Source organism: Actinomyces urogenitalis, assembly GCF_002861525.1.
GTDB classification, from domain to species: domain Bacteria; phylum Actinomycetota; class Actinomycetes; order Actinomycetales; family Actinomycetaceae; genus Actinomyces; species Actinomyces urogenitalis.
In genome coordinates this window covers 112,343-158,687 of sequence record NZ_PKHA01000006.1, presented here as the reverse complement: position 1 = coordinate 158,687, position 46,345 = coordinate 112,343, and the positions used below count along the sequence as shown (strand labels likewise).

Below are 46,345 nucleotides of genomic sequence, written 5' to 3'. Positions count from 1 at the left end.
AAGTAGGGTGGAGCACGTCGAGGTCTTTCGGGATGGCGAGCGTGAAGAACTTCCATCATCCGGGAGACCTCGACCCCTACCCGGCCACCGACGCGCTCAACCGACTACACCCTCGTTCGTGAAGAGCCAGTTACCTGCGCATGGAATCACTCGAGCGCGAACGGGACGCCCGCGACCAAGAGCGGGAGCGACGACTGATCGCCGGTTCCTTGCAAGCGTGGCGGGCTACCGATGGCGAGCGTTGGGGCCTTGTCATCTCCAGCTCATCGCGGGACTCGTCCGTCTTTCATGACATCAAGATCATCGCCCCAGCCAACCGGACCGGCGCTACAGCGGAGGGCTGTATGCCCATCTCCATCGAGGCACTCCCACCAGGGCAGTACTTCGTGGAGGCCAGGGCCTCCCGAGGCTGGGGGCTGCCCGACCCCATCACACCCGACAGCGCACCCGAGGTTGTCCCGGTCACCAAGAGCACCAAGCACCATGTCGCCTCGATTGAGTTCACTGACCACTTAGGAACGTGGTGGCGTTGGGAACCTCGGACCAGCTTGGTGCGACTCCATCCCTAGCAGCAGCCGTCAGCGCAGGCCACGGAAGCCCAGGGAGGGGCGCAGGCGGGGGCGAGGCGTCGCTTTAGGCCGTCAACAGTCGATACCAGTGCGGCAAGCATGGCAACCGACTGTTGACGGCCTAAAGCGACGGAAGAGGGGCGCTAGCCTGGGGGCGATGAGCTCCTCCTCACCCGATTCACCTCGCCCCTCGCGCCTGGTGGCGGCTGCCGCGATTGTCGACTCCCTCGCCCACCCCACCGCCATGCTGTGCGCCGCCCGCTCCTACCCCGCCGAGCACGCAGGCCAATACGAGCTGCCCGGCGGCAAGGTCGAACCTGGCGAGACGCCCACGCAGGCGCTGGCCCGCGAGCTTCGCGAGGAGATCAGCCTGTCAGTTCACCTGGGTGCCGAGGTTGTTCCCGCTCCCCTACTTGCCCTCCCCGTGCCCATGCCCAACCTCGTCGATCCCGCCTGGCCTGAGGACAACCAACCCGCCTGGCCCGCCATGCACGGCTACCGCATGCGCGTGTGGCTGGCCGAACCCGCCGATCCCTCCCACGGCCCCACACAGGGCAGCGCACACCAGTCCTTGGAATGGGTCGGGCTGAAGCAGGCCCGCACGCTACCCTGGCTGCCGGCGGACCTGCCCGTCCTGGAGGCCGTCCTCGCCACCCTGGACACCCCGCACGTCACGTCTTTGTGACACCGTTCCCTGATCCGTCACTTTCTAGGTTAGGGTTCCCTCATGCCGAAAATTATGGGGAGCTCACTCGCCGAGCACCGCGAGCGGATGCGCACGGCGCTCTTTGACGCTCTGTCCGAGCTCATGAGCCAGCGCTCCTTCGACAAGATCACGCTGTCCGACGTCGCCGCCCATGCCGGAGTGGGCCGCACCGCCGTCTACAACCACTTCGCGGACAAGGAGGACCTCCTCCTGGCCTTCATGGAGTACGAGACTGCGCGCTACTCCGAGCAGCTCTCCCGCGCCCTGGCAGGGATCGAGGACCCGATCGACCGGCTGCGCGTCTACGTGCGCCAGCAGGCGCTCCTCAAGCGCCACTACCACTTCCCCACCTACGGCCCGCTGTCGCACGCCGTGTCCCGGGACACCGCCGGACGCCTGCGCGCCCACGCCGGTCTCATGATGCAGATGCTCTCCCAGATCCTCACTGACGCGATGGACAAGGGCGCTATCCCGCAGCAGGACCCCAGCATCGTCATCCCGCTCATCCACGCCGCCATCATGGGAGGCCGCCCCACCCCCCTCCAGGCGCAGGCCCGCTCGGCCTACCTGGAGGCGCTGGACGTGTTCATCCTGCGGGCCGTGGGCGCTGAGGTCCCCGCGCACGCCGTGCCGGCGATCGAGCAGACGGCCAGCACCGAGCCCGTTGAGGGAGTGCAGGCCAGCCCGCTGTCGGTCGTCGCCGCCGCAGGCTGACGGCGGTCCGCTCTCAGCACCAGCCGCGCAGCCGAGTCCGCACAAGGCTGAGCCTGCGCTACTCAGGTAGGCTCGTCCAGTCGGAGTGCGCCAGTCTCCGGCCACGCCGCGAGCCCCGACCCTTCGGCAGCGGATCCCGCGTGCCATGGTGGGCACAACTCAGGAGGACACAGCATGTCTCGGTCTCAGGACGATCTCGTCGCACGCGCGAGCGACCCGAATGCCGAACTCGCCACCCTGCACGAGCTCGCTCAGAACTACCCCGGGCTGCGCCCCTACATCGCTGCCAACCCCCGTACCTACCCGGCTCTGCTGGACTGGCTCGCAGGGCTCGGAGACCCCGCCATCAACGCCGCCCTGGCCTCCCGCGGTAGCGCCGCCGAGTCCGCATCCCAGGCCGGCGGCCCCACGCAGGCCCTGCCCACCCCCATCCCGACCGCTGCCTTCCCCGCGACCGAGGCTGCGACGTCGTCGACCGCCTCCGCCACCTCTGCGGCCTCCGCCGCGCAGCCGCAGACCCAGGCCTACCCGGCCGCCACCCCAGCCACCCAGCCGCCCACGCAGGCGGTTCCCGTCTTCGAGCCTGAGGGCGTCGCCCGGGCCACCGACCCGGCCCCCACGCAGGTCGCCCCGGCACTCGCCACCTCCGCCCTGCCACCGGTCGTCCAGCCTGCCCCTGCACAGCCCACCCCTGTCCAGCCCGCAGCCTGGGCGGGCGGCTCTGACGGCGGCGTCTTCGGCGTCGGCGTCGCTGAGAGCCGGGCCCCCAGCGGGCCGCGACGCTCCACCATCGTCCTGGCGATCCTGGCCGCGATCGCCCTCGTGCTGGTCGTGGCGATCGTCGTGTGGTTCTTCTCCTCCGGCAGCTCCGAGCCCAGCACCTCCGCCCCCACCACCCAGGCCCAGCAGGAGCAGCCGGCCGCCACCCAGGACGCCCCCGAGCAGGAGGCCACCACCGAGGCCCCCACGCCCACCCCCTCGCCCACGCAGAGCCAGACGCTGCGTGCCCCGGCGCCCGCGGACGCCGTCGAGATGGGTTCCTTCACCGCCCCCAGCGGCAACATCTCCTGCACCCTGGGCGAGGACTCAGTCTCCTGCACCATCAACGAGCACAGCTTCATTCCCGAGGACGCCTCCTGCAACTCTGACCCCACCGTTCCCTTCACCGTCACGGTGACCAAGGACGGCCAGGCCCTGGGCAGCTGCGGTGGCGCCGCGGCCGCCGGTGGCGCAGCCCTGAGCTACGGCTCCTCGGCGAAGAACGACTCCTTCGCCTGCACCGCCACCGAGGCCGCCATCAGCTGCTGGAGCCAGGTCAGCGGCCAGGGCTTCTCCCTGTCCCGCGAGGACGCGCTCGGCACCGTCCGCTAAGGCCCGTATGCACCGCATGACCTCCACCTACGGCCGGATCCTCGCCAAGCCCGGCGCCTGGCAGTTCTCGCTGGCGGGCCTGCTCGCCCGCTTCCCCATGTCCATGGTGGGTATCTCCACCATCCTCGCGGTCCAGAGCCTGTACGGCTCCTACTCCGCCGCCGGGACCGTCAGCGCCGCCAACATCATCGCGGCCGCCGTCGGCTCCCCGCTCCTGGCCCGGCTCGTTGACGCCTACGGCCAGGCCCGCGTCATGCTGCCAGCCATCCTGGCCTCCTCCGCCTCGCTGCTCGGGCTCATCGTGGCCACCCAGCAGATCGCGCCGCTGTGGACGCTGATCGTCCTGTCCGGCCTGGCCGGCGGACTAGGCGGGTCCATGGGCTCGCTCGTGCGCTCGCGCTGGACCACGCTGCTGGACTCGCCCGACGACGTCCACACTGCCTTCTCCCTGGAGGCCGCCCTGGACGAGGTTGCCTTCATGATCGGCCCGGTGCTCGCCACCGCCCTGTGCACCACGCACGTGCTGCCGGTGACCAGCGGGTGGATCGTCGCCCTGAGCCTGCAGCTGGGCGGAGGCCTGTGGTTCCTCTCCCAGCGCGCCACCGAGCCGGCGCCACACCCACGCGCGCCCCGTCCCCGCCGTCGAGGCTCCGACGACGGCGCACGCAGCACCGAGCCCGACGCGCTCGCCCCGGCCCGACTCCCCTCCGTCCTGTCCTACGGGTCAGTGCGGGCCATCGCCCTGATCTTCCTGTGCTCGGGCATCATGTTTGGCGCCAACGACGTCTCCGCCGTCGCCTTCGCCACCGAACTCGACCAGAAGAGCCTCTCCGGCGTGGCCCTGGCCTGCTGGGCCACCGGATCGCTCATCGCCGCGCTCGTCTACGGCGCGCGCACCTGGGGCTGGCCGCTGTGGAAGCAGCTGGGAGTCGGCATGGCGTGGCTGGCCCTGGGGGCCTCGACCTTCCTGCTCGCCCCGAACCTCGCGGTCCTGGCCGTGCTCTACGTCCTCGTGGGCCTGGGCACCGCCCCCACGATCACCTCGGGCAACAACATCGTCCAGGTCACCGTGGCCCCCGGCCAGCTGACCGAGGGCCTGGCCTGGATCGGTACCGCTATGAACATCGGCGTCTCGCTGGGCTCTATGCTCGGTGGCCGGGCCATTGACGCGGCCGGCGCCCACGGCGGTTACACGCTGACGATGTGCGCGGCGTGGATCGGCGTCGTGGTTCTCCTCGTGGGCCTGCGCACCCTGCGCAGGGCACGCGCTCACGGGCACCTGGAGGCAGGATGACGCCGCCCTCACCTCGTTGGCAGCGCTGGGCCGACTCCATCCCCGTGCAGGTGGTGGCCTGGTGCGCCGTCCTCCTGTCCTGCTACCCGCGGCTGTGGAACAAGGCCGGCGAGGAGATGTTCAAGCTCGACGCGTGGATCTACTACCACGCCGTCGCCCAGTGGCAGGCCGGCGGCAGCCTCTACGACTGGTGGGCCAACCCTGACCAGCAGCTGTGGCCCTTCACCTACCCGCCTTTCGCTGCCTGGGCCTTCATGCCGCTGACCTGGCTGGATGACCGCAGCATCCAGGCGCTCCTGGTCCTGGCTACGCCCGTATGCGTGGGCATGAGCGTCTGGGCCGCAGCACGCGCGCTGGGGGCGAGCCAGAGGCGGGCGTGGGCGCTCGCACCCTGGGTGACGCTGGCGGGCGTGTGCGTCATCGAGCCGGTGTACAAGTCCATGGAGTACGGCCAGGTCAACGCCATCCTCATGATGCTCGTGGCCGTGGACCTGCTGGCCGTGCCCGCGCGCTCGCCCTGGCGCGGGGTGCTGTCCGGACTCGCGGCGGCCTTCAAGCTCACCCCGGCGATCGCCGTGATCGTGCTGCTGGCGCGCCGGGAGTGGCGGGCTGCTGCCACGATGACGGGGACGGCCGCCGGCGTCACCGCGCTGTGCTGGCTGATCTCGCCCAGCGAGTCCGCGCAGTTCTTCTTCTCCGCCATGTGGGACCCGGGTCGGGCCGGCTTCGCCGACTACTCCGGCAACCAGAACCTCAAGGGCCTCGTCGCACGCTGGCTGCCGGAAGACCTGTGGACCGTGGTGTGGGCGCTGACGGTGCTTGGCGCGCTGGTCGGCGCCTGGCTGCTGCTGCGACGGCTGGACGGGCTGCGGCCGCAGTCCGCTCGGACATGCCTGGACGAGCCGGCGGGCCTGGACGGACCGGCGAGCTCGGACGGGCTGACGGACCTGGCCGGGCGGCGAGCGACGCCGTCGGACGACGGGCTCATCCTTACCCTCCAGGTCTCGGTCGCCATGACGCTGGGACTGCTCATTTCCCCCATCTCCTGGTCCCACCACTGGGTGTGGTGCGTACCGGCGCTCATGGCGCTCATGGTGGCCGCGCGGCGGTGGGACTCACCGGCGCTGATGACGGCCGCGGCCGCGGGGGCCGCCGTCTTCGTCCTGGCGATGCAGTGGTGGTTCCCCGAGCAGAACCACGTGGAGCAGGACTGGCCGGTGTGGGCGAGCGTCGTCGGCTCGTCCTACACGTGGTGGGCGCTCACCACCGGGGCGGCGCTGGCCAGCGCGAGCGCGGAGCAGCGGGCCGGACAAGCGCGTGCGGAGCGGACTAGTGCTGGGCAGGCAGGGCCGGTGCGGCCAGAGCAGGCCGGCAGTGGGCAGCCCGAGACTGACGAGGCTGGGACGGCCGGGTCGGAGCAGGTCGGGCTCGTATAGCACGCGGCGCGCTCGCGCTCAGGATCGTGTCACCGGGCCCCGCTAAGATCCCGGTATGCCGTTTTCTGACATCGCTCGCGCCGCCGAGGACCGCCTGCATCGAGACATGATCCCCGTGCTGCGCGCCCACGGCTGGCGGCCGCGCGTGGTCACCTACGACGGCTATGGCTCGGCCGGCGAGCACGGCTCGATGGCGCGCGTCCTGGCACGCATGGTGATGCGCCCCAAGGACGCCCCGGCCGAGGGGCCACTGTTCCGCTCCATCCCGGACTCGCTGCCCGTCACCGCCACCGAGGTGCGCGACCTCGCGCTGGACTCCCTCATCGACGCCCAGCGCGGATGGCGCCAGTTCATTGACGTCCCCGTCCCCTACCTACCGGTGACCATCCGCGTGGGAGGAGTCTCGGTGCGCACGCGCGCTGACCGCGGAGGGTATGTGGACGTCGTCGTACGCGATCACGGGCTGGCACCGGGCTGGCACGAGGTTGAGATCGATGCCGCGGGCGCCGGGCTCGTGCGGGCGCGCGTCAACATCGTGGCCCCCGGCCCTCAGCTCGGCGTCGTCTGCGACATCGACGACACGGTCATGGTCACCAACGTGCCCCGTATGTTCATCGCCGGCTGGAACCTCCTGGTCAAGAACGCCTCGAACCGCGAGGCCGTGCCCGGTATGCCGGAGCTGCTCGCGCAGGTGCACGCCGCGCACCCGCAGGCGCCGCTGGTCTTCCTGTCCACCGGGGCGTGGAACGCCGTGCCGACGCTGCGCTCGTTCTTCAAGAAGCACGCCATTCCCAACGCCCCCATGCTCATGACGGACTGGGGACCGACCAACACGGGCTGGTTCCGTTCAGGTATTGAGCACAAGCGCACCGAGCTGCGTCGGCTGCTCATCGACCTGCCCGAGGTGACGTGGCTTCTCATCGGGGACGACGGTCAGCACGACCTCCTCATCTACTCCGAGGTGGTGCGCGAGCACTCTGACCGGGTGGCGGCCGTGGCGATCCGGCGTCTTTCCCAGAAGGAGCAGATGCTGGCCGGCGGTCAGATCGCCCACCCGATGGGGTTGGGGCCGCAGGCGCGCACCCTGGCTGAGGCCGATGTTCCCGTGGTCCAGGGGCGTGACGGCTACGCGCTGGCCCGCACGCTGCCGCGCTGGATCACCCAGGCGGGCGGCGCGGCCGTCGTCGATTGAGGTGGGGCCCTGCCACCAGGGCCGTCGCTTCAGGCACTGAACGGTCGCCTTAGGCCCTGAACAGTCGCTTCCAAGCTCTGCCACCCTCCACCGCGCCCACAATTCCATCGCTTTAGGCCGCTAACAGTCGCTTCCATTGTGGGGAGCATGGGGATCGACTGTTCAGGGCCTTAAGCGACGAGTGGCGGGGCCGTGCAGACTCCCGGCAGCGGGGAAAGCCCGGGCAGAGGGGAGAGACCGGGCAGCCGGGTGCGATCTTCGAGCGCGGAGCCAGCTCAGACCGAGACACCAATGAGGTGGCCGATGCCCCAGGTCACGACCATGGCCAGCGCACCGCCCGCCATATTGCGGATCACCGCGGGACGCACCGGTGCCTCGCCCAGTCGGGCGGAAAACCCGCCGGTCAGGGCAAGGCCCACAAGCACGGCCACGAAGGTCAGCGGGATCTTGACCGCCGTCGGCAGCAAGACGATCGCCAGCATCGGCAGCAACGACCCGAGCGTGAAGGCCACCGCGCTGGAGAAGGCGGCGTGCCAGGGGTTGGTGTACTCGTCCTCCCGCAGGCCAAGCTCCGCTTCCAGGTGCGCGCCGACGGCGTCGTGCGCCGTGAGCTCACGAGCAACCGTCATCGCGGTGGCGGGGCTCAGTCCCTTGGCGCGATAGTGAGATGCCAGCTCGTCAATGCCAGCCTCGGGGTCCTCCGCAAGCTCCTCGCGCTGGCGCACCACCAGCGCCCGCTCGGTGTCCGACTGAGTTGAGACCGAGACATACTCACCGGCAGCCATCGAGACCGCTCCTGCCAGCACCCCGGCGACGCCGGCGGTCAGGATGGCACCAGTGTTCTCCGGCGTGGCCGCGGCAACACCGATGACGAGGCCGGCCACCGAGACGATGCCGTCGTTCGCGCCGAGCACGCCGGCGCGCAACCAGTTCAGCCGAGAGGCAAGGGAGACGGCTGCGTCGCGAGACTCACGGGCGGCCTCGGCGTCGGCCGTGCCGGTCACGTTGCCCGCATCAGTCACGTCGGCCAAGCCGGCCACGTCGGTCGAGCTCGGGGCGGGCGTCGCGTTGGGGACACCGGCCGTGCCGGCCTGTTCGTCACCGGAGGTTTGCGTACCAGCCTGAGCGGCGTCGTCGGCCAGCTCGGCCAGGCTCAGCGCCCCACTCAGCGGAGCGCGAGCGTCCAGCGCAGGGACAACCGGAGCCTGCCCGACTTCCTCAGTGTGAGGGCGGGTGCTGCTCGTGGTTGTCTCGTTCCTGGTCACAACTCAACAGTAGAAGCAATGAATACTGACGTATAGCAACGTAAGTCTTACCTAACGAAGGTGCGGCCGCTCTCGCAACGCCGCCCCGCCGTCGCCCGGGACATTGCCCGGGACGTCACCCGGGACGTCGCCGACCGCCGGAGGTCAGCCCGCTTGCTACGCTGCCCTGGGCGCCATCGCCCGACGCTTCACCGCCCAGAACCAGGAGGCAGTCATGGCCAGCAAGATTCCGTTCATCCTCGGTCTCGGCGCGGGATACGTCCTGGGGACGCGGGCCGGGCGCGCGCAGTACGAGCGGATCAAGGCGGCGGCGACCCACGTGGCCGAGCAGCCCTTCGTGCGCGAGAAGGTCGACTCCGCCTCCGCCAAGGCCACGAGCTTTGCGCGTCAGCAGGGTGAGGCCCTCACGGACAAGGTGGTGGACGCCGTCAAGGAGCGGCTCTTCGGCGCGCCGGCACAGCAGCCTGCCGCCCCTGCGCAGCCCATCGAGGTTGACGACGCCGAGGTTCGTTCGGTCTGAGACCCGGAATATCGGTCTGAGACCCAGAATAGAGGGACTGGCAACGCTGCGGTCCGCTCGGGCTGAGGCTTGGGTTGGTCTGAGGCTCGGGCCTGAGGTTTGGGGCGGAGCCTCGGCTGTCTGAAGCTCGGGCCTGAGGCTTGGGGCCGGCCACGCCTCCGTTTGCTCCTCGGTTCTGGCCGCCGCTACCCGGCGCCCGCTATCGCTACCCCTTGGCGTCGTCCGACCCCGAACGTGCGGGCCAGCCTCTGCCTGCGCCGCTACCCCACCACGCTCGCCGCTACCTCGTTCGCGCCATCGCTACCCCATGAGGTCGCCCGCTACCCCTTAGCGCGCGCTACGGGGGTGCGACGGACGGGAAGGGGGTAGCGACGGTGGTGAAGGGATAGCGACGGTGGTGAAGGGATAGCGAAGGACGGGGCGCTGGGCACTTGAGTCACGCGCTTGCGCCGTTTGCTGTAACCCCTTGGCGCCTGCCGCTACCCCATGAGGTCGCCCGCTATCCCGTGGTGTTGGTCGACCGCGCTTGTACGGGCCAGCCTCTGCTTTCGCCGCTACCTCGTTCCCACCATCGCTACCCCTTGGCGTCGTCCGACCCCGAACGTGCGGGCCAGACCTGGCCTGCGTTGCTACCCCATCGCGCTCGCCGCTACCCCGTTCTGTCTGTCGCTACCTCTTGGTGTTGGTCGCTACCCCATAGCGCGCGCTACGGGGGTGCGAAGGACACGAAGGGGTAGCGACAGTGGTGGAGGGATAGCGAAGGCCGGGCATGGGCAGGCTCGGTGTGCGGTCTCAGTAGGCAAGGGGAGCTACCAGGCAAGCACAGCAACCGACCCAGCCAGCAGAGCTACTGGCAAGCACAGCAACCGGCCCAGCAGGCCTCGCCCCAAGCCCTACAAGCCCAATACCAGCCCTACAGTCCCAGCGCCCCTAGAGGTCTTGCGGGTCCAAGGGCTCGTGGCGCCGGGGCTGTGGCGGCGCCGAGCGTGACCAGCGCGGACGCCCCATGAGCGAACGCCGCCACCCCTCGCGTACCGTGTCACCTTCCTCGGGCGCGCCTACTGACCCAACCGGCCACCGCCGCCGCGGTCCCGCGGCCAGCCGCGCCGCCCGCCGTCGTTCGCGCTCGCGCTGAACCTCCGCCGAGACCGGCAGCCGCCACGAGCGCCAGTACGCCAGCAGGCACATCCCCGCACCCACAGCCGTCGCCGCCACCATGGCCCAGGTCGCCGGGATCCCGACCACCACCAGCGCCACCTCGGTCCCCGCCGAGCACAATGCCGGGATCGCATAGAGCTTGTTCCCGCCGAAGACCGCCGGGGTCTCCCCCACGGAGATGTCGCGGATCATCGAGCCGCCCACCGCCGTCAGGCACCCCAGCAGCAGCGCGGGCATGACGCCGAGCCCGTTGACCAAGGCCTTCGAGGCACCGGTGGCTGCCCACGTCCCCAGCACCACAGCGTCAGCCACCACGAGGAAACGCCTGGCCGGCCGCGAGCTGAAGGGCAGCCACCACGCGATCAGCGCACCCGCGCAGGCGGTGTAGAGGTAGTAGGGGTCGGTCAGCGCGAAGGGTGGGCCAGCCTGGATCATGAGGTCGCGCAGGATCCCGCCGCCGGTGGCCGTGAGCATCGCCAGTACCACGAAGCCCACGAGGTCATAGTTCTTGCGGCGCGCGATGAGCCCGCCCAGGATCCCGTTGAGGAGGACGCCGGACAGGTCGAGCGCACGGAAGGTGCTCGACAACGCCTCGGGAACCGGCATCTCGACGGCGGCGTGAAGAACTGGGGCGAGCACGACGACAGCCTAGCGGGGCCTGGACGGGGTCGCCGACGCCGTCGGCCATGCCCCGGGCCCAGGCTCACCCGCAGCACGAAACCACCTTGCGGCCCACCGAAAACACGATTCGCCCCGCAGCCCCGGCCGCGCGCACACTGGAACCCATGTCCTCACCGCGCTACGCCCCGCCCAAGGACCTGTCCGCCTACGCGTGGCTGTCCATCGCGGCGGCCCTGGGCACCATCGCCCTGAAGTCCGGGGCTGCGTGGATGACAGGCTCGGTGGGTCTGCTCTCTGACGCCGCCGAGTCCCTGGTCAACCTGGTGGCGGCGGTCGTGGCGCTCATCGTGCTGCGCGTCTCGATCCGGCCCGCTGACGAGGACCACCAGTTCGGCCACTCCAAGGCGGAGTACTTCTCGGCGGTCGTCGAGGGCGCCATGATCTTCGTGGCCGCGGTCTTCATCATCTTCTCCGCGATTGAACGCCTCATCACCCCCACCATGCCCGAGCAGCTCGGAGCGGGTCTGGCGATCTCCGTGGTCGCCTCCCTCATCAACGGGGGCGTGGCCTGGGTGCTCTACCGCAAGGGCACGGTGGAGAACTCCGCAACGCTGGTGGCCGACGCCAAGCACCTGGCCACCGACGTCCTGACGAGCGCCGCGGTGCTCATCGGCGTGGGGCTCGTGGCGATTACCGGCCAGCCGATGCTCGACGCCGTCGTCGCACTGGGGGCGGGCCTGAACATCATGTGGACCGGCTTCCGCCTGGTTCGTGAGTCCGTCGCCGGCCTGATGGACATCGCCCCCTCGGCGGAGGCGCTGGCCCGGATCAAGGCCGTGCTCGACCGCCACCGCCGCACCGGCGTCATCGACTTCCACGCCGTGCGCGTGCGCGAAGCCGGCAACCGCCGCTTCGCCGAGCTGCACGTCCTGGTCCCGGGCACGTGGAGCGTCAAGCAGGGGCACGACTTCACTGAGCGGCTCATCGACGACCTCGTCGCCGAGGACCCGAGCCTGCGCGTGTCCGCCCACCTGGAGCCGATCGAGGATCCCAAGTCCTACGCCGACGTCGACGACGTCTGACCGCCCGGCACCGTCATCTGAAACGTGGTTTCCTGCGTGAGACCGGGGGTTACACCGTGTGTATGCCCCGGTCCTGCACAGGAAACCACGATCTAGATGGAGGGCAGCCCGCGGCTCAGACCGCCCGCCGCTCAGCCGGCTTCGCGCGCCACGAGCCTGGCCAGCGGACCATCCTCCTCGGCCAGCAGCCGGTCCGGCGTCCCGGCCTGCACCACGCGCCCGCCATCAAGCACGACGACGTGGTCCGACTCCCCGATCCGCTCCAGCCGGTGCGTCACCTCGACCACGGTGGTCCCGTGCCGACGCGCCCACGCCCGCACGCTCTGGCGCACCCGGGCGTCCAGCGCCGGATCCAGGTGCGAGGTGAACTCGTCGAGCACGAGCACGCCCGGCTCAGCCAGCAGCGCCCGCGCCAGGGCCAGACGCTGCCGCTGCCCGCCAGACACGCTAGCGCCGCGCTCCCCCAGGGGCGCCTCGTAACCGCCCGGCATCGCCATGACCTCCTCGTGGACGCAGGCCACCCGGCACGCCTGCTCCACCTGGTCCAGCGTGGCCGACGGCGCCGCGAGCCTGACGTTGTCCGCCACGCTCCCGCGCAGCAGCGCCTCCTCCTGCCCCACGAGCGCCACCTCGCGGCGCAGGGAGTCGGCCGACACCTCGGGCAGGGCCACCCCGTCCACGCGCACCGCCCCCGACTGCGGGTCGTCAAAGCGCAGGGCCAGGTGCGCCACGGTGGTCTTGCCTGATCCTGAGGCACCCACCAGGCTCGTCCACGCTCCCGCCTGCGCCGTCAGGCTCACGTCATGCAGCACCGGGCGGCGCCCGCCGGGATAGGCGTAGGTAACCGACTCCCAGCGCAGCTCATGCGCGCCACGCCTCAGCTCGCCGTCGCCGTCGGCCAGCTCCGGGGCCGCGGTGACGACGGCGTGGACCCGCTCAGCCGCAGCCAGCGCACCAGACAGGGCGCCAGCCAGGTCCTCCACCCCGCGCACCGTCTCCCCCAGGCGCGCGACGGCGGCTGCCGCAGCGGCGAGCGCCGCCAGGCCGACGCTCCCGTCGAGCACCGCCTGGGCCCCCACGAGCAGCACGAGCACCGGCGCGAGCAGGACGAGGAGCTGGACCGCCAGCCGCCGTGCGGACACGGTGAGGATGAGGGGCCGGGCGGCATGGGCGACGTCGTCGTCATGCTCGGCCGTAGCGGCCAGGCGCTCAGCCACGCGACCGTAGCCGACGATCTCGCGCACGCCCTGAACGGAGTCCGTCACGTGCTGGGTCAGCTCAGCGCGGGCGACGACGGCGCGGCGCGAGGCCGCCCGGCTGGCGCCCCAGCCCAGCGTGGGGACGAGGACGGCGGCGATGAGCACGGTCAGCGCCGCAGCACCGGCCACCGCCAAGGTGGTGGTGACGCCAGCTGCCGTGAGCACCACGACGGGAACCACCACGGCGCTCACCGCCGGGGCGAAGGTGTGGGCGTAGAAGGTCTCGATGCGGTCGACGTCCTTGGTGGCGCGGGCCAGCAGGTCGCCCGTGCGCGCAGTGATCATGACCCGTGGCGCGCGCGGGGCCAGGGCCGTGAAGAGTCGGGCGCGCAGGATCTCCAGGCACTGGAAGGCCACAAGGTGACCGAGGTACTGCTCGCCGTAGCGGAAGGCTGCCTTGAGCACGGCGAGCACTGCCATGCCGGCCACCGGCTGCCACAGGCGAGGGGCCCGGCCGGCGAGCACGTCCTGGGCAGCGTCGACCACGCCCCAGGCCGCGAGCGCGACGAGCCCGACTCCCAGCAGCTGGGCGATCACACGGCAGGCCGCCGAGGCAGCCAGGGGCGAGAGCACGGGTCGGGTGGCACGCACCAACCAGGCCACGAGCGCACGCGTGGTCGGGCGTGTGGTCGCGCGCGGGGGCTGCTGGGTCTGGGGCTGGCCCTGGGTCTGGGGCAGGATCTGGGGAGCGGCGTCACGCGAGGTGGAAGGCTGCGGGGCCGTCTCCGGCGCGGCGCTGGACGAGGCGTTCTCCGGGGTCCTCCCCGGGGTGGCTGACCTGCTCATCGCAGACCCCCGTTCTCAACCGTGACCACGCGGTCGCAGGCCGTCAGCGCCCCGGCACGGTGGGAGACGGTGACGACGGTGCGTCCCTCAGCCAGGCGCTCGATCGCCTCAACGATCTGGGCCTCACTGGCGAGGTCGACCTGGCTGGTGGGCTCGTCCAGAAGCAGCAGTGGCCGGTCAGCCAGGAAGGCGCGCGCCAGTGACAGGCGCTGGGCCTGCCCGCCTGACAGGCTCATCCCCCGCTCGCCTACCGCGGTCTCCAGGCCCTGCGACATCGCGCGGACTTCGTCGGCGAGGTTCGCCGCCTCCAGCGCCCACCACATCCGCTCAGGTGTGGCATCAGGATCGGCCAGGCGCAGGTTGTCCGCGATGGTGCCGGTGAACAACCAGGTGGACTGGGTGACCAGGGCGCTGGCTCCCCGCACCTCATCCGCCGTGGCGGCGCTGGAGCGCGTGCCGTTGATGCTCACGGTGCCGCTGGTGGGTAGGAGGTCGCCGGCCAGGAGGGCCAGCAGGGTTGACTTGCCCGCGCCCGAGGGCCCGACGACGGCTAGGCGCCGCCCGGCGGGAACCTCCAGGTCGACGTCGGTCAGCACCGGGCGGAGGCGGTGCTCCTGAACTCGTCGCTCGGAGCTTCCATTCGCGGTCCGGTGGCCTGGGCCAGCAGGCCGAGCACTCGGGTGCCCCTCGGCCTGCTGGCCCGAGTGGTCGCCGCGACGCCCTCCAGGCTGGCCGCCGGGGTGGCGGCCAGGCTGGCCGCCCGGGTGGCCTGCACCGAGGACCACCGGCAACGGCCAGGCTGCGCTCACCGACCGCAGGGCGACCACGGGCTCGGTGCGCGTGCCAGGCAGGGAGGCTGCGTCGTCGTCGGCCGGCGAGCAGGTGGCGGGGACGGGACGGCGCCGGGCCAGGACCCGACGCATGGCACGCTGGTTGGCCATCCCGCCCATCCCAACGTAGAAGAAGGAGCCCACGTGGTCCAAGGGCTCCAGCAGCGTGAGTGAGACCAGCACCAGCGCGAGGGCGCCGCCGAGGTCGAGAGCGCCGCCGGCCAGACGCGCCAGGGCAAGGGCGGCCGCAACGGTGACCAGCAGGAGGGAGAAGAGGCCGTCCGTGACCAGGATGACGAGCTGGTTGCCCGCCAGCAGCCGCATGAGGGCGCGGCGATTGGCCTCGCCACGCTCGCGCAGGGCGGCGCCGCGGCGGCTGGCAGCCCGGGCCAGGGCCAGGGTGGTCAGGCCCTGGAGCGCGTCGAGGTACTCCGCGGCCAGGCGCATGCGCTGGCTGCGCGAGCCACCCGAGGAGCGGCGCAGTCGCTTGTGCGCTAGCGCGATGCCCCCGGGAACCGCCACGAAGAGCAGGGCCAGGACGGCTGCGCTCACGGCATCAACCGTCACGGCGGTCAGGGCCAGGACCAGCAACGGGGAGGAGACAGCGGCGATGGTGGGGGCCAGGAAGGTCTGCCGGTAGGCGGCCACGCGCTCAGCGCCGTCGGTCAGCAGGGCCACGGTCGCGCCAGAGCGGGCCTCGCTCACGGCCCCCGGCCCCAGGTCGAGCAGGTGCGCGAGCACCCGACGGCGAATATGACCTTCCTCCGACGCGGCGCTGGAGCGGGCGATGAGCTGGGTGGCGCCGGCGCAGACCGCGGCCACGAGCGCAGCGAGCACCGCCTGCAGGGCGCTGGCTCGCCAGTCGGCGGTGGGGTCGGCTAGGCGCGCGGCCGGGGTGACAGGCATGAGGAAGGGGGACAGAGCGCCCAGACCGCGCCCGAGGCAGATGAGAGCCCAGGCCTGAGCCAAGGCACCGACCGTCGTTGTTGCCGCTGCTGCCACGGTGGCCTGGCAACCCCGGCGGGTGCCGAGGGCAGGGCGGGGCTCGCGGGTAGAGCGGGTGGCGTCGGTTGTGGCGGGGCTGACCGCACGGGCAGGGTGTGGCGCACGGGTGCGATGAGGTGAGGGAGCAGCGTCGGGCGAGGGCGCGGCGTCGGGCATGCTGGCGGGCTGGGACAACGGGGTGACCTCCTTGCCCGCGGCCAGGAGCGGGCTGAGACATTGTCCCCCGCCGCCGCGCCTGGTCATGACGACGCTGCGTCACGACCTTCGCGCAGAGTTGAGCGGCAAACCCGCACATCGCCTGCACGCGCGTGTCACACTCAGGACATGAACGCGATGCGGCTTGCAGGCTCCGCGCCCTCTCTACGCCACCTGTCCTCCCCCGCCCCTGAGACGACCCCGTGGCGCGACATGCCGCACGTCGTCGTCGAGATCTGTACCGAGGACGTTGAGGGCGTGCGGCTGTCCGCGCGCGCCGGAGCCGACCGCGCCGAGCTGTGTGACAACCTCGGCGCTGAGGGCACCACGCCGTCAATCGGGACGGTCGAGTCCGCGATCTTCGCCGCCTCTGAGGAGGTGGCGCAGCGTCGGGCGCTGGCTGGACCGCACTGGGCCAAGCAGCCTGATGCCGCGCCCTTCGGGCTGCGCATCATGATCCGCCCACGCGGAGGCTCCTTCGTCTTCAGCTCGGACGAGGGCCGCGCCATGGTGGCTGACGTGCGCCGAATGGCCGCGCTCGCGCGCGAGATGAGCGAGTACACCCGCCCGCAGCGGGTCGCTGGTTCGGTCGCGCCGCAGCCGCCGGCCGTTGAGATCGGCTTCGTCATGGGGGTGCTCACCAGCGAGCACGTCATCGACCGTGGCCTGCTGCGGCTGCTCATCGACACCGCTGACGGGGCTCCGGTGACCTTCAACAAGGCGATCGACGCCACCCGCGACCTGGTCGAGGCCTACGGGGACCTGGGCGGGCTCGGGGTGGACTACGTGCTGACCTCGGGCGGGTCGCCTACGGCGCTGGAAGGCGCGGAGGTGCTGCGTGGGCTCGTGAGTACGCCCGGCGGGCCACGCGTCATCGCCGCCGGGCACGTGCGCCCGGCGAACACCGCGGAGGTCATTGAGCGCACGGGTGTGCGGGAGATTCACATGCGCTGCTCGCGTGACGACTGCGCGCCGGGCGCTCCTCAGCGCACCGACGAGGCCAAGGTGCGCCGCGCCGTCGAGGCCGCGCGGTCACTGGGGCGGCCCGCTGGCGCTGACTCTGGATCTGGGGCTGACTCTGGATCTGGGGCTGACTCTGGCACCGGCGCGTAGGAGAGATCGCTACCCCACCGCTCCCTCCGCTACCCCGCCGAGCCCTCCGCTACCCCGCAGCGCGCGCCACCGGATAGCGACCAACACCAAGGGATAGCGAGGGACAGAACGAGGTAGCGGCAGTTGTCCAGGTATTCAGTTCCGCACGCGCTACGGGGTAGCCAACGCCATCACGGGATAGCGAAGGAAACAGAGAGGTAGCGAACGCGAGCGAGGGACGGCAACGGCCGCCCGGGAGCGATCTGCGCCGACGCGACGCCGTATTCCCACCCGTCACATTCGCCCCGATAGTCGCCGCCCGGGCTCCACAGGCAACCCCCGTGACACCCTCGGCAACGCCCGTCCACAGGTCGTCTGCGGGCAGCCGACCGACCGCGCAATCCTTGGTGCATGTGGACCGCACCAATCAGCATCACGCTGACCAGGGACCTGACTCTTGACGGGGTGAGCTCCAAGAGCTTCGCCCGTTCGACGCGTCAATCGGACAGCGATCTCATGCCTCTGCTGCGCGGGGCCTACGTCAACCGTCAGGAGTTCAAGGCCCTGGATCTCAGCCAGCGCCACCTCACTCGCCTGTGCGCGCTACGACTCGTGGGCCGGCTGAGCGGCGAGGCGGCGATCGCGCGCGAATCAGCGGCCGTCATTCACGGTCTGCCGCTGATCGGCAAACTGCCCGAGCGCGTTCAGCTCGTCCGCCGCGGACGCACCGGCGGCAAAACCACCGCCGCAACCCGTACTCTCCCCGCGCCCGAGGACTGCGACATGGTGGAGATCGACGGCATCCGCGTGACCAGCGTGGCTCAGACGCTCATCGACCTCGGTCGGCGTCGGCCCTTCGCCTCCAACCTCACGAGCCTCGACGCCGCCCTGCGACGCGGCAACGTGACAAAGGAGCAGCTCCTCTCGCTCGTGGATGCTCACCCACATACCTCGGGCAACACCCGGCTCCGCCGGTGGATCGAGGTCGCGGATCCGCGCTCCGAGTCACCGGGAGAGAGCCTCAGCCGCGCGGTCATGATCGAGCACCACCTACCGCTACCACGTCTCCAGGATGAGATCTGGGACCCGCGAGGACGGCTCGTCGGGCGCGTGGACTTCATCTGGCCAGACCTGGGCGTCATCGGCGAGTTCGACGGCAACGTCAAGTACGGACGCCAGATGGCCGGCCGACCGATCGAGGAGGTCATCCAGGATGAGCGTCGGCGTGAGATCGCCGTTGAACGTGCCTCGGGCATGCGAGTCGTGCGCTGGCTGTGGCGGGACGCCTGGCAGGGCGAGCCGTTGCTGCAGATCCTGGCCGACGTCGGCGTGCGCTGCACGCACTGACGAATCCAGCCCCGGCAAGTGCGCCCATCGGCGGAAGACTCGATGGCACCGCCCGTGCCAGTCCTTCCCGCCGCCGCCACCCTTCTGTGCGCCGACCAGCCCTACCCGTTCCTGTCCTTCGCTACCTCATTGCCACCATCGCTACCCCACCGCCACCGTCGCTATCCCTTCGTGTCGCTCGCTACCCCGTAGCGCGCGCTGTGGGGTAGCGAGCGACACGAAGGGATAGCGAAGGACAGAACGAGGTGGCGACGACCGCCCGCACACTCAGCAACGCACGCGCCACGGGATAGCGGGCAACACCAAGGAATAGCGAAGGAAACAAAGGGATAGCGACGGCTGGGCAAACGAGGGCGACGCACGAGCGAAGTCGGCCAGGTGGCCGGGGCACTTCTGGCAAACCCCACCCAAACACGCACGCCGGGCCCCACGGATGCGGCCCCTGTTGGCAGGAACGCAGAGACTGACCTCAGCACGCACAGGTTGGGCCCGCTGCCGAAGACGCCCGCGCCGAGCCCTCCCCTTTCTTACCTCCGCGCGCGCACGCGCTGGGCGGCCTCCACCAGGTGCCGCAGGCTCGCCACCGTCTCCTCGTAACCACGCGTCTTGAGCCCGCAGTCCGGGTTGGCCCACAGCTGCTCAATACCCAGCGCCGCCACCGCGCGCTCCAGCAGCTCCTCGCACTCGTCCACCGACGGCACACGAGGCGAGTGGATGTCCCACACGCCCGGCCCCAGCTGCCGCTCGAAACCGTGCTCAGCCACCGCCGGCAGGATGTCCATCCGCGAGCGCGACGCCTCGATCGAGGTCACGTCCGCATCCAGGTGGTCAACCGCGTCAATGACCACGTCGAACTCGGAGTAGCACAGGTGGGTGTGAATCTGCGTCGCCGCGCCCGCGCCACCGGTCGCCAAGCGGAACGCTCCGACCGACCACTTCAGGTAGTCCGCACGCTCGGCCCGGCGCAGCGGCAGCGTCTCGCGGATCGCCGGCTCATCCACCTGAATCACCGGAATCCCGGCAGCCTCCAGGTCCGCGACCTCCTCGCGCAGCGCCAGCCCGAGCTGGTCAGCCACCAGCGCCCGCGGCACGTCGTCACGCACGAAGGACCAGGCCATGATCGTCACCGGTCCGGTGAGCATGCCCTTGAGCGGCTTGTCCGTCAGCGACTGTGCGTAGGAGGACCAGGCCACCGTCATCGGCGCGGGCCGGCTCACGTCGCCCCACAGGATCGAGGGCCGCGTGCACCGCGAGCCGTAGGACTGCACCCAGCCGTGCTCGGTGGTCACGAAGCCGTCCAGCAGCTCCGCGAAGTACTGAACCATGTCATTGCGCTCAGCCTCGCCGTGGACGAGCACGTCCAGCCCGATCTCCTCCTGGAGCTCCACCACGCGCGCAATCTCCTGGCGCATCGCCTGCTCGTAACCACTGTGGTCAAGCTCGCCGCGGCGCCACGCAGCCCGAGCCGTGCGGATCTGGGCGGTCTGCGGGAAGGAGCCGATCGTCGTCGTCGGCAGGAGCGGAAGCCTCAGCCGCGCCGCCTGGACCTTCTGACGCTCGGCATAAGGCGAGCGCTGGCGGTCAGCCGCGCTCACGGCGCCGGCGGCGGATCGCACCTCGGCCCGGTTCACGCCCGGGTGGGTGGCCCGCTCCTCGCGCAGGCGGGCATCGAGCGCCAGCTCCTGCGCCACCGCCTGCTGCCCCTGGGCCAGAGCGCGGGCCAGTACCCCGACCTCGGCGACCTTCTGGTCGGCGAAGGCCAGCCACGAGCGCACGTCGGCCGGCAGGGAGGTCTCACGTTCGGCGTCGTGCGGCACGTGCTGGAGCGAGGTGGAGGTCCCTACCACCAGCGGCGCGTCCTCAGGCAGGTCGCGGCGCAGGCCCTCCAGGAGCTCCAGCGCCGCCTCCAGGTCCGTACGCCACACGTTGCGCCCCGAGACCACGCCGGCCACAACGCTCTTGCCGCCGAGCGACCCCAGCTCCTGCGCCGTCGGCCGCTGCCCAGCCACCAAGTCCAGGGCCACGCCCTCGATCTCAGTGGCAGCGAGAACGGGCAGAGCGTCCCCCAGCGAGCCGTAGGTGCCCGCCACCAGCACCTGGGGACGCTCGGCGATGGCGCCGATCCAGGTGTAGGCGGCGCGCACAGCCTCCAGCACCTGCTGGCGCGGCACGTCCCAGGCGTCGGACACCAGCGCCGGCTCGTCAAGCTGGACCCACTGGGCGCCGGCTGCCCACAGGTCGCCCAGGAGGTGTCCGTAGGCAGCGAGCAGGTCGGGCAGGCGGTCGAGCGGGTGGAAGTCCGGGCCGGCTTCGTCGGAGGCCTTGGCCAGCAGCAGGTAGGTCACCGGTCCGACGACGACGGGCCGCGGCACCTCCTCGCCGGCGCGCTCCGCCTCCAGGACCTGGGCGCCAGGGCCATCCGTCGGGTCGACGGCGGCGAAGCCGGGCACGTAGTCCAGGGGGGTGTGCTCGTCGAGCTCGGGGACGAGGTAGTGGTAGTTCGAGTCCAGCCACTTGGTCATCTCCAGCGCCGCGCACTCACCCTGGCCTCGCGCGGCCGTGAAGTAGCCGGGAAGGTCCGTGCCGGGGTAGCCCTCGCCGGCGCTGCCACCCAGGTCGGCGAAGCGGGTGGGCAGGGCACCGAAGGCCGTGGTGACCTGGAGGACCTGGTCGTAGTAGGCGAAGTCCGCCGGCACAGCGCTAGGGCCGGTCAGTCCAAGCTCGCGCAGGTGGGATCGAGTGGCCTCGCGCAAGGACCGAGCCGAGCGACGCAAGGCCGCCAGGTCGGTGGCACCCTTCCAGTAGGACTCCACCGCGCGCTTGAGCTCGCGGTCGGCGCCGATGCGCGGGTAGCCGAGGATCGTGGCCGGCGGCAAGGGCGTGGTGGGGATCTGCGAGCCCGTGGTGGAGGGCTGCGTGGCGCTGGGGTGGTTGATGGAGGTCATGGGATGCCTTTCTGTCTGGCAGTCATCGAGGTCAGGACGCGCACGGCGCGGGGAGGGATGAGGACGTACGGTCCCTGCGGCGTCGGCCGGTGGCGGACCCGCAACGGCGGGACCCGGCACCCGTCAGGGCCGAGCCGCCACCGGCATTCGCCCCGTCAGCCGCGCGCCGGAACCTGGCACGGCGTTGATGTAGGCGCGGGCGATCTCGCGCTGGGTGACGCGGTCAGGGCGGGCACCGTCGAGCACCCCGCCCAGGCGGAACTGGGAGATGACGTCCAGGGCGGGGCGGGTGCGGTTGAAGGTGTAGAGGTGCAGGCCGGGCGCGCCTCCCTCAATGAGGTCGCCGGCAAGCTGGAGGGTGGCGTCGATGCCGGCGGTCATGACCGAAGCGCCCTGGCGCGAGGTCAGGGTCTGGCTCAGCCGAGTCGGCACGCTCACGCCGGTCAGGTCCTCCAAGCGGGTCAGGCGCCGCAGGTCGGTCAGCGGGATGATACCGGGCAGGATGGGCATGGTGACGCCGCAGTAGCTGGCGGCGCGGGCCAGAGCGAGGTAGTCCTCGGACTCGTAGAAGACCTGGGTGATGGCCAGGTCCGCGCCCGCGGCCTGCTTGGCGGCGAGCACCCCGATCTCGCGGGCGTAGTCAACGGCGGCCGGGTAGGCGGCCACTGCCACCTGGACGTGGCGGGCGCCGTCGTCGAAGTACTCGGCCTCGACCTCACGAATGACGCGGACGAGCTGGTCGGCGTGGCGCAGCTCGCCAACGACGTCCTCGGCAGCCACGCCACGCGGCGGGTCTCCGCGCAGGGCGAGGAAGCGCCTGACCCCCATGTCGAGGAAGAGGCGAACGATCTCGACGACGTTGGCCTTGCGGTAGCCCAGGCACGTCAGGTGGGCCATGAGCGGGACGCGGGAGGTGGCGATGACGTGGGCGACGACGTCCTCGGAGGGGTTGTGCTCGCGCACGACGTGCAGGCGCGTGGGAGAGCCTGCTGCTGCGGTCGGGCCGCCCGCTGTCGTGATGAAGCGGGGACGGTAGGTCACCGAGACGAAGTCGGGGCGGGCGGCAAGGAGCCGGTCGAGAGCGCCCCAGGTCTGCGAGGCGTAGCGGCCCGGGCGGGGAGGGAAGAGCTCCAGGGACAGGCTCGGGCGGGCGGGCTCGGCGGGAGTGAGAGACGGCGCGATAGCTGCCGGGGAAGGCTTGGGGGCGACGTGACGGGTATACGGCTGTGCCAGGGACGGCGACATGGTGTTCTCCATCGATCCTGGCGGAAGCACCCCGCGTGAGGGTTGCTGCGGCGTCATAGAGCCAGGTCTCTCAGCCGCTCTGGATGGATGTTGGAGCAGACCTTACACCGACGGCCGGGCGCTCACGCAAATCGCGCCATACCGCAAGAAACTAACCATTTGGTTTGTGCTCCTCTGGTGGCGGCAGGCCCTAGCGACCGAGGGGCTGGCGGCCGCGGGCCTGGCGGTAACGGGGCTGGCGGCAGACCCTGGTGGCGACGAGCATTTTCGCCGATGCCACCGGCGCAGCCGCTGCGTTTGCCCATCCTTCGCGCCCTCCGCACTCCCACCAAGACCGCCCACGCCCGTCCTCTGCTACCTCACCGTTACCTCCGCTACCCCTTCGTTTCCTTCGCTACCCCGTGGCACGCGCTACCGGGTAGCGACCAACACCAAGGGGTAGCGAACGCCAGAACCGGGTGGCGGTGGACACCATGGGGTAGTAGCAAACCGCACAAGCACGGGGCCCAACCGCGTCACTGCCCGCCCTCCGCTACCCCTCCACCATCGCCGCTACCCCTTCGTTTCCTTCGCTACCCCGCAGCACGCGCTACCGGGTAGCGACCAACACCAAGGGGTAGCGAAAGGCAGGAGACGGTAGCGACCAGCACCATGGGATAGCGTCGAAAGCGGAGGGGGCGCCCGCTACGGGGTAGCGACCAACACCAAGGAGTAGCGACAGGCACAACGGGGTAGCGGTGGACGCCGCGGGGTAGCAACGAAAGCAAGAGCTGACCCACACACGCACGGTCGACCAACACCGCGGGATAGCGAAAGACAGGAAGAGGTAGCGGCGAGCGCCAGGCAGTAGTGACAAGCGCCACGGAAGCACCACGCCGCAGCAGCCCACATGAGGTCGCGCCATGCACCGCGGGGCGGCGGCGCAAGCATCACGCTGCCAGCGCAATCCCCCGGGCCCCGCCACAGGTCCGTCGCCCGCGAGCGCCGGCTGGCCTAGGTTGGGAGCATGACTGACGTCCGCATCGACACGGCCCGGGGCATCTCCCTGTCCGGGACGCTCCGCCTGCCCGACGGCGTCGCCGATCTCGACCCCGAGGCGCTGACCACGCTCGTTCGCGAGGGCGGAACCGCCCCAGCGCGCCACGAGGCCGTCATCATCCTGGCGCACGACTTCCTCACCGACCGCCACGGCTTCAGCTACCGCCTGGACCAGCTCGCGGCGCGGTACCGCCAGGCGGGCTACGCCACCTTCCAGTTCGACTTCTCCGGCCTGGGCGAGTCCGACGACGACGTCGTGACCCTGGCCGGCGAGAGCGATGACCTCCAGGCCGTGTGCGGCTGGCTGGAGGACCTGGGCTACTCGCGCCAAGGCGTGCACGCCAACGGATTCGGGGCGACGGCGGTGCTGCTGGCCCGCCCGGAGCCCGTACGCGCCGTGGTGCTCTCCGGGGCGGTGGTCGGCCCGCAGTCGATCCTGTGGGAAAACGTCTTCTCCCCCGAGCAGCTCGACGAGCTCGACCGACACGGCCTGACCCGCCTCGTCGATGACAACCCCAACTCGCGCGAGTGGGACGTCCTGTCCAAGCAGACCCTGGCCGACGTCTCACTGCAGGAGCCTGCACAGATCATGGCGGACCTACCCTGGCCCGTCCTCATGCTGCACGGCGCGCTGACGGAGGAGTTCCCCGACTCCACCGCCGGGGCGACCGAGGGCTTCGCGCTGCTGCGTGACGGCAGCCAGCTCGTCCAGGTCCACGCCGAGGACGCGGAGGATGCCCAGGTCCAGGTCGCCCAGCTCGGCGTCGACTGGTTCGCCCGCCGCCTGCGCTAACCCGCCTAACCGTCCGAGCCGGCGCCAACCGGCCTGACCGGCTGCGCTGGCCGACGACGCCGAGACCTCGGAACAGCTCCAGCACCTCACCGCAAGGCGTCATCCGACTGGGCCGTCACAGGCTCGCCGCTTCCGCGCGCCCCTCCAGCTCGACGACGAGCGCGCGGTGGTCCGAGCCCGCGACCTGCACTACCTCCGCCCAGCGCGTGCGCCATGTGACCGCATCCACCAGAACGTGGTCGATCGTCGCGCCGAACAAGGCCGTACGCGTCGAGGTGGGCCAGGTCGCCAGGCCACCAACCCCGCCCTGGACCGCAGCATCCGCGCAGCCGCCCAGCTCTCGCATCACTGCGTGGTCCAGCGTGGCGTTGAAGTCTCCTGCGACCACCAGCCCCGCCTGGGGCGACTGGCATCGCTCCACGACCTTCTCTACGGACTGCCTCCACAGCTCCATGGTGCTGGGCAGGGGCGCGATGGTGTGCACGCCCAGGATCGTCGGGCGTGCATGCCCGTTGAGCTCATCGCCTCCCGCCGGAGTGAGGTAGACGGCGCCGTGCCCCATACCGGAGACCTTGCCCTGCTCGTAGGGACCGATCGCGGCGGAGACGAGCACCGTCGTCGTCAGACTGCTGCCACCGTCACCGGCTGTGAAAGCCGTGAAGGAGAAGCCGTCCTGCCCGGTGAGCTCGAGCAGCTGCTGCGTCAGCTCCTCACTGGCCTCCAGCAGGACGACGACGTCCGGCGCGACCTGCCGGACCTCCAGCGCCAGGTCGATCACCTTGGCTCGGCCCATGTAGGTGTTGAAGGACAGCATCGTCAGGCTTCCGTCCCAGTCGCCGGGGTCGGCATCGGCCGCCTGGGCCATCGCCGGCCGCGCCTCGTCGCTCCGGCCCAGGCCTCGATCGGCGAGCACCCAGGCGTGCACGCCAGCCACGAGCACGAGGACGACGGCGATGATGACGCGCCGCCGCCCCAGGTCCCTCCGCCAGGCCCCGACCAGGGCGAGCAGCACGAAGAGCACACCGACCGCGGCGAACAGGACCACCAGCGCGCTGCGCACGGCGAGAGCCTGGGTGAAGGGCGCCCGTATTGACAGCCGCAGCGCCGGGTTGATTGCGCCCAGGATGTCTGGCGCCAGGCTGAGCAGGCCGACGGCGCAGATCAGCACCGTCACGCACCATCCCACTGCCCGGGTCGCCTGCCGCCACGCGCTGCGAGGCGCGCCGGGGCGGCGGGGGAGGCGGGCGCCATGGGAGCGGCGGGAGTCGACGGCGCGGTGGGAGCGGAGGGAAGCCTGGGAGCGCTTGCCGGAGCGACTGGAGGTCTGCGCAGTGCTGCCAGCCTCGCCCCGAGAACTGCCAAGCTCGCCCGCGGAGTCGGCATCGGCGTCGAGATCACTCATAGGGCCCATCATCGCCCCAAACTGTGCGCCTCGTCACGCCAACTGGCCTGCTGTTGTCCGGTTGAGACGTGCCTTCACGTACGAGTGCGTACTGCTGCGATTGTGGCGTGCCTGCCGTGCCCCGACAAGCACGCCACAATCGCGCGAGCACGCCCACATCCGCACAAGGACGTCATTAAGGAAGAATGGGCACCGGTATGAGCACTGAGACGACACCTTCCGACGCCGGGACCAGCGCCGCGCACACCACTAACCACGCCGCACCCGCCGGCGCCACCTCCGCCGAGGCTGCCCCCGACACCGGCACCGCCTCTGGGCGAGACGACGCCGCCACTGCCCGCGGCTCCGACGTCGCCCCCCAGCCTGCCCGCGAGCGCCGCTCCTCGCGCGGCCGCAAGCACACCGGGCGCGGCAAGCACCGCGGCGGCCGCTCCTGGCCCGGCTTCGCCCCCGAGCAGCTGGCCACCCGCGCCGCGAGCGTGCCAGCCCTGGTCTACCCAGAAGAGCTTCCCGTCTCAGCACGTCGCCAGGAGATCGCCGAGGCGATCAGCACCAACCAGGTCGTCATCGTCGCCGGCGAGACCGGCTCAGGAAAAACCACCCAGCTGCCCAAGATCTGCCTGGAGCTGGGCCGCGGGATCACCGGCATGATCGGCCACACCCAGCCGCGCCGTATCGCCGCGCGCTCGGTGGCTGAACGCATCGCCCACGAGCTGGGCACGGCGATCGGCCGCGACGGCGTGGTGGGTTACCAGGTGCGTTTCACCGAGGAGACCGGCCCCAACACGCTGGTCAAGCTCATGACGGACGGCATCCTGCTGGCCGAGATCCAGACCGACCCGATGCTGCGCCGTTATGACACGATCATCGTGGACGAGGCCCACGAGCGCAGCCTCAACATCGACTTCATCCTGGGCTACCTCGCCCGGCTCCTGCCTCAGCGCCCGGACCTGAAGGTCATCATCACCTCCGCCACGATCGACTCCGAGCGCTTCGCGGCCCACTTCGCCCAGGAGGTCACCCGCGAGGGGGAGGCCGGGCTCGTGCCCAGCTCGGGCGAGGCCGACGACGACGCAGCCGGCTCCGCCCCGCACCGCGCCTGCGCACCACTGACCGCTCGCGTGCCGGCCCCCGTCATCCAGGTCTCGGGGCGTACCTACCCCGTTGAGATCCGCTACCGGCCCCTGCTGGCTGACGACGGACTGGGCGAGGTCCGCGACCCCAACCGGCACGCCGGGGGCCACGTCCCGCAGGACGACGCAGGCTCTCGTCCTGCGGCAGCGGGCCAGTCCGCCCTGTCTCGCACGGACATCGACGCCCTCAGCGAGGCGGAGCTGGAGGCACTGACCGCTCCCGAGCCAGCGCCGACCAGGCCGGCCGACCCCGCGGTGGCGCCGGCGAGTAACCCCGACGCCCCGATGGCAGCGGCTCCTGCCGGTGAGCTCACGGACGCCGAGCTCGCTGCTCTGACCTCCCCTGACCCGGCCGTGCGGGCTGCCGCCCGCGCTCGCCGGGCGCAGGTGCGCGCAGCCGGGCAGACGCGAACGAGCGCTAGCGCGGCTTCGACGTCGTCCCCCTGGCAGCCGAACGTGGACGGACGGCAGGCCGCGAGCGCCGGCACGGCGGCGTCCTCCCCGGCGGCCCTCCAGCCCCCGCCGGCCAGGCCGGCCCCGCACTCCCATGCCCCCACCGAGGACCGCGACCAGGTCACCGGCATCCTGGACGCCGTCGACGAGCTCATGGCAGCCGGCCCTGGCGACATCCTGGTCTTCCTGGCCGGTGAGCGGGACATCCGTGACACCGAGTCGGCGCTCATCGACCACCTGGGCCCGCGCTACACGATGGACGGCCGTACCCGCACGCCCGGAGCCGTCGAGGTCGTGCCGCTGTACTCGCGGCTGACGGCGGCCGAGCAGCACCGTGTCTTCGAGGCCCACTCGTGCCGGCGGATCGTCCTGGCCACGAACGTCGCTGAGACCTCGCTGACGGTGCCCGGCATCCGCTACGTCATCGACCCGGGCCTGGCCCGCATCTCGCGCTACTCCAACCGCACCAAGGTCCAGCGCCTGCCGATCGAGCCGATCTCGCAGGCCAGCGCCAACCAGCGCTCGGGCCGGTGCGGGCGCGTGGCTGATGGCATCGCGATCCGCCTGTACTCCGAGGCGGACTATCTCTCGCGCCCGGAGTACACCGAGCCGGAGATCCTGCGCACCTCGTTGGCCAGCGTCATCCTGCAGATGGCGAACCTCGGCCTGGGCGCGGTGGAGGACTTCCCCTTCCTGGACGCCCCGGACCACCGGGCGGTGCGCGACGGGATCCAGCTGCTGACCGAGATCGGCGCGATCGAGCCCAGCATGAGCGGGCGCTCGGGCCGCAGCAGCCGGGGCCCGCGCCTGACGGAGGTCGGCCGCCGCCTGGCGCGCCTGCCCATCGACCCGCGCCTGGGCCGGATGCTGCTGCGCGCTGGGGAGCTGGGGTGCGCGGGCGAGGTCATGGTGATCGTGGCCGCCCTGTCCATCCAGGACGTGCGCGAGCGACCCCTGGACAAGCAGGAGCAGGCCGACGCCCTGCACCGGCGCTTCGCCGATCCCACCAGTGACTTCCTGACCTACCTCAACCTCTGGCGCTACCTGCGCACCCAGAGCCGCGAGCTGTCCGGATCGGCATTCCGCCGCATGTGCAAGGCCGAGTTCCTCCACTACCTGCGCGTGCGCGAGTGGCAGGACGTCCACACCCAGCTGCGCCAGCTCTCCCGGCCGCTCGGCCTGGACGCCGCGCCGGTGGAGCTGCCGACGGCGCGCTCGATCCGTGCGGCCCGCCAGGCGCTGGAACCGGGTTCCCACGCTGCGCAGATCGCGCACGGGGACGTGGCGGCAGCGGTAGTGGCGCTGGGCAAGAGCGCGGACACCCCTGACGCTGACGCGATCCACCGCTCGCTGCTGGTGGGGCTGCTGTCCAACGTGGGGCACTGGGACGAGCGGCGCCGGGAGTACTCCGGAGCGCGCGGCACCCGTTTCATGATCTGGCCGGGCTCAGGTCTGCGCCGCAAGACCTACGACTGGGTGATGACGGCTGAGCTGGTGGAGACCAGCCACCTCTTCGCTCGCACGGTGGCCAAGGTGGACTCGCGGTGGGTTGAGGAGACCGCGCGCCAGGCTGGCCTGCTGCGCCAGGTCTTTGGTGAGCCCTACTGGTCCACCAAGAACGGCTGCGCCATGGTCCACGAGAAGGTCATGGTCTACGGAATGACGCTGGCTGCCGACCGCCCGGCCACGCTGGCCTCGGTGGGCACACCGGCGGCCCGCGAGGTGGCGCGCGAGATGTTCCTGCGCTCCGGGCTGGTCGAGGGGGGCTGGCACGCGCGCCACGGCTTCGTGTCCCACAACCGGGACCTCATCGAGGAGCTCAGCGACGTCGAGCAGCGCCGCCGCGAGCACGGGCTGCTGGCCAGCGACGAGGCGCTCTACCGCTTCTACGACGACCGCGTTCCTGACGAGGTCACCGGCGCCAACGACTTCGACGCCTGGTGGAGACGGGAGAAGGGGCGCCACCCGCACCTGCTGGACTACACCCGCGAGCTGCTGCTGCCGGGGGCGGACGAGGACTCGCTGGCCGCCGGCTACCCCGATGCCTGGGTGCAGGGTGACCTTACCCTCGGGCTGGACTACGTCTTCGAGCCGGGGCAGGCGGACGACGGTGTGAGCGTGCTCGTGCCGGTGGAGGTCCTGGGACGGCTGGAGCCGGCCGGCTTTGACTGGCTGGTGCCAGGGATGCGGGCCGAGCTCGTGGTGGCCACGATCCGGGCGCTGCCCAAGCGGGTGCGCCGTCAGCTCGTGCCGGCTCCCGACGTCGGCGCCCAGGTGTGGACCGCGATGCGCGAGGAGTACCAGACGCCTGCCGGGGCGAGCGCGCCGCCGGCGAGCTTCCAGGAGGCCTTCACCGCCGCCGTGGCCCGGCTGCGTGGGGTTGAGGTGACCGAGGCGGACTGGGCCGAGGCGCAGGAGCACCTGCCTGATCACCTGCGCGTGTCCTTCGTGGCGCTGGACTCTCGCGGGCGTGAGATCGGCCGCGGCAAGGACCTGGTGGCACTGCAGAAGCGGCTGTCCGGTCGCACTGAGGCTGCTGTGCGCTCGGCGGTGCGTGGGGCTCTGGCGCAGGCGATGGCCGAGGCGCAGGACCGCGAGCGTTCGCGCGCCCGGCGCGGCAAGAAGGGCCGAGCCAAGGGCAACGATGCCGCCGCTGCCGGTCGCGCTGGACGTCCGGCTGCGTCGTCGGCCGGCTCTGGGACGCAGGCGGGCGGCACGGCGAGAGCCACCGGGACCGGCGGGAAGCCTGGCGCAGGCCTACGCAGCGGCTTGGCCGAGCGCAAGGGCCTGACGGACTGGCCCAAGGACGTCCCTGGCCTCGACGGCTCGGAGCGCTCAACGATCCCGCCCACGGTGGAGTCCACCGGGACGGCGGGGCTGGTGGTGCGCGGTTACCCCACGCTCGTGGCGGCGGGGCCGACGACGGCGGACCTGACGATCCTGCCTGACGCCCAGGCGCAGGAGCGAGCGCATGGCGAGGGCGTGACGGCCCTGGCGCTGGCGCGCACGCAGCTGCCGGTGGCGCGGGTGACCAGCAGGTGGCGCCCCAAGGAGATCCTTGTGCTGGCGGCATCCCCGTACTCCAGCACCGAGGCCCTGGTAGCCGATCTGCAGCTGGCGGCGGCACGTACGGTTGCGGCCCAGTGGGAGCGCAGCAGCGGGCGGCGCCTGGCCGAGGTCCGCGAGCGCGCCGTCTTTGAGGAGCTCGTCGCGCTCATGCGTCAGGACCTGGAGGACGAGGTCTACCGAGTGGCTCAGGTGGTGGCGCGCGCGCTGAGCGAGCGGCGTGCGGTGGACAAGGCCGTGGAGGCGCATACCTCCCTGGCGCTGCTGTCGACCTTGCAGCAGGTGCGCGAGCACGCTGCCACGCTCGTGTACCCGGGCTTCGTCTCGGCGACGCCTGCTGGCGAGCTGGTTCACCTGCCGCGGTTCCTCCAGGCGCTGGCGATCCGGGTGGACAAGGCTGAGTCCTCACCCTCGCAGGACGCGGCGCTGGCTTACCAGGTGACGCAGGCCGAGGAGATGCTGGCCCAGGCCCGGCAGCGGGCAGCCGGTCTGCCTGATGACGCTGAGCGGGAGGCCGTGCTGGTGCAGGCTCGCTGGCTGATTGAGGAGCTGAGGGTGAGCCTGTTCGCCCAGACGCTGGGAACCAGCCAGAAGGTCAGCTTGCAGCGAGTGAGCAAGCTGCTGGCCAAGGTCTGAGGTCCGCAGCCTGCCGGCCGAGGTCTGAGGCCGGCGTGGCTGGGAGGCGTTGTCCTCCCAGCCACGCCGGACTGGGCTAGGCCTGCTGCCGCGATGTCATGAACCCACTAGAGCACCGCCGACAGGAGTCGGAAGACGTTGTCGACGTAGCGGCGGTGCCAGGGCTCCTTGGCCCATTCCTCAGCCGTGAGCTCCGTGGAGACACCTCGGTAGAGGGCATCGTTCTCACGCAGGAGGTCATCCAGGTCGCCGCCGAAGGCCAGCAGCATGACCTCGTAGTTCAACGTGAAGGACCGGAAGTCCATATTCGACGAACCGATGACCGCCACCTCACCATCGACCGTCATGTACTTGGCGTGCAGCACCGTCGGAGCCGGGTAACGGTAGATCCGCACCCCGGCGGCCAGCAAAGTGCCGTAGTAGGAGCGCTGGGCGTGGTTGACGATGAGGTGGTCAGACTCCAGCCCCACGAAGAGCTCCACGTCCACCCCACGGTAGGCCGCCGTGGTGATCGCGGAGAGCAGCGCCTCGTCCGGGATGAAGTAGGGACTCGTGATGGACACCCGCTTGGTGGCGTTCTGGATCAGGGAGATGAACATCCGGAGGTTCGGCTCGGTGGGGTAGCCCGGGCCGGAGGGGATGATCTGCATGGCATTGACCACCGCACCTGGACGGCCTGGCTGGGGCGCGGGAGTACCGACGACGCAACCAGGCCCGGCCTGGAAGCCTTGGGCCGGGTCCAGAGCCGTTCCGGGAGCCACCCGGTCTCCGGGCTGCAGGTCCTCACCCGACTCGAAGAACCAATCCATGGTGAACACGGCCTGGGCCTCGGAGACGATGTCCCCCGTGACCTCCACGCTCAAGTCGTGCCAGTGGCGCCCGGCGCGGATATTCGAGCGCAGACGGTAGGTGGGATCGATGATGTTGTGAGATCCGATGAAGGCCCGCTCGCCGTCGACGATGAGCAGCTTGCGGTGGTTGCGCAGGTCCGGACGGCGGAAGCGCCGCTTGAGCGGCAGTAGCGGCATCATGAGCCGCCACTGGATCCCGGCAGCCTCCCAGCGCCGTCCCAACGAACGCCATCCCGGGTACTTGCGTGAGCCCAGGTGGTCAACGAGGAGCCGCACCTTGACCCCGCGCGCGGCCGCGCGCTCCAGAGCCGAGTAGAAGACGTCCGTGACCTCGTCCCAGCTCTGGATGTAGAACTCGACGTGGACATGGTGCTTGGCGCCGTCGACCACACGCGCCATCGCGGCGTAGGTCTCCCGCGCGTCGCAGTACAGGTCCACGACCTCACCGGTGACGCACGGAAGTCCCGTCAACCGGCGGTTCATGGCCAGGACGCTTGCCAGGTGCTGCGAAGGCTGTGCACCCTGCGGAAGCTCGGGCATAGCGCAGGTCAGACGCTCGACGGCGTTGGAGGCGTCCTCCTGCTGCTGGCGGCGGCGTCCGTGAATCCACGGGCTGCCGAGAAAGATGTAGAGCGGCAGGCCGACCACAGGAAGCAGGAAGATCAGCAGCAGCCACGCCGTCGACGAGGACGGGCGCCGGTTCTCCGGCACCGTCCCCAAGGCCGCGACCTTGATCGCGTACTCAATGACGACCCACACGGTCGCGAGCGTCGTCTGCCACTCCATGCCCCGATGATCTCACGACCCACCGACACGAATCCCTAGCGCGCATCCCTACCGAGAAGACGCATGTCATTCCAAGCAATCAACACCCTTGATAACGGTTAGGTAACGGTCTTTGCGTCAACGCGTTTGACGTTTTTACAGTCACATCAATCGATTGATGCCGAAGGAGTCGTCGTGATCACGTTGAAGGACATTGCCGCTACGGTGGGCGTCTCGCCGTCCGCGGTGTCCTTGGTCATCAACGACCGCCACGAGGGTCGAATCAATGCTGAGACTGCTCAGCGCATCCGCACGGCCGTCCGGGAGATGGGCTACATCCCGAACCAGCTGGCACGAGGGCTGAAGACCAAACGAACCCACACCATCGGGATCTTGTCCGACCGAGTGGCCAGCGTGCCCTTCGCTGGACACATGCTGGGGGGAGTACAGACCGCGGCTTGGGAAGCCGGGTACCTCGGCATGGTCATCGACACCGCCGACCGGCCCGAACTCATGGAACAGTCAGTGCGGTCCCTACTGCAACGGGATATCGACGGACTCATCGTGGCCGCGGAGTACCACCGTCAGGTCACGCTTCCCCCTATACCTCCCACGATTCCCCATCATTGTGCTCGACGGCGTCCTACACGGTGCATCACACGCGGACAGCGTCGTTCCTGATGAGGCCGGCGGAGCTTACGCCGCTACCAGCCATCTTCTAGAGAAAGGACATCGTCGGATCGCGTTCTGCAATGTCGGGGGAGACCGTTTCGTCGCCTCGCGACTGCGCTACGAGGGGTACGCACGAGCCCTGCGTGAGCACGAGGCTCAGGTAGATCCCCACCATGTCATCGAGCTGGAGGACACGGCGACAGCAGAGGCCTACCGCCCCCTTCAGAAGCTTCTGTCCAGAAAAGATCGCCCTACGGCGATCTTCTGCTTCTCAGACCAAATCGCCTTCGCCGCATATCAGGCCGCCGATGCACTGGATCTACGTATCCCGCAGGACTTGTCCATTATCGGTTTCGACGACCAGCGCTTTATCGCAGATGCCCTGCGGCCCGCGCTGACCACTGTACGTCTACCCCACTATGAGATGGGCGCCTGGGCCACACAACGCCTCATCAGCCGTATCCGCGGCGAGATCAAGCGGCCCCCAAGCGCCACACGGATCCCCTGCCCACTCATAGTCCGCGGGTCTGCAGGTCCGCCGTCTCCGTAAGAGGACCCCGCACTCCTAATCACACCCTCACGCCCAATTCCTCCCGACCCACATCGCAGTGGGCCGATACTTGGCGCGCCCGCGCGCCAGACAACCACAAAGGAGAAGAATCATGACAACAACAAGACGCCAGGTCCTCCAGTGTGCCGCCGGTGCTCTGGCTGCCGCGGTGACTGCGTCACTTGCCGGATGCGGTAGCGCCTCCAGTGGAGGAGACTCCAAGACCTTCACGATCCTGCAGTACGAGAACCCCGAAAGCGCTCAAGGCCAAGGCTGGGCACTGGCGGTCGAGCTATTCAAGAAGAAGCACCCTGACGTCACTGTCGATTACCGAACCACCAGCTTCGACGCGATGAGGCAGAACGCCAAGGTGACACTCACCGGCCAGGACGTCCCCGACGTCATCGAGTTCAACAAGGGAAACTCCGACGGCGGTCAGCTCGCGGCCCAAGGTTTGCTCACACCACTGACAGAAATCGTCGAAGAGCGCGGATGGGACACCAAGATCACGGGCGGTATGCAAGCCTTCGCCAAATATGACGATCAGGGTCTTGCAGGCTCGGGCGATTGGTACGGCATACCCAATATCGGCGAGTACGTCATGTTCTACTACAACAAGGACCTCTTCGCTCAGGCTGGGATCACGGACGTGCCGACCACGCTGGTGGAGTTCGAGGCAGCAATGGACTCACTGGTTGCCGCTGGTCTCACCCCCGTCTCCTCCTCCGCAGCGACAAGTCAGGGCTTTAACCAGATGTGGGTCTGGTACTCCCTTGTGTCTGCGGGTGCCACCCGCGATGAGATTGACGACTTCATGTTCCTGCGTCAGCCAGTGGACTTCTCGAAGAGCCCATGGAGTGACGCCGCACAGCGATTCGAGGAGTGGATCGACAAGGGCTACGTCGGCACCGAGCTGGGCGGCCTCAACTTCGAGCAGGCAACGGTCAATTTCCTCAACGGAGACAAGGCCATGCTCATCTGGAACCAGGGGGAGTTCGCGCGTATCCGCGAGCAGGCTCCTTTTGAGTGGGGATACTTCACCCTCCCCGGCGCTCAGATGCAGATGGGATCGAGCGGTCACCTTTGGGGTGTGCCTGCTAATGCCAAGAACAAGGAGCTCGCCTACGACTGGATCGAGATCACGCTGAGCGCCGAGGTCCAGAACAAGATCGGGCAGCTGGGCGGGCTGCCGCTAGCAGGCGATGCATCCACGATCACTGACGATCTCACCCGCGCGTACACCGAGCGTTTCAACGAGCTCTTGAAAGCAGACTCCTTAAGCTTCTACCCCGACTATCCGATTCCGGGGTTCCTTGACTTCATCCAGTCCGGCATGCAGGCCATGTCTAACGGCAACATGACCGCCGAGGACTGGACCCGCGACCTCCAGGCCTTCTACGACGACGGCCGCGACGCAACCCTCGCAGGCTGATCGAGTGGGGGCCCGCCTCGGTGGGCCCCCGCCCTGGAGGAGTCACTCATGTCTACCGCCACCACCCAGGCCCCGCGTCGCACTCTGACACGCCAGGGCCCCTACTGGCTCTATCTCCTGCCTCTTGCGGCAGGCTTCCTCACCGTTGTTGCTGCTCCGTTCGCAATGAACGTCTATACCAGCCTGTTCCATTGGAAAGGTGGCCAAGCGCCCATGCGCTGGGCCGGTCTGGAGAACTACGCGACGCTGCTGACCGACGCGACCTTCTGGCGTTCTTTTCAGAACAGCCTCGCCATGATCGTAGCCATCACGATCATCCCTACGATCATCGGCGTGCTGCTCGCAGCCTTGTTGTTCGACTATCTCGGTCGCCGGTTCGGTGACCGTGCAATCGCAGTGCTGCGTGCGACCTACTATCTTCCCCAGATCCTGCCGATTGCTGTGGCAGGTTTTATCTGGTCAACCATCCTCAATACTCGCCAGGGCTCCCTCACCCTGCTGCTTCATGGACTGGGGATCCAGCAGACGCCTGACTGGCTCGGCGATCCAGGCGTAGCAATCTACTCAGTCATGCTCATGCTCGTCTGGCTGCAGATCGGGTACCCGGTCGTCATCTTCATGTCAGCGCTTCAGCGCGTAGACCCCGAGCTGTACGAGGCAGCCGAGCTGGACGGCGCTGGGTGGTGGCGGAGGTTCCAGGCGATCACGATCCCTCAGATCCGCCCTGAGATCTTTGTTGTCGTCCTGACCGCGACTATCGGAGCGCTCAAGGTCTTTGCCCCAATTCTCATCCTCACGGGTGGTGGGCCCGAGAACTCAACAGTTGTCCCGTCCTACTACGCCTATCGGAACTTCTTCGAGCTTTCACGCGTGGGCTATGGATCAACGATCGCCACCGTGATGTCGATCGTCATCTTCATCGTCGCCACCGCGATGCTCGCTTGGCAGCATCGTGAGTCCAGGAAGGAAGGCCGCTGATGCCAGCTCCCACCACAAAGCGCAGAAAGCGGACGGCCCTGAACTGGGTGATGCTGGGACTTGCCGCCATGATCGCCGTCGTCATGGCATCACCGTTTCTACTCCTTGTGCTCAACTCTTTCAAGACGGGAGCCGACTACTCCACCAACGGTCCGCTGGCCTGGCCTACGAGTTTTACTCTCGATGCTTTCGTCAGCTATCTCAACCGCGTGAACTTCCCGCGAGCGCTTTGGAATTCGATCCTGAGCTCGACCATCATCGCCTTCGCCTCTGCCGCGCTCGCTCTCTTGGCTTCTTATGCAATTGGAATAGGCAGGATCCGTGCTAGCACCACCATCACAGCAATCCTGCTGATCGCCACCATGATGCCGCAAGAGGCACTGATCTATCCCCTCTTCTACGGAGCCCAGGCAACCGGCCTCCTCAACTCAATCTGGTCTATCATCGCGGTCTTCATCGTCCTGTGGGCGGCCTACGGCACCTACATCCTGTCCAGCGTCATGTCGACTTTTCCCCGCGAAGTGCTCGAGGCTGCGGCGATCGACGGTGCGGGTCGTCGCCGCATCCTGTGGTCCGTCGTCTACCCGATTGTCCGCCCCACCCTCACCGTGCTCGTGGTCTTCATCTTCATCTGGTCCTGGAACGAGTTCTACATTCCCTTGATCTTGCTTGGGGACCCCGCCTCCCAAACCGTGCCAATCGCGTTGTCCACACTTCGTGGGCAGCACTCGATCGATATCACCGTCGTCAACGCAGGCTCACTGCTGTCCCTGATCCCGACGCTGATCTTCTTCCTCCTCTTCCAACGCACGATCAGCCGCGGCGTCATCGCCGGAGCTGTGAAGTAACGCACCGTTTTCCGCCTCAACCCCATGGGAGAACACATGTCTATCCAGTGGAATCACCTACGCAACAACGGCCGTCTACGTAGCCGTGCCATCAACGCTGAGAACCCGACCGGCGCGCCTGGTGCTGCCGCGTCAGCCAGCTCGGCGCTCGGTCCTGGTCGCAAAGGCAGCGCCTGGTACGAGCTGCCCTCAGGAGGAAAGCTGACCCTCGCCGAGATCACCGGTCCCGGAGTCATCCGACATATCTGGATCACCGTCCCAGACAAGACACCCGCGGGCCCTTTTGTTCTACGCGATCTGGTCCTACGCGCATACTGGGACGGCTCAGACTCTCCCTCCGTAGAAGTCCCCCTCGGAGACTTCTTCTGTAACGGCTTCGGCCAACGTAGCCTCGTCACCTCCGAGCCGATCGTCGTCGCCCCTACCGGAGGAATGAACTGCTACTTCCCTATGCCCTTCCGCACCGGAGCGCGTCTAGAGCTCTCCAGCGAGCATCCCGGAGACCTCCCCTACGTCTTCTTCCAGGTTGACTACACCACCGGAGATGACATCGCTGCGTGGCCTGGATATTTCCACGCGCAATGGCGCCGTAGCAACGCCACCACCAGGCCCGGCCAGGACCATGTCATCCTGGACAACGTCCAAGGACCGGGAACATACGTCGGCACCTACGTCGCACTTGCGTCACTGCATCGCTACTGGTGGGGTGAAGGAGAAGTCAAGTTCTTCATTGACGACGATGAGAACCTACCCACGCTATGCAGCACTGGGTTGGAGGACTACGCCGGCGGCGCGTGGGCCTTCCAGGACGAGCTGCGCTCTGATCCTGAGCCAATGATCCTGAACTTCTGCGCCCCGTACTGCGGATACCCCTTCGCTAGTGCTACTGACTCCACCAAGGCCTCAGAGTTCTCGACAGCCATGCTGCCCATGCACGGCCTGTACCGGTGGCACCTGCCCGACCCGATCTACTTCCAGGAACGGCTCAAGGTGACCGTTCAGCAGATCGGGATGTGGGACCACGGACTGTTCGAGCGTTCCGATGACGTCTCGACCACTGCGTACTGGTACCAGACATCCCTCGGTACATCCTTTCCGCCTTTGCCACCGGCCCCCGAGCGGGCTCCGCGCTGACCGGAGGAACAGTATGAGGCGCAACATCATTGCGCTCAACCATCCTCCAAGTCAGCCTCTGTCCTCGGCATGACAACTCATGTCTCGCCCTCGTCATAGGGCGTTGGCCTGGTGCCCGCCAATTTAGGTGGGCACCAGGCCAACATGCTGCCCGCCTCATCATCCCCGACCCTGCTGCGCCACCCTGCCTACCCCCGTCTGCTCCTGGCACCCGATCTTGATGTCGCCCCTGCCCGCTACGCTCTGGGCCGTGGAGATCCCTGACGTCCTCGCCCTGGCCTGCCGCCTCATGGAGGAGCACGGCGTCGGTGACTGGGAGCTTGGTCTGGACCGCGCCAGGCGCCGCGCCGGGCTGACCGACCACGGTCGCCGTCGAATCACCCTGTCCCGGGCCCTCATGGAGCTCTACAGCCCTGACGAGGTACGCGAGACCGTCCTGCACGAGATCGCGCACGCCCGGGTCGGCGCGAGTCATGGCCACGATGCCGTCTGGGCCGCCGAGGCGCGGCGAATCGGTGCCTCCGGACGCAGGCTCGTGCCGCGTGAGGCCCCCGCCATCGCCGGACGCTGGGTGGGCACCTGCCCTGCCGGCCATACGGTCAGCCGTATGCGTCGCCCCGCCGTACCCATGGCCTGTGCCCGCTGCGGGCGCCGCTTCTCACTTGCCAACCTGCTGACCTGGACCTACGACGGCAAGCCGGTCACCGCCCAGCAGATCGGGCCGCGCTACGCCCGTGCCCTCACCCGCATCAACAAGGCGTCTCATTAAGGCGCGCTTCGCCACTGAGGCGGTTCCTCACTACCTCCCTGGCACACGCCATCTGACTAGGGCGTGCCTCCGCCGCCGAACACGCGCATGCGTCGAAGAAACGTGCCTCTCAGGCACGCGCAGGCACGCCACAATCGCTCATGCACGTTCGCATCACCGCAAGCACGCCGCGGGGCACCCGCCGCACGCCGCACGCCGCCCGAGCCTCTCCGCGGCAGCACGAACCTCGGGCCGGGTCCGCACGAGGCGGCTCCCGGCCCGAGGTCAAGGGGACAGCGGTCTCAGACGGCGCGAGCCAGGTCCGCCGCGCCCACCAGGCCGGCGTCCTGACCGGAGGCCGAGATGAGCACCGGGATCTGGGGACGTCGCGTGCGAGCTGTCAGGTACTGGTCAAAGGCCTTGGTCACGGGCGTGAGCAGGATGTCGCCCGCCTCGGTCAGCCCACCGGTGAGCACGATGACCTCAGGGTCAAGCACTGCGGCGAGGTCAGCCAGTCCCTGTCCCAGCGCGTCGCCCAGGCGCTCGTAGCACTCCAGGGCTGCCGGATCGCCCTCGCGAGCGGCAGCCGTGACGGCCTTGCCGGAGATCTTGTTCTGGTCCCCACCGGACAGCTCGATGATGCGAGCGGCGTAGGCCGGGCGGAACTTCGCCAGCTCCCAGCCATTGACGCCCAAGGCCGTTCCGGAGGCGTAGCGCTCCAGGCAGCCGCGCAGCCCGCAGCCGCAAGGCCGGCCGTCAGGGACGATGCTGATGTGCCCGATCTCAGCGGCGAAGCCAGCGGCTCCACGTACGAGGTGGCCGTCAATGACGACGGCGCCGCCCACACCAGTTCCCAGCGTCACCACGAGTACGTTGGCCTTACCAGCCCCCGCGCCGAAGCGAGCCTCGGCCCAGCCGGCCGCGTTGGCGTCATTCTCGACGACGACGGGCAGGCCCACACCCTCGGAGACGACGTCACCGATCTTGACGCCCGTCCAGTCCAGATTGGTACCCGAGGCCATGGTGTTGCGGTCCGAGGAGACGAAGCCGGCCGCGCCGATGCCCACGGTCGTGGCCTCCGGGTGAGCAAGCTTGAGGTCGAGAGCAACCTCGATGATCGTGGCGAGGATGGCGTCACGGTCGTTGGCCGGAGAGTCCTTCTGCACGCGGGTGATGACGTTGCCATCCTCGTCCACGACTCCCGCGGCGATCTTCGTACCGCCGACGTCCACGCCGATGCTCAGTGACATGTTCGCTCCTTCGACAGGCCTAACTAGGCCACGGTTGTGCTGCCCGTGACGGCGAATCGGCGTCGGGGCTCCTTGGCTCCTATTGTCCGCCATAACTCCCTGTTTTGCCTATCTGAACCTCTTATTTCCGCACACTTAATGCAAAAGTTATCGTAACTCGCGCCGACATCAGTTCAACTCGTCGCGACCTTGAGCCGATCAGAACACAAGTCATGCTCAACTCTCTTTCGGAGCCCACCCCCTGCCCCTACCGGCACTGATATCAGCCATGCAGCACCGGAGCTGCTCTGACCGCACCTCATAGGAGGCACCATGTCGACTGCCCACATCCACCCCACTCACCACCTCGCCATCATTGGCTACGGCACCCAAGGCGTCTACCACACTCGAAATCTCCGTGCACTGCAAGACGTCGCGATCGAGGTCGTCGGCGTGTATGACACCGACCCACGCGCACACGAGGACGCCCGCGCCGACGGGCTCCACGTCTACAGCTCTCATCAGGACCTGCTGGCCGACCCCAGCATCGACGTCGTCTTCATCTGCACCCCTAACGACTCACACTACGACTACGCCGCCGCACTGCGCGCCGGAAAACACGTCTTGTGCGAGAAGCCGGCCACGATGAGTTCCCAGGAGATGCGGAGCATCAAGGCCATCGCCGAAGAAACCGGCCACATGTTCATGGTCCACCAGAATCGCCGATGGGACCCAGACTTCAATGTCATCAAGACCATCTATAACGACCAGCTCATCGACGAGCCGACCTACCTAGAGCAGCGCATCCACGGCTCACGTGGCATCCCCGGAGACTGGCACCAGAAGCCGGAGCACGGAGGCGGCATGGTCCTGGACTGGGGCGTCCACACCGTCGACCGACTGCTGACCATGGTGGGTTCGCCGGTGGCTGACGTCTACGGCGAGCTCTCCTTCGCTCTCGGACACGAGGTTGACGACGGCTTCCGTGCGCGCCTCACCTTCGCCAACGGCTTCAAGGCGATGGTGGACGTATCCACCACTTCCTTCCTGCCAGAAGCCAAGTTCTGGATGCAATCCGCCTCCGGCAGCGTCGTGATCGAGGACAGGGAGATGAACGGCCGGATCGTGCGTCGTACCGGAGCCGAGGAGGAAGACGCCACCCCCGTTCAGGCGGGCGTCGGCCTGACCAAGACGATGGCGCCACGTATTCTGGACTACGCCAAGATGGCCTCTACAACACCTCCAGTCGAGGTTCTTCCCCTGCCGCACATCGCCACCGATGTCATGGACTTCTATCGCAATGCTCGCGACATTATGGACGGAGCTGCAGAGCCAGTGATCACGAATGACTCAGTGATTCGCTGCCTGACAGTCCTTGAAGCCGTCATCGAGTCTGCCCGCACCCACGAGATCGTCCACCCAGAGAGATAAGGCCTCACCTCAGCGAAGGGGAGCCGGCAGTTAGCGACGTTCCACCTCCCCTCTTTCGCACACTCGATGCGAAAGGGGGGAGGGCTCCGCCCGCAATGACTTCGACGACATGCTGAGATAACGGTCATGCATGACGGCGTACCAGACAGTGTCAGTCCCAAGGCCGAGCTGGCACCCCGATGGCTTGAGGAGATCACTGACCCTAAGACAGCGAGCTGGGTCGCACAACACAATGAGTCAACCCGACAGCTGCTAGGCAGTCCCAGCCTGAACACCCTCGTCTCAGAGATCCGCGACCTCCTGGACAACCCAGACCGCATGCCGGTTGTCACCGATCATCACGGCATGCTGTACAACCTGTGGACTGATGCCGCTCACCCGCGTGGCCTGTGGCGGCGCACCACCTGGGAGTCATACGTACAGGGAGCACCAGGCCGCTCAGACCGCACTCCGCCAGCCACGCAGTGGGAGGAGCTCGCTGACCTCGATGCCCTCGCAGCCGAGAAAGGGGTCGATCTGTCCTGGGCAGGCGCCCAGGTTCTGTCCACGGGACCCCACGCTGGCAGACGCGCTCTGATTTCGCTAGCCGACGGCGGCTCAGACGCCAGCACGACTCAGGAGTATGACCTCGACAAACGCCGTTTCATTAGTCCGCGAGACGGCGGTTTCTGCCAGATGCTGTCCAAAGGCACCATGTCCTGGGCAGATGATGTAGGCGAGTCCGTCCTCATCAGCGACGACTTCACCGGAACCGGCATGTCGCGTGCTGGTCTACCTCGCCAAGCACGCCGCCTCAAACGCGGCCAGCATCTAAAAGACGCTGAGGTTCTGGTGACCGCAGCATCCGACGCCCTGGCAGCCTTTGCGGTTCGCGATCCCTGGGGACGAACATGGGTATCGACGGTTCCCTACTTCGGAGCCACATCGAAGCCGAGCCCGCCTCGGCCGTAGGCATCCTGAAGCGAATACAGGGACACGCCCTTCTTGATCGTCATGACCAGTCCCTTCGTTGGAACCCCCTCCGCTGCGGAGGGTGCGGCCGGCAAACGGACACACAGGATGATGCGTCCGCGATGGCCGCGTCCCGGGTCTCCCCGGCACGGGGAGACTATGAAGACTGCGAGGACAAGAGCCATGGCCAAATGCCCTTCTTGTGCACGATGAGGGCAGATGCTACGAACAGCTGATAAGACGAGGACTGCTCCCGATCGGCGTCACCAAATCCGATTCCAGGACCGGTGATTGACCTCTAGATCACGGGATTAGCGGCAGCGCCGTCGATACAGTGAGCACGTCAGGCATCCTCCACACGAAGGCCCCTCATGCCGAGTCCTCTGTCCGCGATTGACCGCGACGTCCTCACGGTAGCCAACCTGGTCCGCACCTCACGAGCCCTGACACGCCAAGAGCTTGCGAGCAGAACCGGCATGAGCCGCAACACCATCTCCACGCTGATCGCTTCTGCCATCGAAACTGGTCTGCTAGTACCTGATGGTTCTGCGCCGTCGACCGGAGGAAGGGCTCCTCAGACCTGGCGCTTCCATCACGAAGCCGGCCTCATCATGGTTGCCGGAGTCCACAGCTCAGCTCTCCACCTCGCCGTCACCGATCTGGCTGGTCATGCCCTCTGCCAACGTATGGTCGACTGGCCGATCATGCGAGGACCGGAGGAGACCCTGGACGAGGTCGCACGTCAGATGCGAGAAATGGCCGAGAACGTTCAGGCCTCCTCCTCGCGCCCATTGGAGGTCTGGGGAGCTGGAGTCTCGTTGCCAGGGCCCATCGACCAGTCAACAGGCCGTCCCACCGCCCCTCCCATCATGCCCGGCTGGGACCGCTTTGACGTACGCGGGCATCTAGACAATCGCCTCGGAGTCCCCGTCGCCGTCGACAATGACGTCAACACCATGCTCCTGGGCTATGCCACCACCCTGCCGGACCAGCGCCTGCGCTGCCCCCGAGACATCCTCTATCTCCAGATCGGGACCGGAATCGGGGCAGGCATCATGTCTGCCGGACATGTCCATCGAGGCGCGGACGGTGCCGCCGGGGACATCGGGCATGTGCGGGTCACAGACGCGGACTCCGTGGTCTGTCGTTGCGGGAGGACCGGATGCCTGGAGGCAGTGGCCGGTGGATGGTCTCTGCTGCGGGACGCCCGACGCGCCGCCGCCGAGGGACTGAGCCCCCATCTCGCTACGAGACTAGAGGACACGGGCACGCTCACTCTCGAGGACATCGTCAGCGGCGTGCTTGCGGGAGACACCGAGTGCCTGACCCTCATGGTCCGCTCTGCCACCGCCGTCGGCGATGCCTTGGCCATGCTGGTCAGCTTCTTTAACCCATCTCAGGTCATCCTGGCTGGAGCACTACCCCAGGGCTGCCCGATGTTCCTCGACGTCGCCCGCCGCATCGTCTCAGAACGTGCTCTCATCCTTGCAACGGCGGGGCTCCAGGTCACTGCAGCAGCCTCCGGACTAGAGGACGAACGACGTGGGGCAGCATTGCTGACGGTCAACGCCTTGTTCAATGCGGCCACACGCGATTGAGGTTGCTGTCGCCACACCCCAGGCCCACCGATATCGCTCGGAACGCTCACTCTTCTGCATGCTGCATGCAGAAGCACGTCTCCCGTTTCTGGTGGCTCCTCATCGGTCAGCACTAGCGTCGCAGACATCATCGGCAATGCCGGCACAGGTTCGCTTGCCGACAGCCCCGTCTGCGAAGGAGCAGTGCTATGCCCAGGAACATCAACCTCTTCACCGGCCAATGGGTCGACCTGCCTTTTGAACAGGTATGTGCACTTGCTCAGCAATGGGGCTTCGACGGTCTGGAAGTGCCTGTCGCAGGTGATCACCTTGACGTCTACCGCGCCGACCAGGATGAGGAGTACTGCCGCTGGTGGAAGGACACCCTGGCGCGTCACAACCTCAGTTGCTACGCCATCTCCAACCACTCCACCGGTCAGGCGGTGTGCGATGATCCCATCGACTTCCGTCACCACGGCCTGCTCTCGGATCGCGTGTGGGGCGCTGGCGAATCGGATGCTGAGGGCGTACGTCAGCGAGCAGCTGAGGAGCTCAAGCTCACCGCTCGCGTGGCCGCCAAGCTTGGCGCCAAGACCGTCACTGGATTCACGGGCTCCAAGATCTGGAAGTACGTCGCCATGTACCCGCCGGTCTCAGCAGATGTCATCGCCGACGGATATGAGGACTTTGCCCGCCGCTTCAACCCGATTCTCGACGCTTTCGACGATGCCGGAGTGACCTTCGCCCTAGAGGTCCACCCCAGCGAGATTGCCTACGACTACTGGACCACCAAGGCAACTCTGGAGGCAGTGGATCATCGCGAGGCATTCGGCATCAACTGGGACCCCTCCCACATGATCTGGCAGGGTATTGACCCCGCGGTCTTCCTCACCGACTTCGCCGACCGGATCTACCACGTCCACTGCAAGGACACCAAGACTCACTTCGACGGCCGCAACGGTCGCCTGTCCTCCCACCTGCCTTGGGACGACCCCCGACGTGGATGGACCTTCGTATCAGCGGGTCTGGGAGACGCAGATCTCGACGGTTACTTCCGTGCGCTTAACCAGATCGGCTACACCGGCCCCATCTCCATCGAGTGGGAAGACTCGGGCATGGATCGTCTTCACGGCGCGCCCCTCGCCCTGAAATACGCCCGAGAGCATGTTTACGACCTGCCGGAATCCGCATTCGACTCCCACTTCAGCAACCGCTGAGCTCCTTCTCTCCTCTGCGGCGGACCGACAGCGCCTGCCAAGGCACCGCCGGTCCGCCGCACCGGCTTTCTCCGCTCCTCGCGATCGCCTCAGGCGCCTTGCCAGCCACATAGGTAAGGATGACCTTATGAGCACCCCTGCCGCGCCGAGCCCGCCCACCGCCGCCTCACCATCCTCCGCCTCACCGTCCGCAGCCTCATCGCCCGCTGCCAGCCCCACCTTCGACTGCCAGTCCGTGGCCCGCGTGCCCACCTCCAGGCCCGCCCGTTACGGCAAGCAGCTGGCCAGCCACATGGGCCGCAAAACCACAGCCAGCTGGGATGAGGCCACGAGCACCGGCGAGCTGCAGTTCAACCGGGAAGGGCCCGTCACCGGCGTCGTCACGCTCAGCTGCCAGGCGCAGACGCTGGTGATGGACCTGCGTTCCACCGCCGAGCACCTCCCCCGCCTGGAGCAGGTCGCCGGCATCCACCTCGCCCGCTTCGGCTGCAAGGACCAGCTCGTCGTGAGCTGGGTGCGCGCTGACGGTCAGCCGGGCACCACCCAGGGCCCGCTCACCGCAGCCGAGATGGCGCAAATGCGCCGCCCCCGTCCTGACTCGGCCTCCGAGCCGACCGCCCGCCAGGAGTAGCCGCCGGAGCCGCCAGGGTCGCCGGTTGCCGCCGGCGGCCGGTCTCAATCCAGGTCCGTGATGCGCCCGGCCGGGTCCCCCACCCGCAGCATGAGCAGCAGCCCGGCGCCTAGCACGACGACGATCCCCAGGATCCCCCAGTAGCTCGCCTCTCCGCCGACGACGCTCTTGCCGACCC

General features: G+C 68.6%; 34 protein-coding genes and 1 riboswitch (1 of these 35 only partly in view). Of the genes, 24 read left to right on the top strand and 10 right to left on the bottom strand.

The features are described 5' to 3' along the window. The first annotated feature begins 726 nt into the window (after window positions 1-726). The 6 genes from CYJ26_RS07270 (at window position 727) to CYJ26_RS07245 (ending at window position 7,282) form a co-directional block, all read left to right on the top strand. Window positions 727-1,254, top strand: coding sequence for a (deoxy)nucleoside triphosphate pyrophosphohydrolase (locus CYJ26_RS07270; RefSeq protein WP_048780392.1), 528 nt, complete (start codon window positions 727-729; stop codon window positions 1,252-1,254). A 42-nt stretch (window positions 1,255-1,296) separates the two neighbouring features. Then, window positions 1,297-1,989: a TetR/AcrR family transcriptional regulator gene (locus tag CYJ26_RS07265; RefSeq protein WP_024034583.1), complete on the top strand. Its 693-nt coding sequence runs from the start codon at window positions 1,297-1,299 to the stop codon at window positions 1,987-1,989. 174 nt (window positions 1,990-2,163) lie between these two features. Next, window positions 2,164-3,360 (top strand): variant leucine-rich repeat-containing protein, encoded by a 1,197-nt coding sequence (locus tag CYJ26_RS07260; RefSeq protein WP_024036158.1) that lies wholly within the window; start codon window positions 2,164-2,166, stop codon window positions 3,358-3,360. 16 nt (window positions 3,361-3,376) lie between these two features. Further along, window positions 3,377-4,654, top strand: coding sequence for an MFS transporter (locus CYJ26_RS07255; protein WP_048780400.1), 1,278 nt, complete (start codon window positions 3,377-3,379; stop codon window positions 4,652-4,654). Further along, complete coding sequence (locus CYJ26_RS07250; protein ID WP_048780391.1) at window positions 4,651-6,090, top strand: glycosyltransferase 87 family protein; 1,440 nt, start codon at window positions 4,651-4,653, stop codon at window positions 6,088-6,090. The genes CYJ26_RS07255 and CYJ26_RS07250 overlap by 4 nt, the downstream gene beginning before the upstream one ends. Window positions 6,091-6,145: 55 nt before the next feature. Continuing rightward, a complete protein-coding gene (locus CYJ26_RS07245) occupies window positions 6,146-7,282 on the top strand; it encodes an App1 family protein (protein ID WP_006548048.1) in 1,137 nt (378 codons plus the stop codon). Window positions 7,283-7,557: 275 nt separating this feature from the next. Here the strand turns inward: CYJ26_RS07245 and CYJ26_RS07240 are convergent, their stop codons facing one another. Continuing rightward, entirely contained in the window at window positions 7,558-8,547 is a 990-nt protein-coding gene (locus CYJ26_RS07240) for a VIT1/CCC1 transporter family protein (RefSeq protein ID WP_006548047.1), read from the bottom strand. Window positions 8,548-8,761: 214 nt separating this feature from the next. Here CYJ26_RS07240 and CYJ26_RS07235 point away from each other — a divergent pair, with 214 nt between their 5' ends. After that, window positions 8,762-9,067 (top strand): hypothetical protein, encoded by a 306-nt coding sequence (locus CYJ26_RS07235; RefSeq protein WP_006548046.1) that lies wholly within the window; start codon window positions 8,762-8,764, stop codon window positions 9,065-9,067. A 930-nt stretch (window positions 9,068-9,997) separates the two neighbouring features. Here CYJ26_RS07235 and CYJ26_RS07230 read toward each other — a convergent pair. Beyond that, window positions 9,998-10,831 carry a trimeric intracellular cation channel family protein gene (locus CYJ26_RS07230; protein ID WP_034236021.1) on the bottom strand — a complete coding sequence of 278 codons (834 nt, stop codon included), beginning with the start codon at window positions 10,829-10,831 and terminating at the stop codon, window positions 9,998-10,000. A gap of 179 nt (window positions 10,832-11,010) precedes the next feature. Here CYJ26_RS07230 and CYJ26_RS07225 point away from each other — a divergent pair, with 179 nt between their 5' ends. Then, window positions 11,011-11,928, top strand: coding sequence for a cation diffusion facilitator family transporter (locus CYJ26_RS07225; RefSeq protein WP_006548043.1), 918 nt, complete (start codon window positions 11,011-11,013; stop codon window positions 11,926-11,928). A gap of 131 nt (window positions 11,929-12,059) precedes the next feature. Here the strand turns inward: CYJ26_RS07225 and CYJ26_RS07220 are convergent, their stop codons facing one another. Together CYJ26_RS07220 and CYJ26_RS07215 are read right to left on the bottom strand one after the other, a co-directional pair. After that, window positions 12,060-13,973 (bottom strand): ABC transporter ATP-binding protein, encoded by a 1,914-nt coding sequence (locus tag CYJ26_RS07220; RefSeq protein WP_101638200.1) that lies wholly within the window; start codon window positions 13,971-13,973, stop codon window positions 12,060-12,062. Continuing rightward, window positions 13,970-16,051 carry an ATP-binding cassette domain-containing protein gene (locus CYJ26_RS07215; RefSeq protein ID WP_053091453.1) on the bottom strand — a complete coding sequence of 694 codons (2,082 nt, stop codon included), beginning with the start codon at window positions 16,049-16,051 and terminating at the stop codon, window positions 13,970-13,972. The genes CYJ26_RS07220 and CYJ26_RS07215 overlap by 4 nt, the downstream gene beginning before the upstream one ends. 90 nt (window positions 16,052-16,141) lie before the next feature. Here CYJ26_RS07215 and CYJ26_RS07210 point away from each other — a divergent pair, with 90 nt between their 5' ends. Continuing rightward, entirely contained in the window at window positions 16,142-17,116 is a 975-nt protein-coding gene (locus CYJ26_RS07210; protein WP_024035090.1) for a copper homeostasis protein CutC, read from the top strand. Window positions 17,117-17,506: 390 nt separating this feature from the next. Further along, a complete protein-coding gene (locus CYJ26_RS07205) occupies window positions 17,507-18,442 on the top strand; it encodes a hypothetical protein (RefSeq protein ID WP_081944925.1) in 936 nt (311 codons plus the stop codon). A 527-nt stretch (window positions 18,443-18,969) separates the two neighbouring features. Here the strand turns inward: CYJ26_RS07205 and metE are convergent. Together metE and CYJ26_RS07195 are read right to left on the bottom strand one after the other, a co-directional pair. Further along, the gene (gene metE / locus CYJ26_RS07200) at window positions 18,970-21,387 is read right to left on the bottom strand and encodes a 5-methyltetrahydropteroyltriglutamate--homocysteine S-methyltransferase (protein ID WP_180950867.1); all 2,418 of its coding nucleotides are present in this window, start codon (window positions 21,385-21,387) and stop codon (window positions 18,970-18,972) included. Between the two features lie 123 nt (window positions 21,388-21,510). Next, a complete protein-coding gene (locus CYJ26_RS07195) occupies window positions 21,511-22,644 on the bottom strand; it encodes a methylenetetrahydrofolate reductase (RefSeq protein WP_034235951.1) in 1,134 nt (377 codons plus the stop codon). Next, a riboswitch (SAM riboswitch) is annotated at window positions 22,638-22,722 on the bottom strand. It overlaps the preceding gene by 7 nt. Window positions 22,723-23,638: 916 nt before the next feature. On the opposite strand from CYJ26_RS07195, the gene CYJ26_RS07190 reads away from it, so the two are divergent. Next, on the top strand, window positions 23,639-24,463 hold the full coding sequence (locus tag CYJ26_RS07190; protein ID WP_006548033.1) for an alpha/beta hydrolase family protein: 825 nt from the start codon (window positions 23,639-23,641) through the stop codon (window positions 24,461-24,463). Window positions 24,464-24,578: 115 nt separating this feature from the next. On the opposite strand, the gene CYJ26_RS07185 is transcribed toward CYJ26_RS07190, so the two are convergent. Then, window positions 24,579-25,865, bottom strand: a complete 1,287-nt coding sequence (locus tag CYJ26_RS07185; protein ID WP_048681545.1) for an endonuclease/exonuclease/phosphatase family protein — start codon at window positions 25,863-25,865, stop codon at window positions 24,579-24,581. A 197-nt stretch (window positions 25,866-26,062) separates the two neighbouring features. Here CYJ26_RS07185 and CYJ26_RS07170 point away from each other — a divergent pair, with 197 nt between their 5' ends. Next, entirely contained in the window at window positions 26,063-31,153 is a 5,091-nt protein-coding gene (locus tag CYJ26_RS07170; RefSeq protein WP_244902040.1) for a DUF3418 domain-containing protein, read from the top strand. Window positions 31,154-31,260: 107 nt separating this feature from the next. Here CYJ26_RS07170 and CYJ26_RS07165 read toward each other — a convergent pair whose 3' ends face one another. Further along, on the bottom strand, window positions 31,261-32,790 hold the full coding sequence (locus CYJ26_RS07165) for a phospholipase D-like domain-containing protein (protein WP_006548028.1): 1,530 nt from the start codon (window positions 32,788-32,790) through the stop codon (window positions 31,261-31,263). A 174-nt stretch (window positions 32,791-32,964) separates the two neighbouring features. Here CYJ26_RS07165 and CYJ26_RS10850 point away from each other — a divergent pair, with 174 nt between their 5' ends. From CYJ26_RS10850 to CYJ26_RS07135, 7 genes are all read left to right on the top strand, one after another. Continuing rightward, the gene (locus tag CYJ26_RS10850; protein ID WP_219619544.1) at window positions 32,965-33,450 is read left to right on the top strand and encodes a LacI family DNA-binding transcriptional regulator; all 486 of its coding nucleotides are present in this window, start codon (window positions 32,965-32,967) and stop codon (window positions 33,448-33,450) included. After that, complete coding sequence (locus CYJ26_RS11255) at window positions 33,398-33,991, top strand: substrate-binding domain-containing protein (protein WP_219619543.1); 594 nt, start codon at window positions 33,398-33,400, stop codon at window positions 33,989-33,991. Before CYJ26_RS10850 ends, CYJ26_RS11255 begins: the two co-directional genes overlap by 53 nt. Before the next feature lie 112 nt (window positions 33,992-34,103). Further along, complete coding sequence (locus CYJ26_RS07155; RefSeq protein WP_101638197.1) at window positions 34,104-35,423, top strand: ABC transporter substrate-binding protein; 1,320 nt, start codon at window positions 34,104-34,106, stop codon at window positions 35,421-35,423. A gap of 48 nt (window positions 35,424-35,471) precedes the next feature. Beyond that, window positions 35,472-36,401, top strand: coding sequence for a carbohydrate ABC transporter permease (locus tag CYJ26_RS07150; RefSeq protein ID WP_101638196.1), 930 nt, complete (start codon window positions 35,472-35,474; stop codon window positions 36,399-36,401). Next, complete coding sequence (locus CYJ26_RS07145; protein WP_101638195.1) at window positions 36,401-37,249, top strand: carbohydrate ABC transporter permease; 849 nt, start codon at window positions 36,401-36,403, stop codon at window positions 37,247-37,249. The genes CYJ26_RS07150 and CYJ26_RS07145 overlap by 1 nt, the downstream gene beginning before the upstream one ends. 36 nt (window positions 37,250-37,285) lie before the next feature. Further along, window positions 37,286-38,383 (top strand): glycoside hydrolase family 172 protein, encoded by a 1,098-nt coding sequence (locus CYJ26_RS07140; RefSeq protein WP_101638194.1) that lies wholly within the window; start codon window positions 37,286-37,288, stop codon window positions 38,381-38,383. Window positions 38,384-38,633: 250 nt separating this feature from the next. Next, on the top strand, window positions 38,634-39,152 hold the full coding sequence (locus CYJ26_RS07135) for a SprT-like domain-containing protein (protein ID WP_048780396.1): 519 nt from the start codon (window positions 38,634-38,636) through the stop codon (window positions 39,150-39,152). A 281-nt stretch (window positions 39,153-39,433) separates the two neighbouring features. Here CYJ26_RS07135 and CYJ26_RS07130 read toward each other — a convergent pair whose 3' ends face one another. After that, a complete protein-coding gene (locus CYJ26_RS07130; RefSeq protein ID WP_006548026.1) occupies window positions 39,434-40,381 on the bottom strand; it encodes an ROK family glucokinase in 948 nt (315 codons plus the stop codon). A gap of 312 nt (window positions 40,382-40,693) precedes the next feature. Here CYJ26_RS07130 and CYJ26_RS07125 point away from each other — a divergent pair, with 312 nt between their 5' ends. The 5 genes from CYJ26_RS07125 to CYJ26_RS07105 all read left to right on the top strand — a co-directional run bounded on the left by CYJ26_RS07125 (window position 40,694) and on the right by CYJ26_RS07105 (window position 46,167). After that, window positions 40,694-41,791, top strand: a complete 1,098-nt coding sequence (locus tag CYJ26_RS07125; RefSeq protein WP_006548025.1) for a Gfo/Idh/MocA family oxidoreductase — start codon at window positions 40,694-40,696, stop codon at window positions 41,789-41,791. Between the two features lie 126 nt (window positions 41,792-41,917). Next, window positions 41,918-42,742 carry a prolyl oligopeptidase family protein gene (locus tag CYJ26_RS11250; protein ID WP_006548024.1) on the top strand — a complete coding sequence of 275 codons (825 nt, stop codon included), beginning with the start codon at window positions 41,918-41,920 and terminating at the stop codon, window positions 42,740-42,742. Window positions 42,743-43,218: 476 nt separating this feature from the next. After that, complete coding sequence (locus tag CYJ26_RS07115; protein ID WP_161800695.1) at window positions 43,219-44,340, top strand: ROK family protein; 1,122 nt, start codon at window positions 43,219-43,221, stop codon at window positions 44,338-44,340. A 188-nt stretch (window positions 44,341-44,528) separates the two neighbouring features. Beyond that, a complete protein-coding gene (locus tag CYJ26_RS07110) occupies window positions 44,529-45,536 on the top strand; it encodes a sugar phosphate isomerase/epimerase family protein (RefSeq protein WP_006548021.1) in 1,008 nt (335 codons plus the stop codon). Between the two features lie 127 nt (window positions 45,537-45,663). Beyond that, a complete protein-coding gene (locus CYJ26_RS07105) occupies window positions 45,664-46,167 on the top strand; it encodes a DUF2218 domain-containing protein (protein WP_006548020.1) in 504 nt (167 codons plus the stop codon). A 44-nt stretch (window positions 46,168-46,211) separates the two neighbouring features. Here CYJ26_RS07105 and CYJ26_RS07100 read toward each other — a convergent pair whose 3' ends face one another. Beyond that, window positions 46,212-46,345, bottom strand: the 3' end of a protein-coding gene (locus CYJ26_RS07100) for an MFS transporter (protein ID WP_006548019.1). 1,384 nt of this gene lie beyond the right edge of the window; the window shows 134 of its 1,518 coding nt (coding positions 1,385-1,518); its start codon lies off the right edge, out of view — the gene reads right to left on this strand; it ends in the stop codon at window positions 46,212-46,214.

What these genes read in the sequence shown, in the direction of transcription:
- CYJ26_RS07270 (WP_048780392.1), top strand. Translation starts at nt 727, where the DNA reads ATGAGCTCCTCCTCACCCGATTCACCTCGCCCCTCGCGCCTGGTGGCG.
- CYJ26_RS07265 (WP_024034583.1), top strand. Translation starts at nt 1,297, where the DNA reads ATGCCGAAAATTATGGGGAGCTCACTCGCCGAGCACCGCGAGCGGATG.
- CYJ26_RS07260 (WP_024036158.1), top strand. Translation starts at nt 2,164, where the DNA reads ATGTCTCGGTCTCAGGACGATCTCGTCGCACGCGCGAGCGACCCGAAT.
- CYJ26_RS07255 (WP_048780400.1), top strand. Translation starts at nt 3,377, where the DNA reads ATGACCTCCACCTACGGCCGGATCCTCGCCAAGCCCGGCGCCTGGCAG.
- CYJ26_RS07250 (WP_048780391.1), top strand. Translation starts at nt 4,651, where the DNA reads ATGACGCCGCCCTCACCTCGTTGGCAGCGCTGGGCCGACTCCATCCCC.
- CYJ26_RS07245 (WP_006548048.1), top strand. Translation starts at nt 6,146, where the DNA reads ATGCCGTTTTCTGACATCGCTCGCGCCGCCGAGGACCGCCTGCATCGA.
- CYJ26_RS07235 (WP_006548046.1), top strand. Translation starts at nt 8,762, where the DNA reads ATGGCCAGCAAGATTCCGTTCATCCTCGGTCTCGGCGCGGGATACGTC.
- CYJ26_RS07230 (WP_034236021.1), bottom strand. Translation starts at nt 10,831, where the DNA reads ATGCCGGTTCCCGAGGCGTTGTCGAGCACCTTCCGTGCGCTCGACCTG.
- CYJ26_RS07225 (WP_006548043.1), top strand. Translation starts at nt 11,011, where the DNA reads ATGTCCTCACCGCGCTACGCCCCGCCCAAGGACCTGTCCGCCTACGCG.
- CYJ26_RS07220 (WP_101638200.1), bottom strand. Translation starts at nt 13,973, where the DNA reads ATGAGCAGGTCAGCCACCCCGGGGAGGACCCCGGAGAACGCCTCGTCC.
- CYJ26_RS07215 (WP_053091453.1), bottom strand. Translation starts at nt 16,051, where the DNA reads ATGACCAGGCGCGGCGGCGGGGGACAATGTCTCAGCCCGCTCCTGGCC.
- CYJ26_RS07210 (WP_024035090.1), top strand. Translation starts at nt 16,142, where the DNA reads ATGCGGCTTGCAGGCTCCGCGCCCTCTCTACGCCACCTGTCCTCCCCC.
- CYJ26_RS07205 (WP_081944925.1), top strand. Translation starts at nt 17,507, where the DNA reads ATGTGGACCGCACCAATCAGCATCACGCTGACCAGGGACCTGACTCTT.
- metE (WP_180950867.1), bottom strand. Translation starts at nt 21,387, where the DNA reads ATGACCTCCATCAACCACCCCAGCGCCACGCAGCCCTCCACCACGGGC.
- CYJ26_RS07195 (WP_034235951.1), bottom strand. Translation starts at nt 22,644, where the DNA reads ATGGAGAACACCATGTCGCCGTCCCTGGCACAGCCGTATACCCGTCAC.
- CYJ26_RS07190 (WP_006548033.1), top strand. Translation starts at nt 23,639, where the DNA reads ATGACTGACGTCCGCATCGACACGGCCCGGGGCATCTCCCTGTCCGGG.
- CYJ26_RS07185 (WP_048681545.1), bottom strand. Translation starts at nt 25,865, where the DNA reads ATGAGTGATCTCGACGCCGATGCCGACTCCGCGGGCGAGCTTGGCAGT.
- CYJ26_RS07170 (WP_244902040.1), top strand. Translation starts at nt 26,063, where the DNA reads ATGAGCACTGAGACGACACCTTCCGACGCCGGGACCAGCGCCGCGCAC.
- CYJ26_RS07165 (WP_006548028.1), bottom strand. Translation starts at nt 32,790, where the DNA reads ATGGAGTGGCAGACGACGCTCGCGACCGTGTGGGTCGTCATTGAGTAC.
- CYJ26_RS07155 (WP_101638197.1), top strand. Translation starts at nt 34,104, where the DNA reads ATGACAACAACAAGACGCCAGGTCCTCCAGTGTGCCGCCGGTGCTCTG.
- CYJ26_RS07150 (WP_101638196.1), top strand. Translation starts at nt 35,472, where the DNA reads ATGTCTACCGCCACCACCCAGGCCCCGCGTCGCACTCTGACACGCCAG.
- CYJ26_RS07145 (WP_101638195.1), top strand. Translation starts at nt 36,401, where the DNA reads ATGCCAGCTCCCACCACAAAGCGCAGAAAGCGGACGGCCCTGAACTGG.
- CYJ26_RS07140 (WP_101638194.1), top strand. Translation starts at nt 37,286, where the DNA reads ATGTCTATCCAGTGGAATCACCTACGCAACAACGGCCGTCTACGTAGC.
- CYJ26_RS07130 (WP_006548026.1), bottom strand. Translation starts at nt 40,381, where the DNA reads ATGTCACTGAGCATCGGCGTGGACGTCGGCGGTACGAAGATCGCCGCG.
- CYJ26_RS07125 (WP_006548025.1), top strand. Translation starts at nt 40,694, where the DNA reads ATGTCGACTGCCCACATCCACCCCACTCACCACCTCGCCATCATTGGC.
- CYJ26_RS11250 (WP_006548024.1), top strand. Translation starts at nt 41,918, where the DNA reads ATGCATGACGGCGTACCAGACAGTGTCAGTCCCAAGGCCGAGCTGGCA.
- CYJ26_RS07115 (WP_161800695.1), top strand. Translation starts at nt 43,219, where the DNA reads ATGAGCCGCAACACCATCTCCACGCTGATCGCTTCTGCCATCGAAACT.
- CYJ26_RS07110 (WP_006548021.1), top strand. Translation starts at nt 44,529, where the DNA reads ATGCCCAGGAACATCAACCTCTTCACCGGCCAATGGGTCGACCTGCCT.
- CYJ26_RS07105 (WP_006548020.1), top strand. Translation starts at nt 45,664, where the DNA reads ATGAGCACCCCTGCCGCGCCGAGCCCGCCCACCGCCGCCTCACCATCC.